The organism is Klebsiella sp. G-Nf4 (assembly GCF_002810615.1).
In the GTDB taxonomy this organism is placed as follows: Bacteria; Pseudomonadota; Gammaproteobacteria; order Enterobacterales; family Enterobacteriaceae; genus Klebsiella; species Klebsiella variicola.
The window spans coordinates 1-40385 of sequence record NZ_PION01000020.1 but is presented as its reverse complement, the minus strand read 5'-3'; the positions used below and the strand labels follow the sequence as shown (position 1 = coordinate 40385).

The window sequence follows — 40385 nt, the reverse complement described above, 5'->3', positions numbered from 1 at the left end:
TGAGACTTTAAGTCTCCTGAAGGAACGTTGAAGACGACGACGTTGATAGGCCGGGTGTGTAAGCGCAGCGATGCGTTGAGCTAACCGGTACTAATGAACCGTGAGGCTTAACCTTACAACGCCGAAGATGTTTTGGCGATTTGAGAGAATTTTCAGCTTAGATTCAGAGTTGAGTACGCAATAATTTGCGCAGCAGCAAGGCGGCAAGCGAAGGAAAGGAAGGAGCATACTGAAGTATGTGACTGACTTTACGAGCGCAGGCAACGCAGCTGATGCGATAAAGAATTGCGTACTGAGCACAAAGAATTTGCCTGGCGGCGACAGCGCGGTGGTCCCACCTGACCCCATGCCGAACTCAGAAGTGAAACGCCGTAGCGCCGATGGTAGTGTGGGGTCTCCCCATGTGAGAGTAGGGAACTGCCAGGCATCAAATAAAGCAGAAAGCTCAGTCGAAAGACTGAGCTTTTTGTTTTTGCGTTTTAACAAGAACCCCGTGCCGAAAGGTGCGGGTTTTTTGCTGTGCGGGCATATCTCCCCGGTGGCGCTGCACTGACCGGGGATACGGATCCTCAGGCATTTGCTGACCGCGCAGCCCGATAACGCCCTGCAACATCATTGCCCCTGCAATCGGGCAAGCCTTCCCCCGCCAGATACGGTAAACTAACGCCGATTTTGCATCAGGAAGCCACTATGAACCACTCCCTCAAACCCTGGAATACCTTTGGCATTGAGCGCTCCGCCAAGACGATTGTACGCGCCGAAACTGAGCAGCAGTTATTAAGCTCCTGGCAAACTGCTGTCGCAGAAGGTCAGCCCACGCTGATTCTTGGGGAAGGCAGTAACGTTCTGTTTCTGAACGACTATGCCGGTACGGTGATCATCAACCGGATTATGGGGATCGAGGTGAGCGAAACCCCGGAAGCCTGGTGCTTGCACGTCGGTGCTGGTGAAAACTGGCATCAACTGGTGCAGTTCACGCTACAGCATGCGATGCCAGGACTGGAAAACCTGGCATTGATCCCTGGATGCGCAGGGTCTTCGCCGATCCAGAATATTGGCGCCTACGGTGTCGAGCTGCAGCGGGTTTGCGAATATGTTGACTGCATCGAGCTGGAAACGGGTCGTAAGGAACGTCTTTCAGCAGAGGAATGCCGTTTTGGCTATCGCGACAGCATCTTCAAACATGAATATCAGGATCGCTACGCCATCGTCGCGATTGGATTATCGTTGGCGAAAGTATGGCAGCCGGTGCTGAGCTATGGTGATTTAACGCGTCTTGATCCACAGACCGTCACCCCACAGCAGGTATTCGATTCCGTTTGTCATATGCGAATGACTAAGTTGCCGGATCCAAAGATTAACGGCAATGCCGGAAGCTTCTTTAAGAACCCGATCGTCAGCGCTCAGGTTGCTGAAGCGCTGCTGGCGCAATTCCCCCAGGCGCCGCATTATCCGCAGGCAAACGGCACCGTCAAGCTGGCCGCGGGCTGGTTAATCGATCAATGTCAGCTCAAAGGGCAACGCATTGGCGGCGCGGCTGTCCATCGACAACAGGCCCTGGTACTCATTAATGAAGATCGAGCGACCAGCGAGGACGTGGTAAAACTAGCCCATTACGTTCGCCAGCAGGTGGGTGAGAAATTCGATGTATGGCTTCAGCCCGAGGTGCGCTTCATTGGAACGCATGGTGAAGTCAACGCAGAGGAGAGCATTGCGTGAAAGACCATACAATTCCCTTAACGTTGATTTCTATCCTGGCTGATGGCGAGTTCCACTCAGGTGAACAGCTTGGTGAGCAGTTAGGTATGAGCCGGGCGGCGATTAATAAGCATATCCAGACCTTACGCGACTGGGGCGTCGATGTGTTTACTGTGCCAGGTAAGGGTTATAGCCTGCCAGAGCCCATTCATCTGTTGGATGAGAAAAAGATTTCCCAACAGATCGAACATGGCCGAGTGACGGTTCTCCCCGTGATTGACTCCACTAACCAATATTTACTGGACAGGCTTGATGAGCTGACATCCGGGGATGCCTGTGTGGCTGAATATCAGCAGGCTGGGCGAGGACGGCGAGGTAGAAAATGGTTCTCGCCCTTTGGCGCCAATCTTTATCTCTCGATGTTCTGGCGCCTGGAGCAGGGGCCGGCAGCGGCTATTGGACTTAGCCTGGTAATTGGTATCGTGATTGCTGAAGTTCTGCAGCAGCTCGGGGCCGATCAGGTACGGGTGAAATGGCCAAACGATATTTACCTGCAAGATCGTAAACTGTCAGGGATCCTCGTGGAACTGACCGGGAAAACGGGCGATGCCGCATTAATCGTTAGCGGCGCGGGTATTAATCTTGTTATGCGTCGCGTGGAGTCTGACGTCGTCAATCAGGGCTGGATAAGCCTTCAGGAAGCGGGGGTTATCATCGATCGCAACCTCCTCGCCGCGCGCCTGATTAAAGAGCTACGTCTGGGCCTCGAACTGTTCGAGCAGGAAGGGTTAGCGCCCTATCTGCCGCGCTGGGAAAAACTGGATAACTTTATTCATCGTCCGGTAAAACTCATTATCGGTGATAAAGAGATCTATGGAATTTCCCGAGGCATTGACGCGCAGGGTGCACTATTGCTGGAACAGGATGGAGTGATAAAAGCCTGGGTTGGCGGTGAAATATCATTGCGCAGCGCAGAATAAAAAAGGGAGCTTCGGCTCCCTTTGCTTTATTTACGTAAGCGTACCTGATTCACAGAATGATTGGCGCTTTTGGTCATAATCAGGCTGGCGCGCTCACGGGTTGGTAGTATATTTTCCTTGAGATTCATTAAGTTAATCTCATTCCATAGCGAGGTGGCAATATCTACCGCTTCTTCCTTAGACAGCTTTGCGTAATTGTGGAAATAGGAGTCAGGATCGGTAAACGCCCCTTCACGGAATTTGAGAAAACGGTTGATATACCAGCTTTTCAATAATTCTTCCGGTGCATCGACATAAATAGAAAAATCGACAAAATCGGATACAAATACATGATGGGGATCGTGCGGATAATCCATTCCACTTTGCAGAACGTTGAGCCCCTCAAGAATTAAAATATCCGGTTGTGCGACGGTTTTGTCGCCGTCTGGAATAACATCATAAATCAGATGGGAATAAACCGGTGCGGTTGCCTGCGGTACACCTGATTTAAGGTCGGAGACAAACTTCACCAGTCGATGCATATCATAGGACTGCGGAAAGCCTTTCTTCTTCATTAACCCGCGTTCTTTCAATACCGAGTTAGGGTGCAAAAATCCGTCAGTGGTGATGAGTTCAACATGGCGGTGCTCTGGCCAACGGCTAAGCAAGGCCTGCAGTACACGGGCTGTGGTGCTTTTTCCTACCGCAACACTGCCAGCAATGCTGATGATATAGGGAATTCGTTGACCATTGGTGCCAAGAAATTGTTCGAGGACAGCCTGACGACGCAGGTTAGAACTGATATAGAAATTGAGCAAACGCGACAGTGGCAAATAGATCTCAGCAACCTCTTCCAGAGAGAGATCTTCGTTGATGCCTTTTAACCGCGTGATTTCATCCTCGGTTAACGTCATCGGGACAGAATCACGAAGTGCAGCCCATTGGTGGCGGTTAAATTGTAGGTACGGTGTCATTAACGTCTGCTCTTTTTGGCTCATAAGCATGTTCTTACCATCACCGAATACGTCGAAACGGCGATGCTTCACACGAGTTAATCAGGACAATGGGCAGGAGGGTAACACCAGATAGCCGGGAATAATAAGAAAAAAACTCATTGAATGCTGCATTCTCGTGTCAGCATCACAAGAGATGAATAAGTTTCTTATTCTGGGTAAAGGATGTGCGTTGCTGATGGGATAAGCGCTAATGGGCTGTATATCTTTCTGTCAGCTGTCGGAGAGTGTTCTCGGTGACAGACCATGCCCGAAAGAGGCTGACGAGCCGATTTCCTGGCGAATATTTGCACTCCGCTGTTTGAAATTACACCATTTTTCCGCGGAAGAGCACAAAATGTGAGCAAGAGAACGTTTTATGCAAATTTTTAGTTGCATGAACTCGCTCCTCTCCCTAGAATGCGCGCTACTTGATGCCGACTTAGCTCAGTAGGTAGAGCAACTGACTTGTAATCAGTAGGTCACCAGTTCGATTCCGGTAGTCGGCACCATAACAATTTGGGTGGGGTTCCCGAGCGGCCAAAGGGAGCAGACTGTAAATCTGCCGTCATCGACTTCGAAGGTTCGAATCCTTCCCCCACCACCACTTTCTGGCGACGCTTTGCGTAGCCGGAGTTGGTTGGGTAAACTAATCAGCTCAACATTAAAGAGAGCAATCTCTTTTTTGTGACAGAAAGAACTGGGTAGCCGAGTTTCAGGATGCGGGCATCGTATAATGGCTATTACCTCAGCCTTCCAAGCTGATGATGCGGGTTCGATTCCCGCTGCCCGCTCCAGACGTGCTGATATGGCTCAGTTGGTAGAGCGCACCCTTGGTAAGGGTGAGGTCCCCAGTTCGACTCTGGGTATCAGCACCACTTCTTTATCTCTCCTTCCCTGTTTCTCTCTGTTTATTGCATTCAACAAGTCGGGCATGTTGCCTGGTTGATGTGGTGATATCACCGATTTATCCGTGTCTTAGAGGGACAATCGATGTCTAAAGAAAAGTTTGAACGTACAAAACCGCACGTTAACGTCGGTACTATCGGCCACGTTGACCATGGTAAAACAACGCTGACCGCTGCAATCACTACCGTACTGGCTAAAACCTACGGCGGTGCTGCTCGCGCATTCGACCAGATCGATAACGCACCGGAAGAAAAAGCTCGTGGTATCACCATCAACACTTCCCACGTTGAATATGACACCCCGACTCGCCACTACGCGCACGTAGACTGCCCGGGCCACGCCGACTATGTTAAAAACATGATCACCGGTGCTGCGCAGATGGACGGCGCGATCCTGGTTGTTGCTGCGACTGACGGCCCGATGCCGCAGACTCGTGAGCACATCCTGCTGGGTCGTCAGGTAGGCGTTCCGTACATCATCGTGTTCCTGAACAAATGCGACATGGTTGATGACGAAGAGCTGCTGGAACTGGTTGAGATGGAAGTTCGTGAGCTGCTGTCTCAGTACGATTTCCCGGGCGACGACACTCCGATCATCCGTGGTTCTGCTCTGAAAGCGCTGGAAGGCGACGCAGAGTGGGAAGCGAAAATCATCGAACTGGCAGGCTTCCTGGATTCTTACATCCCGGAACCAGAGCGTGCGATTGACAAGCCGTTCCTGCTGCCGATCGAAGACGTATTCTCCATCTCCGGTCGTGGTACCGTTGTTACCGGTCGTGTAGAGCGCGGTATCGTTAAAGTCGGTGAAGAAGTTGAAATCGTTGGTATCAAAGAAACCGCGAAAACCACCTGTACTGGCGTTGAAATGTTCCGCAAACTGCTGGACGAAGGCCGTGCTGGTGAGAACGTAGGTGTTCTGCTGCGTGGTATCAAACGTGAAGAAATCGAACGTGGTCAGGTACTGGCTAAGCCGGGCAGCATCAAGCCGCACACCAAGTTCGAATCTGAAGTGTACATTCTGTCCAAAGACGAAGGCGGCCGTCATACTCCGTTCTTCAAAGGCTACCGTCCGCAGTTCTATTTCCGTACTACTGACGTGACTGGTACCATCGAACTGCCGGAAGGCGTAGAGATGGTAATGCCGGGCGACAACATCAAAATGGTTGTTACCCTGATCCACCCGATCGCGATGGACGATGGTCTGCGTTTCGCAATCCGTGAAGGCGGTCGTACCGTTGGCGCGGGCGTGGTTGCTAAAGTTCTCAGCTAATCGCTGATAACATTTGACGCAATGCGCAATAAAAGGGCATCATTTGATGCCCTTTTTGCACGCTTTCATACCAGAACCTGGCTCATCAGTGATTTTTTTTGTCATAATCATTGCTGAGACAGGCTCTGAAGAGGGCGTTTATACACCAAACCATTCGAGCGGTAGCGCGACGGCAAGTCAGCGTTCTTCTTTGCAATAGCAGGGCAGGGGCGACAGAACTGCCAGCGTTGAAGCAGTTTGAACGCGTTCTGTGTATAATCCGAAACTTAATTTCGGTTTGGATCGCCTCGCCCCCGCGGGGTGAAATTGTTTGTAGAATACTTCTGACAGGTTGGTTTATGAGTGCGAATACCGAAGCTCAAGGGAGCGGGCGCGGCCTGGAAGCGATGAAGTGGATTATCGTTGCCGTGCTGCTGATCGTGGCGATCGTGGGCAACTTCCTTTATCGCGACATTATGCTGGCGGTGCGTGCGCTGGCCGTGGTTATTCTTATTGCTGCTGCCGGTGGCGTCGCGCTGTTGACGACGAAAGGTAAGGCGACCGTTGCTTTTGCTCGCGAAGCGCGAACCGAAGTGCGTAAAGTGATTTGGCCGACTCGCCAGGAAACGCTGCATACTACGCTGATTGTTGCTGCCGTGACTGCAGTAATGTCACTGATCCTGTGGGGACTGGATGGTATTCTGGTTCGCCTGGTCTCCTTTATCACTGGCCTGAGGTTCTGAGATGTCTGAAGCTCCTAAAAAGCGCTGGTACGTCGTTCAGGCGTTTTCCGGTTTTGAAGGTCGCGTAGCTACTTCGCTGCGTGAACATATCAAATTACACAACATGGAAGAGTTGTTTGGCGAAGTCATGGTTCCAACCGAAGAAGTGGTTGAAATCCGTGGCGGCCAGCGTCGCAAAAGCGAACGTAAATTCTTCCCAGGCTACGTTCTGGTTCAGATGGTCATGAATGACGCGAGCTGGCACCTGGTGCGCAGCGTACCGCGTGTGATGGGCTTCATCGGCGGTACTTCCGACCGTCCGGCGCCGATCAGCGACAAAGAAGTTGACGCCATCATGAACCGTCTGCAGCAGGTTGGCGATAAGCCGCGTCCGAAAACGCTGTTTGAGCCGGGCGAAATGGTTCGTGTCAACGATGGTCCGTTCGCTGACTTTAACGGCGTCGTTGAAGAAGTGGACTACGAAAAGTCCCGCCTGAAAGTTTCCGTTTCTATCTTCGGTCGTGCGACTCCGGTAGAACTGGACTTCGGTCAGGTTGAGAAGGCGTAAGCCGGCGATCAAAAAAGCAGCGATTTAATCGTTGCATAGGGCGCGAAATTGGCATACAATTTCGCGCCTTTTGTTTTTATGGGCCTGGCCCGTAAAACGATGTTTATCACGGGGAGCTTCTCTGAAGCGCTATAACCCAATTTGAGGATTTAAGAATGGCTAAGAAAGTACAAGCCTACGTCAAGCTGCAGGTTGCAGCTGGTATGGCAAACCCGAGTCCGCCGGTTGGTCCAGCACTGGGTCAGCAGGGCGTTAACATCATGGAATTCTGCAAAGCGTTCAACGCAAAAACTGAATCCATGGAAAAAGGTCTGCCAATCCCGGTTGTTATCACCGTTTACGCTGACCGTTCTTTCACTTTCGTTACCAAAACCCCGCCGGCAGCAGTTCTGCTGAAAAAAGCGGCTGGTATCAAGTCCGGCTCTGGTAAGCCGAACAAAGATAAAGTTGGTAAAATTTCCCGCGCTCAGCTGCAGGAAATCGCGCAGACCAAAGCTGCCGACATGACTGGTGCCGACATTGAAGCGATGACTCGCTCCATCGAAGGTACTGCACGTTCCATGGGCCTGGTAGTGGAGGACTAAGAAATGGCTAAACTGACCAAGCGCATGTCCGTGATTCGTGACAAAGTTGATGCAACTAAACAGTACGACATCAACGAAGCCATTGCTCTGCTGAAAGAACTGGCTACTGCTAAGTTCGTTGAAAGCGTTGACGTTGCTGTAAACCTGGGCATCGATGCTCGTAAATCTGACCAGAACGTACGTGGTGCAACTGTACTGCCGCACGGTACTGGCCGTTCTGTTCGCGTTGCCGTATTTGCCCAGGGCGCAAACGCTGAAGCTGCAAAAGCTGCAGGCGCTGAGCTGGTAGGTATGGAAGATCTGGCTGACCAGATCAAGAAAGGCGAAATGAACTTTGACGTTGTTATTGCTTCTCCGGATGCAATGCGCGTTGTTGGCCAGCTGGGCCAGGTTCTGGGTCCGCGCGGCCTGATGCCAAACCCGAAAGTGGGTACCGTAACCCCTAACGTTGCTGAAGCGGTTAAGAACGCGAAAGCAGGTCAGGTTCGTTATCGTAACGACAAAAACGGCATCATCCACACCACCATCGGTAAAGTGGACTTTGACGCTGACAAACTGAAAGAAAACCTGGAATCTCTGCTGGTTGCGCTGAAAAAAGCAAAACCGACTCAGGCTAAAGGCGTGTACATCAAGAAAGTTAGCATCTCCACCACCATGGGTGCAGGTGTTGCAGTAGATCAGGCTGGCCTGAACGCTTCTGCAAACTAATGCCTTTACGTGGGCGGTGATTTTGTCTACAATCTTACCCCCACGATTCTGTCAATAAGACAGACGCTATGCGAGTCATTTGAATTGCAGCAAGGCAGCAATCGAGTGAATCACCGGGAGTGTAGTTAACTACATGACCGGTGTGAACGAGAGCAGCTAACGCCGCTGCGGTTCGAAGGACGAAGTCATAGGAAGAATTTGTTCGTTGGAGCCTGGCCTATCCAGGCCTCCGTCGAAGACCGCAGGAGTCTCGTAAGAGACTTAATCCCCTGCGTAGACGGTGACAGAACGCTAAGATTATTTTTGGATATTCTGGCTTGTTTCTGCTCACCGTATTAAGACGCTCTATTCGTTGAATAGAGTGAAGTGAGTTCCAGAGCATGAGCTCTGGCAAACATCCAGGAGCAAAGCTAATGGCTTTAAATCTTCAAGACAAACAAGCGATTGTTGCTGAAGTCAGCGAAGTAGCCAAAGGTGCGCTGTCTGCAGTAGTTGCGGATTCCCGTGGCGTAACTGTGGATAAAATGACTGAACTGCGTAAAGCAGGTCGTGAAGCTGGCGTATACATGCGTGTTGTTCGTAACACCCTGCTGCGCCGCGTCGTTGAAGGTACTCAGTTCGAGTGCCTGAAAGACACGTTTGTTGGTCCGACCCTGATTGCATACTCTATGGAACACCCGGGCGCTGCTGCTCGTCTGTTCAAAGAGTTCGCGAAAGCGAATGCAAAATTTGAGGTCAAAGCCGCTGCCTTTGAAGGTGAGCTGATCCCGGCGTCGCAGATCGACCGCCTGGCAACTCTGCCGACCTACGAAGAAGCAATTGCACGCCTGATGGCAACCATGAAAGAAGCTTCGGCTGGCAAACTGGTTCGTACTCTGGCTGCTGTACGCGATGCGAAAGAAGCTGCTTAATTGCAGTTGTCTTTATAAAGCATTCGCTTACGTATAAACTTATTCTGATATTCAGGAACAATTTAAATGTCTATCACTAAAGATCAAATCATTGAAGCAGTATCCGCTATGTCCGTAATGGACGTTGTTGAGCTGATCTCTGCAATGGAAGAAAAATTCGGTGTTTCCGCTGCTGCTGCTGTAGCTGTAGCTGCTGGCCCGGTTGAAGCTGCTGAAGAAAAAACTGAATTCGACGTAATTCTGAAAGCTGCTGGCGCTAACAAAGTTGCTGTTATCAAAGCAGTACGTGGCGCAACTGGCCTGGGTCTGAAAGAAGCTAAAGACCTGGTAGAATCTGCTCCGGCTGCACTGAAAGAAGGCATCAGCAAAGACGACGCTGAAGCTCTGAAAAAATCTCTGGAAGAAGCTGGCGCTGAAGTTGAAGTTAAATAAGCCAACCCTTCCGGTTGCAGCCTGAGAAATCAGGCTGAGGCTGGTGACTTTTTAGTCACCAGCCTTTTTGCGCTGTAAGGCGCCAGTAGCATTTCACACTGTTTGACTGCTGGTTTGCCTGACAATGCTTGTTTCTATCGACGACTTAATATACTGCGACAGGTTAGGGTTCCTGGGCTGTGTAAATCGCAACGAAATGGTTTAAGCGTGATAGCAACAGGTATTGCGGAAAGTGTTCCATTTTCCGGTCAACAAAATAGTGTTGCATAAAAAACTGCCTTACTTAGGCAGACGGGTCGACTTGTCAGCGAGCTGAGGAACCCTATGGTTTACTCCTATACCGAGAAAAAACGTATTCGTAAGGATTTTGGTAAACGTCCACAAGTTCTGGACATACCTTATCTCCTTTCTATCCAGCTTGATTCGTTCCAGAAGTTTATCGAGCAAGATCCTGAAGGGCAGTATGGTCTGGAAGCAGCCTTCCGTTCCGTATTCCCGATTCAGAGCTACAGCGGTAATTCAGAGCTGCAATACGTCAGCTACCGTCTGGGCGAACCTGTTTTTGATGTTAAAGAATGTCAGATCCGTGGCGTGACTTATTCTGCACCGCTGCGCGTAAAACTGCGTCTGGTGATCTACGAGCGCGAAGCGCCGGAAGGCACCGTTAAAGACATTAAAGAACAAGAAGTCTACATGGGCGAAATTCCGCTCATGACCGACAACGGTACCTTCGTTATCAACGGTACCGAGCGTGTTATCGTTTCTCAGCTGCACCGTAGCCCGGGCGTCTTCTTTGACAGTGACAAAGGTAAGACCCACTCATCCGGTAAGGTCCTGTATAACGCACGTATTATCCCTTACCGCGGTTCCTGGCTGGACTTCGAATTCGACCCGAAAGACAACCTGTTTGTTCGTATCGACCGTCGTCGTAAACTGCCGGCAACTATCATTCTGCGCGCGCTGAATTACACCACTGAGCAGATCCTTGACCTGTTCTTCGAGAAAGTGGTCTTTGAAATTCGCGACAACAAGCTGCAGATGGAGCTGATACCGGAGCGTCTGCGCGGTGAAACCGCCTCCTTCGATATCGAAGCCAACGGTAAAGTGTACGTTGAGAAAGGCCGCCGTATTACTGCGCGCCACATTCGCCAGCTGGAAAAAGACGATATCAAACATATCGAAGTTCCGGTTGAGTACATTGCGGGCAAAGTCGCTTCTAAAGACTATATCGATGAAGCGACTGGCGAGCTGATCTGCCCGGCGAACATGGAACTGAGCCTGGATCTGCTGGCTAAGCTGAGCCAGTCCGGCCACAAGCGTATCGAAACGCTGTTCACCAACGATCTGGACCACGGCCCGTACATTTCTGAAACGGTACGCGTCGACCCGACCAACGATCGTCTGAGCGCGCTGGTAGAAATCTACCGCATGATGCGCCCGGGTGAGCCGCCGACTCGTGAAGCGGCTGAAAGCCTGTTCGAGAACCTGTTCTTCTCCGAAGACCGCTACGATCTGTCCGCGGTTGGTCGTATGAAGTTCAACCGTTCTCTGCTGCGTGACGAAATCGAAGGTTCCGGTATCCTGAGCAAAGACGACATCATCGAAGTGATGAAGAAGCTCATCGATATCCGTAACGGTAAAGGCGAAGTCGATGATATCGACCACCTCGGCAACCGTCGTATCCGTTCCGTTGGCGAAATGGCGGAAAACCAGTTCCGCGTTGGCCTGGTGCGTGTAGAGCGTGCGGTTAAAGAGCGTCTGTCTCTGGGCGATCTCGATACCCTGATGCCTCAGGATATGATCAACGCCAAACCGATTTCCGCAGCAGTGAAAGAGTTCTTTGGTTCCAGCCAGCTGTCACAGTTTATGGACCAGAACAACCCGCTGTCTGAGATTACGCACAAACGTCGTATCTCCGCACTCGGCCCAGGCGGTCTGACCCGTGAACGCGCAGGCTTCGAAGTTCGAGACGTACACCCGACTCACTACGGTCGCGTATGTCCAATCGAAACGCCTGAAGGTCCGAACATCGGTCTGATCAACTCCCTGTCCGTGTACGCACAGACTAACGAATATGGCTTCCTTGAGACGCCGTATCGTAAAGTGACTGACGGTGTGGTTACCGACGAAATTCATTACCTGTCTGCCATCGAAGAAGGTAACTACGTCATCGCTCAGGCGAACTCCAACCTGGATGACGAAGGCCACTTTGTTGAAGATCTGGTTACCTGCCGTAGCAAAGGCGAATCCAGCTTGTTCAGCCGCGACCAGGTTGACTACATGGACGTATCCACCCAGCAGGTGGTATCCGTCGGTGCGTCCCTGATCCCGTTCCTGGAACACGATGACGCCAACCGTGCATTGATGGGTGCGAACATGCAACGTCAGGCGGTTCCGACTCTGCGCGCTGATAAGCCGCTGGTTGGTACCGGTATGGAACGTGCTGTTGCCGTTGACTCCGGTGTTACTGCGGTCGCTAAACGCGGCGGTACCGTTCAGTACGTGGATGCTTCCCGTATCGTTATCAAAGTTAACGAAGACGAGATGTACCCGGGCGAAGCAGGTATCGACATCTACAACCTGACCAAGTACACCCGTTCTAACCAGAACACCTGCATCAACCAGATGCCTTGCGTGTCCCTGGGCGAACCCATTGAGCGCGGCGACGTGCTGGCCGACGGCCCGTCCACCGACCTCGGTGAACTGGCGCTGGGTCAGAACATGCGCGTAGCGTTCATGCCGTGGAACGGCTACAACTTCGAAGACTCCATCCTCGTATCCGAGCGTGTTGTCCAGGAAGACCGTTTCACCACCATCCACATTCAGGAACTGGCGTGCGTGTCCCGTGACACCAAGCTGGGGCCGGAAGAGATTACCGCTGACATCCCGAACGTGGGTGAAGCTGCGCTCTCTAAACTGGATGAGTCCGGTATCGTTTATATCGGTGCGGAAGTGACCGGCGGCGACATTCTGGTTGGTAAGGTAACGCCGAAAGGTGAAACCCAGCTGACGCCGGAAGAGAAACTGCTGCGTGCAATCTTCGGTGAGAAAGCGTCTGACGTTAAAGACTCTTCTCTGCGCGTGCCGAACGGTGTCTCTGGTACCGTTATCGACGTTCAGGTCTTTACCCGTGACGGCGTAGAAAAAGACAAACGTGCGCTGGAAATCGAAGAGATGCAGCTGAAGCAGGCGAAGAAAGACCTGTCTGAAGAACTGCAGATCCTCGAAGCCGGTCTGTTCAGTCGTATCTACGCGGTGCTGGTATCCGGTGGCGTTGAAGCTGAGAAGCTCGACAAACTGCCGCGCGATCGCTGGCTGGAACTGGGCCTGACCGACGAAGAGAAACAAAATCAGCTGGAGCAACTGGCTGAGCAGTATGACGAACTGAAACACGAGTTCGAGAAAAAACTCGAAGCGAAACGCCGTAAAATCACTCAAGGCGACGATCTGGCACCGGGCGTGCTGAAGATTGTTAAGGTATACCTGGCCGTTAAACGCCGTATCCAGCCTGGTGATAAGATGGCAGGTCGTCACGGTAACAAGGGTGTTATCTCTAAGATCAACCCGATCGAAGATATGCCGCACGATGCTAACGGTACGCCGGTAGATATCGTACTGAACCCGCTGGGCGTACCGTCTCGTATGAACATCGGTCAGATCCTGGAAACTCACCTGGGTATGGCTGCGAAAGGCATCGGCGACAAGATCAACGCCATGTTGAAACAGCAGCAAGAAGTCGCGAAACTGCGCGAATTCATCCAGCGTGCTTACGATCTGGGCGCTGACGTTCGCCAGAAAGTTGACCTGAATACCTTCAGCGATGAAGAAGTTCTGCGTCTGGCTGAAAACCTGCGTAAAGGCATGCCGATCGCAACGCCGGTATTCGACGGTGCGAAAGAAGCTGAAATCAAAGAGCTGCTGCAGCTGGGCGACCTGCCGACTTCCGGTCAGATCACCCTGTTTGACGGCCGCACCGGTGAACAGTTCGAACGTCCGGTAACCGTGGGTTACATGTACATGCTGAAACTGAACCACCTGGTCGACGACAAAATGCACGCTCGTTCCACCGGTTCCTACAGCCTGGTTACTCAGCAGCCGCTGGGTGGTAAGGCGCAGTTCGGTGGTCAGCGCTTCGGTGAGATGGAAGTGTGGGCGCTGGAAGCTTATGGCGCGGCCTACACCCTGCAGGAAATGCTCACCGTTAAGTCTGATGACGTGAATGGTCGTACCAAGATGTATAAAAACATCGTGGACGGCAACCACCAGATGGAACCGGGCATGCCGGAATCCTTCAACGTACTGTTGAAAGAGATCCGCTCGCTGGGCATCAACATCGAACTGGAAGACGAGTAACTCTCGCTCAAACAGGTCACTGGTGCCGGGGTAAAACCCGGCGCCAGATTGTGCTAACTCCGACGGGAGCAAATCCGTGAAAGACTTATTAAAGTTTCTGAAAGCGCAAACTAAAACCGAAGAGTTTGATGCGATCAAAATTGCTCTGGCATCGCCAGACATGATCCGTTCATGGTCTTTCGGTGAAGTTAAAAAGCCGGAAACCATTAACTACCGTACGTTCAAGCCTGAGCGTGACGGTCTGTTCTGTGCTCGTATTTTCGGGCCAGTAAAAGACTATGAGTGCCTGTGCGGTAAGTACAAGCGCCTGAAACACCGCGGTGTGATCTGTGAGAAGTGCGGCGTTGAAGTGACCCAGACTAAAGTGCGTCGTGAGCGCATGGGCCACATCGAGCTGGCATGTCCGACGGCACACATCTGGTTCCTGAAATCGCTGCCGTCCCGTATCGGCCTGCTGCTGGATATGCCGCTGCGCGATATCGAACGTGTACTGTACTTTGAATCCTATGTGGTTATCGAAGGTGGCATGACCAACCTCGAACGCAACCAGATTCTGACTGAAGAGCAGTACCTGGATGCGCTGGAAGAGTTCGGTGACGAATTCGACGCGAAAATGGGTGCGGAAGCGATCCAGGCGCTGCTGCGCAATATGGATCTGGAGCAGGAATGCGAACAGCTGCGTGAAGAGCTGAACGAAACCAACTCCGAAACCAAGCGTAAAAAGCTGACCAAGCGCATTAAGCTGCTGGAAGCGTTCGTTCAGTCTGGCAACAAGCCGGAATGGATGATCCTGACCGTTCTGCCGGTTCTGCCGCCAGATCTGCGTCCGCTGGTTCCGCTCGATGGCGGCCGTTTTGCGACTTCTGACCTGAACGATCTGTATCGTCGCGTCATTAACCGTAACAACCGTCTGAAACGTCTGTTGGATCTGGCTGCGCCGGACATCATCGTACGCAACGAAAAACGTATGCTGCAGGAAGCGGTTGACGCCCTGCTGGATAACGGTCGTCGCGGTCGTGCGATCACCGGTTCTAACAAACGTCCTCTGAAATCTTTGGCCGATATGATCAAAGGTAAACAGGGTCGTTTCCGTCAGAACCTGCTCGGTAAGCGTGTTGACTACTCCGGTCGTTCTGTTATCACCGTAGGTCCATACCTGCGTCTGCATCAGTGCGGTCTGCCGAAGAAAATGGCGCTGGAGCTGTTCAAACCGTTCATCTACGGCAAGCTGGAACTGCGTGGCCTGGCCACCACCATCAAAGCCGCTAAGAAAATGGTTGAGCGCGAAGAAGCCGTCGTTTGGGATATCCTGGACGAAGTTATCCGCGAACACCCGGTACTGCTGAACCGTGCACCAACCCTGCACCGTTTAGGTATCCAGGCATTCGAACCGGTTCTGATCGAAGGTAAAGCCATTCAGCTGCACCCGCTGGTTTGTGCGGCATATAACGCCGACTTCGATGGTGACCAGATGGCTGTTCACGTACCGCTGACGCTGGAAGCCCAGCTGGAAGCGCGTGCGCTGATGATGTCTACCAACAACATCCTGTCCCCGGCGAACGGCGAACCAATCATCGTTCCGTCTCAGGACGTTGTACTGGGTCTGTACTACATGACCCGCGACTGTGTTAACGCCAAAGGCGAAGGCATGGTGCTGACTGGCCCGAAAGAAGCGGAGCGTATTTATCGCGCCGGTCTGGCCTCTCTGCATGCGCGCGTTAAAGTGCGTATCACCGAATACGAAAAAGACGACAATGGTGAATTCGTCGCGAAGACCAGCCTGAAAGACACGACCGTTGGCCGTGCCATTCTGTGGATGATCGTACCGAAAGGTCTGCCGTTCTCTATCGTGAACCAGGCGCTCGGTAAGAAAGCAATCTCCAAGATGCTGAACACCTGTTACCGTATTCTGGGCCTGAAACCGACCGTTATTTTTGCGGACCAGACGATGTACACCGGCTTTGCTTATGCAGCGCGTTCAGGTGCATCCGTTGGTATCGATGACATGGTCATCCCGGAGAAAAAATACGAAATCATCAGCGAAGCGGAAGCGGAAGTTGCTGAGATTCAGGAACAGTTCCAGTCTGGTCTGGTCACCGCGGGCGAACGCTACAACAAAGTTATCGATATCTGGGCTGCGGCGAACGATCGTGTATCCAAAGCGATGATGGATAACCTGCAAACTGAAACCGTGATTAACCGTGACGGTCAGGAAGAGCAGCAGGTTTCCTTCAACAGCATCTACATGATGGCCGACTCCGGTGCGCGTGGTTCTGCAGCACAGATTCGTCAGCTGGCTGGTATGCGTGGTCTGATGGCGAAGCCGGATGGCTCCATCATCGAAACGCCGATCACCGCGAACTTCCGTGAAGGTCTGAACGTACTCCAGTACTTCATCTCCACCCACGGTGCGCGTAAAGGTCTGGCGGATACCGCACTGAAGACAGCGAACTCCGGTTACCTGACTCGTCGTCTGGTTGACGTTGCCCAGGACCTGGTCGTCACTGAAGACGACTGCGGTACCCTGGAAGGCATCACCATGACGCCGGTTATCGAAGGTGGCGACGTTAAAGAGCCGCTGCGCGATCGCGTACTGGGTCGTGTGACTGCTGAAGACGTTCTGAAGCCGGGCACCGCGGACATTCTGGTTCCACGCAACACGCTGCTGCATGAGCACTGGTGTGACCTGCTGGAAGAGAACTCCGTTGACTCTGTCAAAGTTCGTTCCGTTGTATCCTGTGACACCGACTTTGGTGTATGTGCGCACTGCTACGGTCGTGACCTGGCGCGTGGCCACATCATCAACAAAGGTGAGGCTATCGGCGTTATCGCGGCACAGTCCATCGGTGAGCCGGGTACACAGCTGACGATGCGTACGTTCCACATCGGTGGTGCGGCATCTCGTGCGGCTGCTGAATCCAGCATCCAGGTGAAAAACAAAGGTAGCATCCGTCTGAGCAACGCGAAGTCGGTTGTGAACTCCAGCGGTAAACTGGTTATCACCTCTCGTAACACCGAGCTGAAACTGATCGACGAATTCGGCCGTACGAAAGAAAGCTATAAAGTGCCTTACGGCTCCGTTATGGCGAAAGGCGATGGCGAACAGGTTGCCGGCGGTGAAACCGTTGCAAACTGGGATCCGCATACCATGCCGGTTATCACCGAAGTGAGTGGTTTCGTCCGCTTCACTGACATGATCGACGGCCAGACCATTACTCGTCAGACCGACGAGCTGACCGGTCTGTCTTCGCTGGTGGTTCTGGATTCTGCAGAACGTACCGCAGGTGGTAAAGATCTGCGTCCGGCGCTGAAAATTGTTGATGCTCAGGGCAACGACGTTCTGATCCCAGGCACCGATATGCCTGCTCAGTACTTCCTGCCGGGTAAAGCGATTGTTCAGCTGGAAGATGGCGTACAGATCAGCTCTGGTGACACCCTGGCGCGTGTTCCGCAGGAATCCGGCGGTACCAAGGACATCACCGGTGGTCTGCCGCGCGTTGCGGATCTGTTCGAAGCACGTCGTCCGAAAGAGCCGGCAATCCTGGCTGAAATCAGCGGCATCATTTCCTTCGGTAAAGAAACCAAAGGGAAACGTCGTCTGGTTATCACCCCGGTAGACGGTAGCGAACCGTACGAAGAGATGATTCCGAAATGGCGTCAGCTGAACGTGTTCGAAGGTGAACGTGTAGAACGTGGTGACGTGGTTTCCGACGGTCCGGAAGCACCGCACGACATTCTGCGTCTTCGTGGCGTGCACGCGGTAACGCGTTACATCACCAACGAAGTTCAGGACGTTTACCGTCTGCAAGGCGTTAAGATTAACGATAAGCACATTGAGGTTATCGTTCGTCAGATGCTGCGTAAAGCGACCATCGAAAGTGCTGGTAGCTCCGACTTCCTCGAAGGCGAGCAGGTTGAATACTCCCGCGTTAAGATCGCTAACCGCGAGCTTGAAGCGAATGGCAAAGTTGCGGCAACCTATTCCCGCGACCTGCTGGGTATCACCAAAGCGTCTCTGGCAACCGAGTCCTTCATCTCCGCGGCATCGTTCCAGGAGACCACTCGCGTGCTGACCGAAGCAGCTGTTGCGGGCAAACGCGACGAACTGCGCGGTCTGAAAGAGAACGTCATCGTGGGTCGTCTGATCCCGGCGGGTACCGGTTATGCGTACCACCAGGATCGTATGCGCCGTCGCGCAGCGGGCGAACAGCCAGCTGCACCGCAGGTGAGCGTAGAAGAAGCGTCTGCCAACCTGGCAGAACTGCTGAACGCAGGCCTTGGCGGTTCTGACAACGATTAATCGTTGATGCACTGCTAAAAAGCCGGTCAGGTTTCCTGACCGGCTTTTTTATTGTTTGTCCGCCGCCTCGCCCTCGTCTTTAATTACATTTACGACATATTAACGCCGCATATTTTTAGCAATTAATTCATATAAAATATCCATTCCCCGTTCACTGGAAAAACCTTTATTTATATATGGGTAAAAGTTCTACTCATATCAAAAAATAATCAATCCAAAGGCGATATATTCAAAATACCTAATGAATCATGGGATTACTTCTGCTGCTTTATCTTCGGAGCTACTGCTCTGGAGAGGGATCGCCGCATCTCATGCTTCTCCCGATAAGACGCAGAAATAATACCGGCAGGCAGGTGTTGGTCATTTCTTTTGGTCTGAGTGGACAGGCTCTGGGGGCTGCATGGAATTTGCGATACAACTCATTATTATCTTAATTTGTCTGTTTTATGGTGCCAGAAAAGGCGGTATTGCGCTGGGCCTGTTGGGCGGCATCGGTTTGGTTATCCTCGTTTTTGTGTTCCATCTCCAGCCGGGTAAACCGCCGGTTGATGTGATGTTAGTCATCATTGCCGTTGTGGCCGCTTCGGCGACGCTACAGGCGTCGGGTGGGCTGGATGTCATGTTACAGATTGCCGAGAAGCTGCTGCGGCGCAACCCGAAATATGTCTCGATCGTCGCGCCTTTCGTCACCTGCACGCTGACCATACTCTGTGGTACCGGACACGTGGTGTACACGATCCTGCCGATTATCTACGATGTCGCCATTAAGAATAACATTCGTCCGGAGCGTCCGATGGCGGCCAGCTCCATAGGCGCCCAGATGGGGATCATCGCCAGCCCGGTCTCGGTAGCAGTGGTTTCGCTGGTGGCGATGCTGGGGAATTTTACCTTTAACGGTAAACACCTGGAATTTCTCGACCTGCTGGCGATAACCATTCCGTCCACGCTGTTGGGGATCCTGGCGATCGGTATCTTCAGTTGGTTCCGTGGCAAAGATCTGGATAAAGACGAAGCCTTCCAGGCGTTTATTGCGGTACCGGAAAATCGCCATTACGTCTATGGCGATACAGCGACGCTGCTGGATAAAAAGCTGCCGACCAGCAACTGGATTGCGATGTGGATCTTCCTTGCTTCCATCGCCGTGGTGGCCCTGCTCGGCGCGTTTTCCGAACTACGCCCGGCCTTCGACGGTAAGCCGCTGTCGATGGTGCTGGTGATCCAGATGTTCATGCTGCTCTCCGGGGCGCTTATTATCATCATTACCAAAACTAACCCGGCGTCGATTTCTAAAAATGAGGTTTTCCGTTCGGGAATGATCGCTATCGTCGCGGTATACGGCATCGCGTGGATGGCGGAAACTATGTTCGGCGCGCATATGACCGAGATTAAAGGTGTGCTCGGAGAGATGGTGAAGGAGTACCCGTGGGCCTACGCCATCGTGCTGTTACTGGTATCTAAGTTTGTTAACTCCCAGGCGGCAGCGCTGGCGGCGATTGTGCCGGTAGCCCTGGCCATCGGCGTCGACCCGGCCTATATCGTGGCTTCTGCGCCGGCCTGCTACGGCTACTATATTCTGCCGACCTACCCAAGCGATCTGGCGGCTATCCAGTTCGACCGTTCAGGCACGACGCATATCGGCCGCTTTGTCATTAACCACAGCTTTATCCTGCCCGGGCTCATCGGTGTCGGTGTCTCCTGCGTGTTTGGCTGGGTATTTGCCGCAATGTACGGTTTTCTTTGAGAGGGGACGGGCGCCGGCAGCGGCGCCCGTTAAATCCGCGAGGTTACTGCGCGAGCGGCAGACGACGATAGAGTTCAATCATATCGGTCGCCAGATCCTGAATGACCATGGCGTTCATCAGGTGGTCCTGAGAGTGAACGGTGATCAGGTTGACCGGCAGCTTACCGGTACCTTCATCCAGGCCGATGAGCTGGGTCTGGATTTTATGCGCATGTTTGACGAACTCATGGGACTCGGCCATGGCCTGCTCGGCTGCCGCAAAGTCACCTTTCCGTGCTAACTGGAGAGCAGTGAGCGCCGCGCTACGTGCGGAACCGGCATTGACCAACAGCTCCATGATGATCGTTTCTAAATCTTCCATCGATTACTCCAGCATCTTAAGGGCTTTATCCAGAACGGCATCACCTTTCATCATGCCGTAGTCCATCATATCGATCACCGCGACTTTCTTGCCGAAGGGATCGGCCAGCGCCTGCAGTTTAGCCTGCTCATATTTCACCTGCGGGCCGAGCAAAATAATGTCGGCGGCGGCCAGGTTATCTTTAAACTCGGCGACCGGGACGGCCTTGATAGAAACCTCAACACCTTTCTTCTGCGCGGCATCTTGCATACGCTGAACCAGCATGCTGGTGGACATACCGGCGGCACAGCACAAAACGATATTCTTCATAGTCAGTGGCCCTTGTGTTCCGTGATGTCTTATCTTTATCGCGGCCCTGGCGATGCGACAACCGCTTTACCATGATTGTGTGTAAGTCATCACACAAAAATTGAAACCGGTTTCATTTTTGCCGGTAAAAATAAAAAAGCCCACCGAAGTGGGCGGCCGTGTCCTGTTGTCTTACGCGCGCAGGATGCGGTTTTTACCTTGTTGCTTGGCTTTGTAAAGCGCCTCATCGACGCTCACCACCAGTTTATCCAGCGGCTCCATGTTCCATTCCCCCAGTCCGGCGCTAAAGGTGACCGTCAAGCCATCTTCGCGCCAGGTACGCCGCTCGACGTTGACTCGCCATGTTTCCAGTAGTGTTCGGGCGTTATCGATATGTTCGGCAGGAAAGACCACCGCGAACTCTTCACCGCCGTAGCGATAAAGGGAAATCTCCAGCGGCTGGAGGACCTGCAGCCCCTCGCGGGCGACGTTGCGCAGGACGATATCGCCGTTGAGGTGTCCCCAGGTGTCGTTGATCGATTTGAAGTTATCTATATCGACCAGAGCGAGGGCGAAAGGTTGGTGATCGTTCATCAGCGCGGCGATATCGCTGTCGAAGGCGCGGCGGTTTTTGCAGCCAGTGAGGGCGTCGATGGTGGCCTGGCGGACGTAGGTCAGTTCGCGTTGCTTGTTGGTTTCAATGGCTTTACTCAGCATTGCCTCAAGGCGCGGAGCACGTTTGACGTCACCCGTTTTAATCGCATTGATGATATTCATCAGTACGGTACGGGAGGCATGACGCAGATAAAGGCCGAACAAAATGATGATGATCGCCGCGAGTGCGAAACCGCCGATCACTAAGTTCGTCTCATGGCGCGTCAGATTGATAAGGGTGGCGTTATCGACACGGTAAATCACGAACCAGTCGGGATTGGTAAAGGAGTAGTAGTAATACCAGGTATCGCTCCTGGTATCGTAAAGCTGTCCCTCTCCGCTGGTCATTTTATCCATCAGTTCGCCGCTGACGAAGGGTTTAAACAGCGCGCCCGGGTCGGAGTGCAGGACAACGTTGCCATCCCGCTGCACCACAAAAAATTCCCCCTGTACGGGGGCGACCATCTGCCGTAGTGCGAACCCCATGGAGGTGAGATCAAGATGAAAAGCCAGGCTGCCTTTGAGTCTACCCTCCGGAGTAATGATGGGTTTGAAAATGGTAATCGTCGGATGGTGGGTGAAATAATCCATATACGGGCTGGTGTAGTGGCTGAAGGTGCTGGCTTCCGCCTGTTTGATAAACCAGGGGCGCGTTTTCGGATCGAAGGCTTTACTGTCTTCATTTTGCAGCATCTCCGGAGCACGCAGATAGTGGCCCGCGGTATCCGCCAGCGAGATGGATGAGACGCTTGGCATCATGTTCTGTAACTGCATTAGCGTGGTTAACCCTTTCTCCGGATCAACATTCACCGCGTGATTGAGTGCGTCATTACGGGCGAAGAAGGTGGCCGCCCGTCCGAGGATAAAATCATTTTCCCGTAGCAGCGTTTCCGTGTAGTTGATGGCCAGGTTGTGGGTAAAGTTGCGGTTAATATCGTGATAATCTTCGAGAAAATCTTTCCGCTGTGCCAGGGTGACGAAAGTAGCAATCAGCATAAAACTGAGCAAAATGCCGGCAAACCCCACGACGATTGGTGTCGTAAAAGAGAGCTTTCTGTTGTGTAGCGCCATGAATCGTTAATCGTCCCGGATGTATAAACCAAGGGTCCGAACGCAGCTTGTGTCAGCGAGCCTGCCGATCGAATCAGTTAACTATTGCTCAATTATAACTCTGAGGCCTTCATCTATCGTGATTTATATTCGTCGATAATGAACTGGCCCTCGCGCAGCGCGGAGAGGCAGGGCGAAAATGAGGAAGAAAACGTTCGCCCTGGTCAGCGTCCGCTGCTGACCCGGGCAGAATAGAAAAACGGCGGCAATCGGGCGACTCCCCGTTTTTCATCTCTCGTGCAGGCACGCAAAATAATCAGCGGCTTGCAGCATACTTCATGATGATTGCGAGGCGCGTCCCAGCCAGCTGTCCCAGTCTTTCCATACCGGCTGCAGGCCACGGGCGGCTAGCGCGCTGGCAACCTCTTCAGGGCGGCGATCGTCATGTGGGGCAAATTGCTCGAGCTCCGGATGATCGTCGGCGTAGCCGCCCGGCTGCGTTTTAGAGAAGGCGCTGACGTTGTTAATTGCCAGCGGGATCACCCGGTCGCGGAACCAGGGTGATTCACGGGTTGAAAGCGACAGTTCAACCTCCGGCGCCAGCAGGCGGAAGGCGCAAATGGTCTGCACCAGTTGGCGCTCATCCATCAGCGAAGCTGGTTCAATACCGCCGGCACAGGGACGCAGGCGCGGGAAGGAGACCGAGTAGCGGCTGCGCCAGTAGCGCTGCTGCAGCCACAGCAGATGCTCGGCGACCATAAAGCAGTCCACCCGCCAGCTGTCGGAAAGGCCAATCAACGCGCCGAGGCCGATCTTGTCGATCCCCGCCTCGCCTAAGCGATCCGGCGTATCCAGCCGCCAGAAGAAATCCTGCTTTTTCCCTTTCAGATGGTGCTGGGCATACATGCTTTCATGGTAGGTCTCCTGATAGACCATTACCCCGTCGAGCCCCAGCGTTTTCAGCTCGGCATACTCTTCAGTCGCCAGCGGCTGCACCTCCATATGCAGCGAGGAAAACTGGCTGCGGATAGCCGGTAGGTGCTGGCGGAAATAATCCATCCCCACCTTGCCCTGATGTTCGCCGGTGACCAGCAGCAGATGCTCAAAGCCCAGGTCGCGGATCGCGGCGCACTCGCGGGCAATCTCGGCGGCATCCAGCGTCTTGCGCTTAATGCGATTGCTCATTGAGAAGCCGCAGTAGGTGCAGTCGTTGGCGCACAGGTTGGAGAGATACAGTGGCACGTAGAAGCTGACGGTATTGCCGAAGCGCTGGCGAGTGAGCCGCTGCGCGCGCTGGGCGAGGGGTTCAAGATAGTTGGCCGCCGCCGGTGAAAGCAGGGCCATCATGTCGTCACGGGTGAGCGGTTTGGCCGCCAGCGCCCGTTCGACGTCGGCGGCGGTTTTGCTGTTGATGCGCAGGCGGATGTCGTCCCACTCCAGCTGCCGCCAGCGATCGCTGAAGGTTTTCATGCCAGCGCCTCCAGGAATCCGGTCAGCGGGCTGGTGGCTTGCGCCTGCGTACTGCGTGCCCCCGGTCCGGCCTGACGCGCCAGTAATCCGGCATCGACTGCCATACGGAAGGCGCGGGCCATGGCCACGGGGTCGTCGGCGACGGCAATGGCGGTATTGACCAGCACCGCATCCGCGCCCATCTCCAGTGCTTGCGCCGCATGGCTCGGCACGCCAATTCCGGCATCGACCACCACCGGTACGGTGGCCTGCTCGATAATAATCTCCAGCATGGCTTTAGTTTCCAGTCCCTGATTGGAGCCGATCGGCGCGCCCAGCGGCATCACCGCAGCACAGCCAGCCTCTTCCAGCCGTTTACACAGCACCGGATCGGCGCCGCAGTAGGGCAGGACGACGAACCCTTCGCGGACCAGCAGCTCCGCCGCCTTCAGGGTTTCAATCGGGTCGGGCAGCAGCCAGCGGGCATCCGGGTGGATCTCCAGCTTCAGCCAGTGGGTACCCAGGGCTTCCCGCGCCAGGCGGGCGGCAAACACCGCCTCTTCCGCCGTCTTGGCGCCTGAGGTATTCGGCAGCAGGCTGACCCCCGCCGCCAGCAGCGGGGCGAGGATAGCGTCATTGTGCTGGCGTAAATCGACGCGCTTCATCGCCAGGGTCACCAGCTGGCTGCCCGAGGCGCGAATCGCCTCAACCATCACCTCCGGGGCGGCGAATTTGCCGGTACCGGTAAAAAGATGGGATTCAAACGTTTTGTCTGCAATACGTAACATGTCAGCCTCCAGCGATAACCTGAAAAAGCAGGATCCGATCGCCTTCCTGCAAGAGATGATCTTCCCACCGCTCGCGCGGCAGGATGTGTTGATTGAGCGCCAGCGCAACGCCCGGCTGCAGCTGTTCGAGCTGGGTCAGCAGGGCGCTGACGCTGAGATTGTCGGCACATGCCAGCGGCTCGTCGTTAAACCAAATCTGCATGTCGCCCTCCGCACACTGGACAGCTCCGGGAGCGCTGTAGCGCCAGGTTGCGCCAGTTGCTGGTGCGGGCGTCGAACAGCCGCAGGGTATTACGTGGCGTCGTCATTCCGCTGAGCAGCTTAATCGCCTCCAGCGCCTGCAGCGTGCCCATCATGCCGACGACCGGGCCGACGATCCCCGCGGTGCGGCAGTTACGTTGCGGTTCGTCGCTATCCGGCCACAGGCAGCGATAGCAGCCCTGCGTCCAGGGGGGCGTCAATACCATCAACTGACCGCCGAAGCCGACGGCGCTGGCGGTCACTAACGGGGTGTCGAGGGCGACACAGGCGGCGTTGATTGCCTGGCGGGTCACCATGTTATCGGTGCAGTCCAGCACCACGTCCGCTTTCGCCACCTCAGCGCGCAGCGCCTCGCCGCTCAGACGTTGCTGGAGCGCAACCAGTTTGATCTGCGGGTTTAGCTGACTGAGCCGGGTCTTTGCCGCCGCGGCTTTTGGCCGGTCGATATCCTCGCTGGTGAACAGGATCTGCCGCTGTAGGTTGCTGAGATGCACCGCGTCGTCATCGGCCAGGGTCAGCGTCCCGACGCCCGCTCCGGCAAGATAGAGCGCCGCCGGGGAGCCCAGCCCGCCAAGGCCGATAATCAGCACCCGGCTGGCTAACAGTTTCTGCTGACCCTCGATGGCAATATCCTCCAGCAGCAGCTGGCGGCTATAGCGCATAAAGTCGTGATCATTCATCGCCTGCTCCCGCCAGCGCCAGCAGCTGGTCGGTCGCTGCCCGCCAGTTCGCCGCCTGGGTAATGGCGCTGACCACCGCGATGCTGCCGACGCCAGTCGCCAGCACGCCCGGTGCTTTATCAAGGCTAATCCCGCCGATCGCGACGGTGGGGTAATCCGCCAGCCGCTGAATATGCCCGGCAAGTTGCTTGAGGCCCTGCGGCGCGGAAGGCATCTGTTTGGTTTGTGTCGGGAAGACGTGACCCAGTGCGATGTAGGAAGGTCGAGCCGCCAGCGCGACGTCAATCTCCATATCGTCATGGGTGGAAACACCAAGGCGCAGCCCGGCTTTGCGGATGGCGCTCAGATCGGTGGTTTCCAGATCTTCTTGCCCCAGGTGTACACCGTAGGCCTGGTGCTTAATCGCCAGCTGCCAGTAATCATTAATGAACAACCGGGCGTGATACCGACGGCCAAGGGCGATGGCGGCGATGACGTCATCTTCAACGTCGCTGTCGCGTTGGTCTTTGATGCGCAGCTGAATAGTACGCACTCCCGCCTCCAGCAGGCGCTCAATCCACGCCACGCTGTCAACCACCGGGTAGAGTCCGAGACGAAATGGGACGGGTGGAAAATCAGGTTGATACATCAGGCTTCCTCCTGTTTGAGGTAGATTTCGCCGCCACGGGCGCGGAAGTTATTCGACATATCGGCCATTCCGGCGTCGATGGCCTGCCTGGCGGCGTAGTCGCGGACTTCCTGGGTGATCTTCATTGAGCAGAATTTCGGCCCGCACATGGAACAGAAGTGGGCGACTTTGCCGGACTCCTGCGGCAGGGTTTCATCGTGATAGGCCCGCGCGGTGAAGGGATCGAGCGCGAGGTTGAACTGGTCTTCCCAGCGGAATTCGAAACGTGCTTTTGACATCGCGTTATCGCGGATCTGCGCGCCCGGGTGGCCTTTCGCGAGGTCAGCGGCGTGGGCGGCAATTTTGTAGGTAATCAGCCCCTGCTTCACATCCTCTTTGTTGGGCAGGCCGAGATGTTCTTTTGGCGTGACGTAGCACAGCATGGCGCAGCCGAACCAGCCGATCATCGCCGCACCAATGCCGGAGGTGAAATGGTCGTAGCCTGGCGCGATGTCGGTGGTGAGCGGCCCTAAGGTATAGAACGGCGCTTCATGGCAGTGCTCCAGCTCTTCAGTCATATTGCGGCGGATCATCTGCATCGGCACGTGGCCGGGGCCTTCGATCATCACCTGCACGTCATACTCCCAGGCGATTTTCGTCAGTTCGCCGAGGGTGCGCAGCTCGGAAAACTGCGCCTCGTCGTTGGCATCCTGGATCGAGCCGGGGCGCAGGCCATCGCCGAGGGACAGCGAAACGTCATAGGAGGCGCAGATTTCGCAGATTTCGCGGAAGTGCTGGTAGAGGAAATTTTCCTGATGGTGCGACAAGCACCATTTGGCCATGATTGAACCACCGCGCGACACGATACCGGTCAGGCGCTTCGCGGTCATTGGCACGTAGCGCAGCAACACGCCAGCGTGAATCGTGAAGTAGTCGACGCCCTGTTCGGCCTGTTCCAGCAGGGTATCGCGGAAGGCTTCCCAGGTGAGGTTCTCGGCAATACCGTTGACCTTCTCCAGCGCCTGGTAAATCGGGACGGTACCAATCGGCACCGGGCTGTTGCGCAGGATCCACTCGCGGGTTTCGTGGATATAGCGGCCGGTGGAGAGGTCCATCACCGTGTCGGCGCCCCAGCGGGTTGACCAGACCAGTTTTTCCACCTCCTCTTCGATGGAAGAGGTCACCGCCGAGTTGCCGATATTGGCATTCACTTTCACCAGGAAATTGCGGCCGATAATCATGGGCTCAGATTCCGGGTGGTTGATGTTGGCCGGGATGATGGCGCGCCCGGCGGCAACTTCATCGCGGACGAACTCGGGGGTAATGTTTTCCGGCAGGCGGGCACCGAAGCCTTCCCCGGCATGCTGCTGGCGCAGAACCTCGCTGCGGATACGTTCGCGACCCATGTTTTCGCGAATGGCGATGAACTCCATCTCCGGGGTGACGATCCCCTGGCGGGCGTAGTGCAGTTGCGTCACGCATTTGCCAGAGACGGCGCGTTTGGGCGTCAGCAGGCCGCTGAAGCGCAGCTCATCGAGGCCGTCGTCGGCCAGCCGCGCTTTAGTGTAAGCCGAGCTACGTTCGCTGAGCGGAGCGCAGTCGTTACGCGCGTCGATCCATGGCTGGCGCAGCTTTGCCAGCCCCTGGCGGACATCAATGTCAATATCCGGGTCGCCATAAGGCCCGGAGGTGTCATACACCGGAATCGGCTCATTGGCTTCGTACTGGGGATGGTCGTTATCGCCGCCGACGAGGGTCGGGCTGAGCTTAATTTCACGCATCGGGACGCGGATATCCGCTTGTGAGCCGTGAATGTAGATGCGGTGTGAATTGGGAAAAGCGGTACCTGCCAGCGTATCAATGAATCGCTGTGCGTGCTCGCGTTGTTCCCGACGGGTGAGTTTGGTAGTAGACATAGCGCATTCCAGTTAAACAAGGAGATGGCTTGTCAGACGACGGATGGAGTAACAGATGCGACCAGTCCATAACGGAAAGGTGCGACCAGCAGTTTACTCTTGTTCCCTTCGCAGGTATTAGCCTGATCAGGTTCCGCGGATCCCGAATTAACGGTCTCAGCCTTTTCCACGTTAGCCTGCGCATGGAAAATAGGCACTCCGACAAGATGACATCCCCTCCGGAGAGGGGGAATGGAGGTAAACTACTCGTTAATTGCGCACAACTCAAGCAGTCGGCGCAATATTATCGTGCACGTCATTGCTCAGGTTATGCGCGACGGCAAGGGCGATCAGTTTATCTTCCAGCGCAAAACGTGCTTCCAGCGACTCGCCGATATCCGACAGCGCCTGCTGAAATTCAAGGTAGTTATCGTGATCGATAGCGTTTTCGAGGCAGGTATCGTAGTAGTCCATCATCTGCTGGGTATTGGCTTCCAGCTGTGGATAAAGCCGGGTGGCGGCTAAAAGTGGGGTATCGCCTTCCATTTCGCCAATAATGCGTTCATAAATACTAAAATGACCAGATGAGAGGTAATCCACCAGACTTTGGCAAAAGTCATCCAGCGCTCTTTCGTTAAGCCGCATAAATGATTCTTTGCCCGGTTTCAGGCCAACCAGATTGTAGTAAGCCACGAGCAGATGCTTACGCACTTGTAGCCAGCGATCGACCAGTTCATTACTACCGCCAACGCGCTCCGTCAGGTTTTCCAGCTGGTTTAGCATGATTGACTCCGCAAGTTTTGATTTTAAATCTGCTCACCAAAATGTAAATATAATGTTAACAACATGCCAGTGAAGCAAAGGTAGTGCAATAGATATGGATCGTATTATTGAAAAATTAGATCGCGGCTGGTGGGTTGTCAGTCACGAACAAAAATTATGGTTGCCTGGTGGAGAATTACCACATGGCGAAGCGGTTAATTTCGATCTTGTCGGCCAGCATGCGCTGCATATTGGCGAGTGGCAGGGCGAGTCCGTCTGGATGGTGCGTCAGGATCGCCGTCATGACATGGGATCGTTACGCCAGGTGCTGGATCAGGATCCGGGGCTCTTCCAGTTGGCGGGGCGAGGGATCCAGCTCGCCGAATTTTATCGATCGCATAAATTTTGCGGCTACTGTGGCCATCCGATGCATGCCAGCAAAAGCGAATGGGCAATGCTGTGCAGCCACTGCCGTGAACGCTACTACCCACAAATTGCTCCTTGCATTATCGTCGCTATCCGTCGCGACGATTCGATCCTGCTGGCGCAGCATACCCGGCATCGTAACGGCGTGCATACCGTGCTGGCCGGATTTGTCGAAGTGGGTGAAACCCTTGAGCAGGCCGTCGCCCGAGAGGTGATGGAGGAGAGCGGCATCAAGGTGAAAAACCTGCGTTATGTGACCTCTCAGCCGTGGCCGTTCCCGCAGTCGCTGATGACCGCCTTTATGGCGGATTACGCGGATGGCGATATCGTGGTCGACAAAAAAGAACTGCTGACCGCGGACTGGTACCGCTTTGACAATCTGCCGCTCCTGCCACCGCCGGGAACGGTAGCGCGACGCCTGATCGAAGATACGGTGGCGATGTGTCGGGCAGAGTTCGAGTGACATGTTACACTGGGCGCATCAACGCTAAAGGAATGTAAAAATGACCGAACTGAAAAACGATCGTTACCTGCGCGCGCTGCTGCGTCAGCCGGTTGATGTCACCCCGGTGTGGATGATGCGCCAGGCGGGCCGCTATTTACCGGAGTACAAAGCCACCCGTGCGCAAGCGGGCGACTTTATGTCGCTGTGTAAAAATGCCGAGCTGGCCTGCGAAGTGACGCTCCAGCCGCTGCGTCGTTACCCGCTGGATGCGGCGATCCTCTTTTCGGACATCCTGACGATCCCGGACGCGATGGGTCTGGGGCTGTACTTTGAAGCCGGCGAAGGCCCGCGCTTCACCTCGCCGGTAAAAAGCAAAGCCGACGTCGACAAGCTGCCGATCCCGGATCCGGAGCAGGAACTGGGCTACGTAATGAACGCCGTGCGTACCATTCGCCGCGAACTGAAAGGCGAAGTGCCGCTGATCGGCTTCTCGGGTAGCCCGTGGACGCTGGCGACCTACATGGTGGAAGGCGGCAGCAGCAAAGCGTTCACCGTGATCAAAAAGATGATGTACGCCGAACCGCAGGCGCTGCATGCGCTGCTGGAGAAGCTGGCGAAAAGCGTCACCCTGTATCTCAACGCGCAGATCAAAGCCGGCGCGCAGTCGGTGATGATTTTCGACACCTGGGGCGGGGTGCTGACCGGTCGCGATTACCAGCAGTTCTCGCTCTACTATATGCATAAAATTGTCGATGGCCTGCTGCGGGAAAATGAAGGCCGCCGCGTGCCGGTGACCCTGTTCACCAAAGGCGGTGGCCAGTGGCTGGAAGCGATGGCGGAGACCGGCTGTGACGCGCTGGGTCTCGACTGGACCACCGATATCGCCGACGCTCGCCGTCGCGTAGGTCACAAAGTGGCGCTACAGGGCAATATGGACCCGTCGATGCTTTATGCGCCCGCCCCGCGTATTGAAGAGGAAGTGGCGACTATTCTCGCCGGCTTCGGCCAGGGCGAAGGCCATGTCTTTAACCTTGGTCATGGCATCCATCAGGATGTCGACCCGCAGCATGCGGGCGTCTTTGTTGAAGCGGTGCATCGTCTTTCCGCACCCTATCACCAATAGGAGATAAGCCGTATGGACTTAGCCGCACTACGTACCCAACAGCAACAGTTAGCCGCATCGGTCGAGCGAGCGGATCGACTGGATCGCGACCCGCCGGCGTTGATCGGCGGCGCGGATGTCGGGTTTGAGCAGGAAGGGGAAGTGACCCGAGCTGCAATGGTGCTGCTGACCTGGCCTGAGCTCGAGCTGGTGGAGTATCAGGTGGCGCGCGTCGCCACCACCATGCCGTATATTCCCGGCTTTCTCTCGTTTCGCGAAACACCTGCGCTGCTGGCGGCGTGGGAGCAGCTTTCGCAGAAACCTGACCTGCTCTTCGTTGACGGCCACGGCATCTCCCATCCCCGGCGGCTCGGCGTCGCCAGCCATTTTGGTCTGATGATTGACGTGCCGACCATTGGCGTGGCGAAAAAACGGCTGTGCGGAAAAATTGGCGAAATGGGTGATGAGCCCGGCGCACTGGCCCCGCTGATGGATAAAAATGAGCAACTGGCCTGGGTCTGGCGCAGCAAAGTGCGCTGCAACCCGTTGTTTATTAGCACCGGCCATCGGGTGGGGATGGACAGCGCCTTAATGTGGGTCGAGCGCTGTATGCGAGGCTATCGTCTGCCCGAGCCGACGCGCTGGGCCGATGCAGTGGCTTCCCGTCGTCCGTCGTTCGTGCGTTGGCAAGCAAATCACGGCTGATTCAGGTACACTGCGCCTAATTTCTGACTTCGAGAATTCATCATGTTACAAAACCCGATTCACCTGCGCCTGGAGAAGCTGGAAAGCTGGCAGCATGTCACCTTTATGGCTTGCCTGTGCGAGCGTATGTACCCTAACTACGCTATGTTCTGCAAGCAAACCGAGTTCGGCGACGGCCAGCTGTACCGTCGTATCCTGGACCTGATCTGGGAAACGCTGACGGTTAAAGATGCGAAGGTGAATTTCGACAGCCAGCTGGAGAAGCTGGAAGAGGCGATCCCGGCGGCAGATGATTTCGACCTGTACGGTGTTTATCCGGCGATCGACGCCTGTGTGGCGTTGAGTGAACTGATCCATTCGCGTCTGAGTGGTGAAACACTTGAACACGCGATTGAGGTAAGCAAGTCATCCATCACCAGCGTGGCGATGCTGGAAATGACCCAGGCTGGTCGTGAAATGACCGATGAAGAACTCAAAGCGAACCCGGCGGTAGAGCAGGAATGGGATATCCAGTGGGAAATTTTCCGCCTGTTGGCCGACTGTGAAGAGCGTGACCTTGAGCTGATAAAAGGTCTGCGCGCGGACCTGCGTGAGGCCGGTGAGAGCAATATTGGTATAAATTTTCAGCAGTGAGACCAGAAAACGTGATTTACCGCCTGAATTGTAGCGTCTGAAGGCTTCCATTCCGCCCCCCGTCTGGTCTACATTTGGAGGGCGAAAAAAAGTGGCTATCGGTGCGTGTATGCAGGAGGGTGCTTTTTTGGCATTTCCGTCGCACTCGATGCTTAGCAAGCGATAAACACATTGTAAGGATAACTTATGAACAAGACTCAACTGATTGATGTAATTGCGGACAAAGCTGACCTGTCCAAAGCACAGGCTAAAGCTGCCCTGGAATCTACCCTGGCTGCAATTACTGAGTCTCTGAAAGAAGGTGATGCTGTTCAACTGGTTGGTTTCGGTACCTTCAAAGTGAACCACCGCGCTGAGCGTACTGGCCGCAACCCGCAGACCGGTAAAGAGATCAAAATCGCTGCAGCTAACGTGCCGGCATTTGTTTCTGGCAAAGCACTGAAAGACGCAGTTAAGTAAGACCGCGTGGCAGTGAACAGTTTTATCGAAGGGGCTATTAAGCCCCTTTTGTCTGTCTGGCGCCGACCTCTGGCGCTGGCGGGCATCCTGTTGCTGACTGCCTGCAGCCATAACGCCTCGCTTCCTCCGTTTACCGCCAGCGGTTATGCGGATAATCAGGGGGCGATGCGCATCTGGCGTAAAGATTCTGGCGATGAAGTTCATCTTCTCGCCGCCTTCAGCCCGTGGCGTCACGGGGACACCTCGACCAGCGAATATCGCTGGCAGGGCGATCAATTGACGTTTATCGAACTCAATGTCTACGGCAAGCCGCCGGAACATATTCGCGCCCGCTTCGACGCGCAGGGCGATCTCAGCTTTATGCAGCGGGAAGTCGACGGGCAGAAGCAACAGCTCTCCAGCGACCAGGTCGCGCTGTATCGTTATCGCGCCGAGCAGATCCGCCAGACCAGCGATGCTCTCCGGCAGGGACGCGTCGTCCTGCGTCAGGGGCGCTGGAACGCTGCCGCGCATACCGTGTTGACCTGCGAAGGTCAGACGGTTAAGCCTGACCTCGATAGCCGGGCCCTGGCGCATATTGAACGTCGCCAGAGTCATTCCTCCGCCGCGGTGAGCATTGCCTGGCTGGAGGCGTCTGAAGGCTCTCAACTACTGCTGGTCGCCAATGAAAACTTCTGCACCTGGCAGCCGACGGAAAAAAGCTTCTAACGATTACCAGTGGTTCATGCCCATATGACCACCGCCGTTACCGCGGCAGCCGTTGTATCCCATTCCTGCGCCGCGGGGAACGCCTGCCTCAGCCAGGGCGACATCAAACTTCACCCGCTGCTGATCCAGCTTCTGGCGTAAGCCTTCCATCTCCTGAGCGACGGCTTCAATCTTTCCGCTATCCGGTTTTTGCGCCGTGAGCAGTGCGTTGTATTCATAGCGTTTGGACTGCAGCTGCTGGCGCAGGGCGCTGGTTTGCGCATAGTAATCGTTATGTAGTTTCTGCGCGGTGGCCTGTTGCTCCTGGGTCAGCTGACTGTAACCCTGATTGCCCATCCCGTTGTTATTGCCCCAGTGATGGTTGGCCCAGGCCGCGTTGCTGCCAAAGGTCAGTGCGGCAAGGGTGATGAGGGAGAGAGGTAAGGTACGGTTCCGTTTCATGGCATTATCTCCTGTGTGGTTTCTCTTGTTGTTGCATCTTCCATGCCAGCCTGAAAAAGCCCGCCCGTACGGGCCTGCCGGAGGAGCCGATGGGGAAGGTGAGTAAAAATGACCCGTTCCTGGCGGGTCAGGCGAGTCATTTTTACTCACTAAACCGCGGGCGATATGTTTGAGAACAGGATTGGCGGCGTGGGAAAATGGCATGATTTCTGCTGAAGGATCCTGGTGAAAGCGAAAAGGAGATGACAAGGACTCGCCGATGAAGATCAAACCTTTCTCCCGGGACGTTGCCGCTGATGCCCTGAGCTGGCTGCTGACCGGCACAATTGTGCTGTTGGTTATTCTGTTTTCCACGATGATCGTCCGTGACTATGGCCGCGAAACCGCTGCGGCCCGGCAAACCATCGAAGAAAAGGGGAGCGTGCTGATCCGGGCGCTGGAGTCCGGCACGCGGGTCGGGATGGGGATGCGTATGCATCACGCGCAGTTGCAGGCGCTGCTGGAAGAGATGGCCTGGCAGCCCGGTGTGCTGTGGTTCGCGGTGACCGATGAAGACGGTAAAATCATCGCCCACAGCGATCCGCAGCAGGTGGATAACGCGCTGTACAGTCCGGCGCAGATGCGCGAACTCAACGTTAGCGAACAGGCCCGCTGGCGCCGGCTTAGCGAGCCGCAGCCAGCGCTGGAGATCTATCGCCAGTTTCGCCCGCTCAATCCTGCTCGCGGCCATCATATGGGGATGATGAATCGCGGCAACAGCGTGCTGGCTCAAACCACCGTCCCGCAGGTGATTTTTCTCGCCTTTGATAGCCGCGAGCTGGATGCGGCGCAGGCCCGCGGCCAGCGTAACATGATGATCATGCTGGGCGCTGCGGCGCTGGTCATCGCGGCGACGATCCTCGCTCAGTTCTGGTTCCACCGCTATCGTCGCTCACGCAAGCAGTTGCTGGAGGCGATGGCCCGCAAAGAAAAGCTGGTGGCGCTTGGGCATCTGGCGGCGGGGGTCGCGCATGAGATCCGCAATCCGCTCTCTTCGATTAAAGGGCTGGCGAAGTATTTTGCCGAGCGAACTCCCCCAGGCGGCGAAGCGCAGCAACTAGCGCAGGTGATGGCCAAAGAGGCCGACCGCCTGAACCGGGTGGTCAGCGAGCTGCTGGAGCTGGTCCGACCCGCGCATTTAAATTACCAGCCGGTGGATATCAACGCGCTTATCCGGCACTCATTGCAGCTGGTAAGCCAGGATGCGCAGAGTCGCGGGATCGCGCTGCAATTTACTCCGCGCCCTGAGCTAACCACGATCAACGCCGATGCTGACCGCCTGAACCAGGTGCTGTTGAACCTGTACCTGAACGCGATGCAGGCGATTGGCCGCGATGGCGTCATTCGCGTATCGGCAAGCGAAGCCGATCGTCAGAGGGTGAAGATTGTTGTCACAGATAGCGGTAAGGGGATGAGCGATGAAGAGCTGCAGGCCATCTTCACGCCGTATTTCACTACCAAGGCGGACGGCACCGGGCTGGGACTGGCCGTAGTACAGAATATTATCGAACAACATGGCGGGACGATCCGCGCCGAAAGTCAGCCGGGGGCTGGAGCGATATTTACGCTTTGGCTACCGGTGGTGGCTCAACGGAGGGAAGATGAGCAGCGATAAGGTACAGATTCTGGTCGTTGATGATGACATCAGCCACTGCACGATCCTGCAGGCGCTGCTACGCGGCTGGGGCTATCAGGTGGCATTAGCTCACAACGGCCTGCAGGCGCTGGAGCAGATCCATCAGCAGGTCTTCGACCTGGTGCTGTGCGATATCCGTATGGCGGAGATGGACGGTATCGCGACGTTAAAAGAGATTAAGGCCTATAACCCGGCGATACCGGTGCTGATCATGACGGCGTTTTCCAGCGTTGGCACGGCGGTAGAGGCCATTAAGTCCGGGGCGCTGGATTATCTGGTCAAACCGCTGGATTTTGACACTCTGCAGCAGACGCTGGTTCAGGCGCTGGCGCACACGCAACAGAGCGAGAGCGATCCCAGCGTTGCGACGGATTCACGGTGGGGCATGATTGGTGATAGCCCGGCGATGCAGGCGCTTATCAACAATATTACGTTGGTGGCGCCCTCAGATGCGACGGTGCTGATCTGCGGCGAATCGGGAACGGGTAAAGAACTGGTGGCGCGCGCCATCCACGCCTGCAGCGAGCGCCGCGAGAAGCCGCTGGTGACGCTAAACTGCGCGGCGCTGAACGAATCGCTGCTGGAGTCCGAGCTGTTCGGCCATGAAAAAGGGGCTTTTACCGGGGCGGATCGGCGGCGGGAAGGGCGTTTTGTCGAGGCGGATGGCGGCACGCTGTTCCTCGATGAAATTGGCGATATCTCACCATTGATGCAGGTGCGTCTGCTACGGGCGATTCAGGAACGCGAGGTGCAGCGCGTTGGCAGTAACCAGACGCTTGCCGTTGATGTGCGGCTGATTGCCGCCACCCATCGCAATCTGGCGGAAGAGGTGAGCGCCGGGCGTTTTCGCCAGGATCTCTATTACCGCCTGAATGTCGTGACCATTGATATGCCGCCGCTGCGTCAGCGACGGGAAGACATTCCTCTGCTGGCGCAACACTTTCTCAAGCGTTATGCCGAACGTAACCGCAAAACGGTGCAGGGGTTTACGCCGCAGGCGATGGATCTGCTGATCCACTACGCCTGGCCGGGTAATATCCGTGAGCTGGAAAATGCGGTGGAGCGGGCGGTGGTGCTGCTGACCGGAAACTATATCTCCGAGCGAGAACTGCCGTTGGCGATAGCGGGCACGCCGCTGCCGTTTGGTGATAGCGAGAACGCGCTGATTCAGCCGTTAGTGGAAGTTGAAAAAGAGGTGATTCTGGCGGCACTGGAGAAAACGGGCGGCAACAAAACCGAAGCCGCCCGTCAGTTAGGCATTACGCGGAAAACGCTGCTGGCTAAACTTAGCCGTTAGCCTTTTCACGTTCGATGGCGCGCCAGCCGATATCGTTACGGCTAAAGCTGCCGTCCCAGCGAATATCGGTCAGCAGTTGATAGGCGCGCTGTTGCGCCTGCGCCACGGTTTCACCCAGCGCGGTCACGCACAGCACGCGCCCGCCGTTGGTGACGACGCGCTGGTCGTCTGCCAGTTTGGTGCCGGCGTGGAAGACTTTACCATCTGCGGCTTCCTGCTGCGGCAGGCCGAAGATCTCATCACCCGTGTTGTAATTGCCCGGATAGCCGCCGGCGGCAACCACCACGCCCAGCGACGCGCGGTCATCCCACTCAGAGGTTTTCTCGTCCAGCTTGCCGGCGCAGGCGGCGAGGCACAGCGCTACCAGGTCGGATTTCATGCGCAGCATGATCGGCTGGGTTTCCGGATCGCCAAAGCGGCAGTTGAACTCAATCACCTTCGGGTTACCCTGCTTGTCGATCATCAGACCGGCATACAGGAAACCGGTATAGGTATTGCCTTCGGCGGCCATGCCTTTCACCGTTGGCCAGATAATCCGCTCCATGGTGCGCTGATGGACTTCATCAGTGACCACCGGCGCCGGGGAGTAAGCGCCCATACCGCCGGTGTTGGGGCCGGTATCGCCGTTGCCGACGCGCTTGTGATCCTGGCTGGTGGCCATCGGCAGGACGTGCTCGCCATCGACCATGACAATAAAGCTGGCCTCTTCGCCATCGAGGAACTCTTCAATCACGATGCGGTGGCCTGCATCGCCAAAGGCGTTGCCGGCCAGCATATCTTTGACCGCCGCCTCAGCTTCCTCAAGGGTCATCGCCACGATAACGCCTTTACCCGCTGCCAGACCGTCAGCTTTGATGACGATCGGCGCGCCTTTCTCGCGCAGATAAGCCAGCGCAGGCTCGACCTCGGTGAAGTTCTGGTATTCCGCCGTCGGGATATGATGACGAGCGAGGAAATCTTTGGTGAAGGCTTTTGAGCCTTCCAGCTGCGCGGCGCCTTCGGTTGGCCCGAAGATGGTTAGCCCTGCGGCACGGAATGCGTCAACCACGCCAATGACCAGCGGCGCTTCCGGGCCAACGATGGTCAGATCGATGTTTTCATCCTGCGCAAAGCGAAGCAGCGCCGGAATATCGGTAACGCCGATGGCGACGTTTTGCAGCGACGGCTCCAGCGCGGTACCTGCGTTGCCCGGCGCGACGTAGACGGTATCAACCAGTGGCGACTGGGCCGCTTTCCAGGCCAGCGCGTGTTCGCGCCCGCCGTTGCCGATTACTAATACTTTCATCTGTAGCTCCGTGAATTAATGGCGGAAGTGGCGCATGTCGGTGAAGATCATGGCGATACCATGTTCGTCAGCGGCGGCAATCACTTCGTCGTCGCGGATAGAGCCGCCCGGCTGGATCACACAGGTGATGCCCACTGCGGCTGCGGCATCAATGCCGTCGCGGAACGGGAAGAATGCGTCAGAGGCCATGGCGGAACCTTTCACTTCCAGACCTTCGTCACCAGCTTTAATCCCGGCAATTTTCGCTGAGTAGACGCGGCTCATCTGACCGGCGCCTATCCCGATGGTCATATTGTCTTTGGCATAGACGATGGCGTTGGATTTGACGAATTTCGCTACTTTCCAGCAGAACAGTGCATCGCGCAGTTCCTGCTCGCTTGGCTGACGTTTGCTGACCACGCGCAGTTCGCCCGCGTTGACCATGCCGAGATCGCGGTCCTGAACCAGCAGGCCGCCATTGACACGTTTGAAATCGAGGCCGGCAACGCGAGCATTCCACTGACCGCAGGTCAGTACGCGGACGTTCTGCTTCGCGGCGGTGATCTTCAGCGCTTCTTCGCTGGCGGACGGTGCGATGATCACTTCGACGAACTGGCGAGAGATGATCGCCTGCGCGGTTTCCGCATCCAGCTCGCGGTTAAAGGCGATGATGCCGCCGAAGGCGGAGGTTGGGTCAGTTTTATAGGCGCGATCGTAGGCATCGAGGATCGAGTCGCTGACGGCAACGCCGCATGGGTTAGCGTGCTTAACGATCACGCAGGCTGGCTCATTGAACTCTTTCACGCACTCCAGCGCCGCATCGGTATCGGCAATGTTGTTATAGGAGAGCGCTTTGCCCTGCAGCTGAGTGGCGGTCGCTACGGAGGCTTCTTTTACATTCTCTTCTATATAGAAGGCAGCTTGCTGGTGGCTGTTTTCGCCGTAGCGCATATCCTGCTTCTTAATGAAGTTCAGATTCAGGGTGCGCGGGAAGCGGCCAGCGGCTTCTTTGCTTTCACCGTGATAGGCCGGGACCATGCTGCCGAAGTAGTTAGCGATCATGCTGTCGTAAGCGGCAGTATGTTCGAAGGCTTTAATCGCGAGGTCGAAGCGGGTGTTCAGCGTCAGGGAGCCTTCGTTGGCGTCCATCTCATTAATGATGGCGTCGTAGTCGCTGCTCTTCACTACGATAGCGACGTCTTTATGGTTCTTCGCGGCGGAGCGCACCATGGTCGGGCCGCCGATATCAATGTTTTCCACCGCGTCTTCCAGCGAGCATCCTTCACGAGCGACGGTCTGGGCAAATGGGTAGAGGTTAACGACAACCATATCGATAGGCGCGATACCGTGCTGCTGCATGATGCCGTCATCCTGACCGCGACGACCGAGGATGCCGCCGTGTACTTTCGGATGCAGGGTCTTCACGCGTCCATCCATCATTTCCGGGAAACCGGTGTAGTCAGAGACTTCGGTAACCGGCAGGCCTTTATCTGCCAGCAGGCGGGCGGTGCCGCCGGTAGACAGCAGCTCGACACCACGAGCGGAAAGCGCCTGCGCGAATTCGACGATACCGGCCTTGTCAGAAACACTGAGCAGAGCGCGGCGGACTGGACGACGTTGTTGCATGGTATTAAATCCCCAGGATTTGAACATTACAGAGAGCGTTAGGTGAGTTTTTGCCTAAAAACTCACCTAACGCACCCAACCGGGCATCCGTGTCATTGCGCGGCATTGTAACGAAAACGTTTGCGCAACGCTCGCGAATTTTTATCTTTCTCTTTCAGCCACTGTTTCTTCCTTATATAGAAGCTTACCCACCGGGCTTTTGCCGGCGTTTCGTCGCGATTCTGTGGATAATTCTGTGTGTAAAAGGGTATAAAGCGGGGTTTTGCTGGGGAATGCAGCAGTCAGTCATTTTTCTGCCATTTTTCTATTGCAGGCGCTCGAGAACTCCCTATAATGCGCCTCCATCGACACGGCGGATGTGAATCACTTCACACAAACAGCCGGTTCGGTTGAAGAGAAAAATCCTGAAATTCAGGGTTGACTCTGAAAGAGGAAAGCGTAATATACGCCACCTCGCGACAGAGCGCTAAAGCGCGTCGCAACTGCTCTTTAACAATTTATCAGACAATCTGTGTGGGCACTCAAAGTGACATGGATTCTTAATGTCTTCGGACAATAAATGAATACCAAGTCTCTGAGTGAACATACGTAATTCATTACGAAGTTTAATTCACGAGCATCAAACTTAAATTGAAGAGTTTGATCATGGCTCAGATTGAACGCTGGCGGCAGGCCTAACACATG

General features: G+C 55.2%; 34 protein-coding genes, 4 tRNA genes, 2 rRNA genes and 1 riboswitch. Of the genes, 26 read left to right on the top strand and 14 right to left on the bottom strand.

The genetic code is table 11. From position 1 onward, the window contains the following. The 4 genes from CWM57_RS26480 to birA all read left to right on the top strand — a co-directional run. A 23S ribosomal RNA gene (locus tag CWM57_RS26480) occupies window positions 1-115 on the top strand; the annotation flags it as partial. A gap of 195 nt (window positions 116-310) precedes the next feature. Further along, window positions 311-426 (top strand): 5S ribosomal RNA (gene rrf, locus CWM57_RS26475). Window positions 427-690: 264 nt separating this feature from the next. Next, window positions 691-1719, top strand: coding sequence for a UDP-N-acetylmuramate dehydrogenase (murB, locus tag CWM57_RS26470; protein ID WP_100632265.1), 1029 nt, complete (start codon window positions 691-693; stop codon window positions 1717-1719). Next, window positions 1716-2678 (top strand): bifunctional biotin--[acetyl-CoA-carboxylase] ligase/biotin operon repressor BirA, encoded by a 963-nt coding sequence (gene birA / locus CWM57_RS26465; RefSeq protein WP_074387394.1) that lies wholly within the window; start codon window positions 1716-1718, stop codon window positions 2676-2678. The genes murB and birA overlap by 4 nt, the downstream gene beginning before the upstream one ends. Before the next feature lie 26 nt (window positions 2679-2704). Here birA and coaA read toward each other — a convergent pair whose 3' ends face one another. Beyond that, window positions 2705-3655 (bottom strand): type I pantothenate kinase, encoded by a 951-nt coding sequence (gene coaA, locus CWM57_RS26460; RefSeq protein WP_012543215.1) that lies wholly within the window; start codon window positions 3653-3655, stop codon window positions 2705-2707. Window positions 3656-4085: 430 nt separating this feature from the next. Here coaA and CWM57_RS26455 point away from each other — a divergent pair. The 14 genes from CWM57_RS26455 (at window position 4086) to dcuB (ending at window position 20125) form a co-directional block, all read left to right on the top strand. Next, window positions 4086-4161, top strand: a tRNA-Thr gene (locus CWM57_RS26455). 10 nt (window positions 4162-4171) lie between these two features. Then, window positions 4172-4256: transfer RNA gene (locus CWM57_RS26450), tRNA-Tyr, on the top strand. Window positions 4257-4371: 115 nt separating this feature from the next. Further along, window positions 4372-4446: transfer RNA gene (locus CWM57_RS26445), tRNA-Gly, on the top strand. 5 nt (window positions 4447-4451) lie between these two features. Further along, a tRNA-Thr gene (locus tag CWM57_RS26440) sits at window positions 4452-4527 on the top strand. 115 nt (window positions 4528-4642) lie between these two features. Then, on the top strand, window positions 4643-5827 hold the full coding sequence (tuf, locus tag CWM57_RS26435; RefSeq protein WP_061153133.1) for an elongation factor Tu: 1185 nt from the start codon (window positions 4643-4645) through the stop codon (window positions 5825-5827). Between the two features lie 338 nt (window positions 5828-6165). Next, on the top strand, window positions 6166-6549 hold the full coding sequence (secE, locus tag CWM57_RS26425; protein WP_002883772.1) for a preprotein translocase subunit SecE: 384 nt from the start codon (window positions 6166-6168) through the stop codon (window positions 6547-6549). A 1-nt stretch (window position 6550) separates the two neighbouring features. Further along, on the top strand, window positions 6551-7096 hold the full coding sequence (gene nusG, locus CWM57_RS26420; RefSeq protein WP_007665882.1) for a transcription termination/antitermination protein NusG: 546 nt from the start codon (window positions 6551-6553) through the stop codon (window positions 7094-7096). A gap of 155 nt (window positions 7097-7251) precedes the next feature. Beyond that, the gene (gene rplK / locus CWM57_RS26415) at window positions 7252-7680 is read left to right on the top strand and encodes a 50S ribosomal protein L11 (RefSeq protein ID WP_008808007.1); all 429 of its coding nucleotides are present in this window, start codon (window positions 7252-7254) and stop codon (window positions 7678-7680) included. Window positions 7681-7683: 3 nt separating this feature from the next. After that, window positions 7684-8388, top strand: a complete 705-nt coding sequence (rplA, locus tag CWM57_RS26410) for a 50S ribosomal protein L1 (protein ID WP_061156161.1) — start codon at window positions 7684-7686, stop codon at window positions 8386-8388. Window positions 8389-8801: 413 nt separating this feature from the next. After that, window positions 8802-9299 (top strand): 50S ribosomal protein L10, encoded by a 498-nt coding sequence (gene rplJ / locus CWM57_RS26400; RefSeq protein WP_001207203.1) that lies wholly within the window; start codon window positions 8802-8804, stop codon window positions 9297-9299. A gap of 66 nt (window positions 9300-9365) precedes the next feature. Then, window positions 9366-9731: a 50S ribosomal protein L7/L12 gene (gene rplL, locus CWM57_RS26395; protein WP_002884142.1), complete on the top strand. Its 366-nt coding sequence runs from the start codon at window positions 9366-9368 to the stop codon at window positions 9729-9731. Between the two features lie 324 nt (window positions 9732-10055). Further along, window positions 10056-14084, top strand: a complete 4029-nt coding sequence (gene rpoB, locus CWM57_RS26390; protein WP_061156160.1) for a DNA-directed RNA polymerase subunit beta — start codon at window positions 10056-10058, stop codon at window positions 14082-14084. A 76-nt stretch (window positions 14085-14160) separates the two neighbouring features. Continuing rightward, window positions 14161-18384 carry a DNA-directed RNA polymerase subunit beta' gene (rpoC, locus tag CWM57_RS26385; RefSeq protein ID WP_061156159.1) on the top strand — a complete coding sequence of 1408 codons (4224 nt, stop codon included), beginning with the start codon at window positions 14161-14163 and terminating at the stop codon, window positions 18382-18384. A gap of 400 nt (window positions 18385-18784) precedes the next feature. Beyond that, complete coding sequence (gene dcuB / locus CWM57_RS26380; protein WP_008808003.1) at window positions 18785-20125, top strand: anaerobic C4-dicarboxylate transporter DcuB; 1341 nt, start codon at window positions 18785-18787, stop codon at window positions 20123-20125. A gap of 43 nt (window positions 20126-20168) precedes the next feature. Here dcuB and CWM57_RS26375 read toward each other — a convergent pair whose 3' ends face one another. The 10 genes from CWM57_RS26375 to CWM57_RS26330 all read right to left on the bottom strand — a co-directional run bounded on the left by CWM57_RS26375 (window position 20169) and on the right by CWM57_RS26330 (window position 28941). Further along, window positions 20169-20486, bottom strand: a complete 318-nt coding sequence (locus CWM57_RS26375; protein ID WP_008808002.1) for a PTS lactose/cellobiose transporter subunit IIA — start codon at window positions 20484-20486, stop codon at window positions 20169-20171. Between the two features lie 3 nt (window positions 20487-20489). Continuing rightward, on the bottom strand, window positions 20490-20795 hold the full coding sequence (locus CWM57_RS26370; RefSeq protein ID WP_002884150.1) for a PTS sugar transporter subunit IIB: 306 nt from the start codon (window positions 20793-20795) through the stop codon (window positions 20490-20492). A gap of 171 nt (window positions 20796-20966) precedes the next feature. Further along, the gene (locus tag CWM57_RS26365) at window positions 20967-22499 is read right to left on the bottom strand and encodes a sensor domain-containing diguanylate cyclase (protein ID WP_165784264.1); all 1533 of its coding nucleotides are present in this window, start codon (window positions 22497-22499) and stop codon (window positions 20967-20969) included. A 315-nt stretch (window positions 22500-22814) separates the two neighbouring features. Further along, window positions 22815-23948 (bottom strand): 2-iminoacetate synthase ThiH, encoded by a 1134-nt coding sequence (thiH, locus tag CWM57_RS26360; RefSeq protein ID WP_074387393.1) that lies wholly within the window; start codon window positions 23946-23948, stop codon window positions 22815-22817. Continuing rightward, on the bottom strand, window positions 23945-24715 hold the full coding sequence (thiG, locus tag CWM57_RS26355; RefSeq protein WP_074387392.1) for a thiazole synthase: 771 nt from the start codon (window positions 24713-24715) through the stop codon (window positions 23945-23947). The genes thiH and thiG overlap by 4 nt, the downstream gene beginning before the upstream one ends. Before the next feature lies 1 nt (window position 24716). Continuing rightward, entirely contained in the window at window positions 24717-24917 is a 201-nt protein-coding gene (thiS, locus tag CWM57_RS26350) for a sulfur carrier protein ThiS (RefSeq protein WP_060876744.1), read from the bottom strand. Further along, window positions 24901-25656 (bottom strand): thiazole biosynthesis adenylyltransferase ThiF, encoded by a 756-nt coding sequence (gene thiF, locus CWM57_RS26345; protein WP_074387391.1) that lies wholly within the window; start codon window positions 25654-25656, stop codon window positions 24901-24903. The genes thiS and thiF overlap by 17 nt, the downstream gene beginning before the upstream one ends. Further along, window positions 25649-26284 carry a thiamine phosphate synthase gene (gene thiE, locus CWM57_RS26340; RefSeq protein ID WP_074387390.1) on the bottom strand — a complete coding sequence of 212 codons (636 nt, stop codon included), beginning with the start codon at window positions 26282-26284 and terminating at the stop codon, window positions 25649-25651. Before thiE ends, thiF begins: the two co-directional genes overlap by 8 nt. Next, window positions 26284-28179, bottom strand: coding sequence for a phosphomethylpyrimidine synthase ThiC (gene thiC, locus CWM57_RS26335; RefSeq protein WP_100676584.1), 1896 nt, complete (start codon window positions 28177-28179; stop codon window positions 26284-26286). Before thiC ends, thiE begins: the two co-directional genes overlap by 1 nt. A gap of 86 nt (window positions 28180-28265) precedes the next feature. Beyond that, window positions 28266-28390, bottom strand: a riboswitch (TPP riboswitch). A 53-nt stretch (window positions 28391-28443) separates the two neighbouring features. After that, window positions 28444-28941, bottom strand: a complete 498-nt coding sequence (locus CWM57_RS26330; RefSeq protein WP_061156151.1) for an Rsd/AlgQ family anti-sigma factor — start codon at window positions 28939-28941, stop codon at window positions 28444-28446. 94 nt (window positions 28942-29035) lie between these two features. Here CWM57_RS26330 and nudC point away from each other — a divergent pair, with 94 nt between their 5' ends. The 6 genes from nudC to CWM57_RS26300 all read left to right on the top strand — a co-directional run bounded on the left by nudC (window position 29036) and on the right by CWM57_RS26300 (window position 33398). Beyond that, entirely contained in the window at window positions 29036-29809 is a 774-nt protein-coding gene (gene nudC, locus CWM57_RS26325) for an NAD(+) diphosphatase (RefSeq protein ID WP_074387388.1), read from the top strand. 40 nt (window positions 29810-29849) lie between these two features. Next, entirely contained in the window at window positions 29850-30914 is a 1065-nt protein-coding gene (gene hemE / locus CWM57_RS26320) for a uroporphyrinogen decarboxylase (protein ID WP_074387387.1), read from the top strand. Window positions 30915-30926: 12 nt separating this feature from the next. After that, window positions 30927-31598, top strand: a complete 672-nt coding sequence (gene nfi, locus CWM57_RS26315; protein ID WP_074387386.1) for a deoxyribonuclease V — start codon at window positions 30927-30929, stop codon at window positions 31596-31598. A 42-nt stretch (window positions 31599-31640) separates the two neighbouring features. Next, window positions 31641-32231, top strand: coding sequence for a YjaG family protein (locus tag CWM57_RS26310; RefSeq protein WP_060876751.1), 591 nt, complete (start codon window positions 31641-31643; stop codon window positions 32229-32231). A 186-nt stretch (window positions 32232-32417) separates the two neighbouring features. Beyond that, complete coding sequence (gene hupA / locus CWM57_RS26305; RefSeq protein ID WP_002884342.1) at window positions 32418-32690, top strand: nucleoid-associated protein HU-alpha; 273 nt, start codon at window positions 32418-32420, stop codon at window positions 32688-32690. A 12-nt stretch (window positions 32691-32702) separates the two neighbouring features. After that, a complete protein-coding gene (locus CWM57_RS26300; protein ID WP_060876757.1) occupies window positions 32703-33398 on the top strand; it encodes a DUF1481 domain-containing protein in 696 nt (231 codons plus the stop codon). Window positions 33399-33401: 3 nt separating this feature from the next. On the opposite strand, the gene zraP is transcribed toward CWM57_RS26300, so the two are convergent. Continuing rightward, the gene (gene zraP, locus CWM57_RS26295; protein ID WP_074387385.1) at window positions 33402-33839 is read right to left on the bottom strand and encodes a zinc resistance sensor/chaperone ZraP; all 438 of its coding nucleotides are present in this window, start codon (window positions 33837-33839) and stop codon (window positions 33402-33404) included. A 259-nt stretch (window positions 33840-34098) separates the two neighbouring features. Here zraP and zraS point away from each other — a divergent pair, with 259 nt between their 5' ends. Both zraS and zraR read left to right on the top strand, forming a co-directional pair. Next, window positions 34099-35493: a two-component system sensor histidine kinase ZraS gene (gene zraS / locus CWM57_RS26290; protein ID WP_074387384.1), complete on the top strand. Its 1395-nt coding sequence runs from the start codon at window positions 34099-34101 to the stop codon at window positions 35491-35493. Continuing rightward, the gene (gene zraR, locus CWM57_RS26285; RefSeq protein WP_074387383.1) at window positions 35480-36811 is read left to right on the top strand and encodes a sigma-54-dependent response regulator transcription factor ZraR; all 1332 of its coding nucleotides are present in this window, start codon (window positions 35480-35482) and stop codon (window positions 36809-36811) included. The genes zraS and zraR overlap by 14 nt, the downstream gene beginning before the upstream one ends. On the opposite strand, the gene purD is transcribed toward zraR, so the two are convergent. After that, window positions 36801-38096 (bottom strand): phosphoribosylamine--glycine ligase, encoded by a 1296-nt coding sequence (purD, locus tag CWM57_RS26280; RefSeq protein WP_060876755.1) that lies wholly within the window; start codon window positions 38094-38096, stop codon window positions 36801-36803. The genes zraR and purD overlap by 11 nt on opposite strands. Before the next feature lie 15 nt (window positions 38097-38111). Further along, the gene (gene purH, locus CWM57_RS26275) at window positions 38112-39701 is read right to left on the bottom strand and encodes a bifunctional phosphoribosylaminoimidazolecarboxamide formyltransferase/IMP cyclohydrolase (RefSeq protein ID WP_074387382.1); all 1590 of its coding nucleotides are present in this window, start codon (window positions 39699-39701) and stop codon (window positions 38112-38114) included. Window positions 39702-40385: the final 684 nt, after the last annotated feature.

Excerpts from the sequence above, each read along its gene's own strand:
- murB (WP_100632265.1), top strand. The coding sequence starts at position 691 with ATGAACCACTCCCTCAAACCCTGGAATACCTTTGGCATTGAGCGCTCC.
- coaA (WP_012543215.1), bottom strand. The coding sequence starts at position 3,655 with ATGAGCCAAAAAGAGCAGACGTTAATGACACCGTACCTACAATTTAAC.
- tuf (WP_061153133.1), top strand. The coding sequence starts at position 4,643 with ATGTCTAAAGAAAAGTTTGAACGTACAAAACCGCACGTTAACGTCGGT.
- secE (WP_002883772.1), top strand. The coding sequence starts at position 6,166 with ATGAGTGCGAATACCGAAGCTCAAGGGAGCGGGCGCGGCCTGGAAGCG.
- nusG (WP_007665882.1), top strand. The coding sequence starts at position 6,551 with ATGTCTGAAGCTCCTAAAAAGCGCTGGTACGTCGTTCAGGCGTTTTCC.
- rplK (WP_008808007.1), top strand. The coding sequence starts at position 7,252 with ATGGCTAAGAAAGTACAAGCCTACGTCAAGCTGCAGGTTGCAGCTGGT.
- rplA (WP_061156161.1), top strand. The coding sequence starts at position 7,684 with ATGGCTAAACTGACCAAGCGCATGTCCGTGATTCGTGACAAAGTTGAT.
- rplJ (WP_001207203.1), top strand. The coding sequence starts at position 8,802 with ATGGCTTTAAATCTTCAAGACAAACAAGCGATTGTTGCTGAAGTCAGC.
- rplL (WP_002884142.1), top strand. The coding sequence starts at position 9,366 with ATGTCTATCACTAAAGATCAAATCATTGAAGCAGTATCCGCTATGTCC.
- rpoB (WP_061156160.1), top strand. The coding sequence starts at position 10,056 with ATGGTTTACTCCTATACCGAGAAAAAACGTATTCGTAAGGATTTTGGT.
- dcuB (WP_008808003.1), top strand. The coding sequence starts at position 18,785 with ATGGAATTTGCGATACAACTCATTATTATCTTAATTTGTCTGTTTTAT.
- CWM57_RS26375 (WP_008808002.1), bottom strand. The coding sequence starts at position 20,486 with ATGGAAGATTTAGAAACGATCATCATGGAGCTGTTGGTCAATGCCGGT.
- CWM57_RS26370 (WP_002884150.1), bottom strand. The coding sequence starts at position 20,795 with ATGAAGAATATCGTTTTGTGCTGTGCCGCCGGTATGTCCACCAGCATG.
- CWM57_RS26365 (WP_165784264.1), bottom strand. The coding sequence starts at position 22,499 with ATGGCGCTACACAACAGAAAGCTCTCTTTTACGACACCAATCGTCGTG.
- thiH (WP_074387393.1), bottom strand. The coding sequence starts at position 23,948 with ATGAAAACCTTCAGCGATCGCTGGCGGCAGCTGGAGTGGGACGACATC.
- thiG (WP_074387392.1), bottom strand. The coding sequence starts at position 24,715 with ATGTTACGTATTGCAGACAAAACGTTTGAATCCCATCTTTTTACCGGT.
- thiS (WP_060876744.1), bottom strand. The coding sequence starts at position 24,917 with ATGCAGATTTGGTTTAACGACGAGCCGCTGGCATGTGCCGACAATCTC.
- thiF (WP_074387391.1), bottom strand. The coding sequence starts at position 25,656 with ATGAATGATCACGACTTTATGCGCTATAGCCGCCAGCTGCTGCTGGAG.
- thiE (WP_074387390.1), bottom strand. The coding sequence starts at position 26,284 with ATGTATCAACCTGATTTTCCACCCGTCCCATTTCGTCTCGGACTCTAC.
- thiC (WP_100676584.1), bottom strand. The coding sequence starts at position 28,179 with ATGTCTACTACCAAACTCACCCGTCGGGAACAACGCGAGCACGCACAG.
- CWM57_RS26330 (WP_061156151.1), bottom strand. The coding sequence starts at position 28,941 with ATGCTAAACCAGCTGGAAAACCTGACGGAGCGCGTTGGCGGTAGTAAT.
- nudC (WP_074387388.1), top strand. The coding sequence starts at position 29,036 with ATGGATCGTATTATTGAAAAATTAGATCGCGGCTGGTGGGTTGTCAGT.
- hemE (WP_074387387.1), top strand. The coding sequence starts at position 29,850 with ATGACCGAACTGAAAAACGATCGTTACCTGCGCGCGCTGCTGCGTCAG.
- nfi (WP_074387386.1), top strand. The coding sequence starts at position 30,927 with ATGGACTTAGCCGCACTACGTACCCAACAGCAACAGTTAGCCGCATCG.
- CWM57_RS26310 (WP_060876751.1), top strand. The coding sequence starts at position 31,641 with ATGTTACAAAACCCGATTCACCTGCGCCTGGAGAAGCTGGAAAGCTGG.
- hupA (WP_002884342.1), top strand. The coding sequence starts at position 32,418 with ATGAACAAGACTCAACTGATTGATGTAATTGCGGACAAAGCTGACCTG.
- zraP (WP_074387385.1), bottom strand. The coding sequence starts at position 33,839 with ATGAAACGGAACCGTACCTTACCTCTCTCCCTCATCACCCTTGCCGCA.
- zraS (WP_074387384.1), top strand. The coding sequence starts at position 34,099 with ATGAAGATCAAACCTTTCTCCCGGGACGTTGCCGCTGATGCCCTGAGC.
- zraR (WP_074387383.1), top strand. The coding sequence starts at position 35,480 with ATGAGCAGCGATAAGGTACAGATTCTGGTCGTTGATGATGACATCAGC.
- purD (WP_060876755.1), bottom strand. The coding sequence starts at position 38,096 with ATGAAAGTATTAGTAATCGGCAACGGCGGGCGCGAACACGCGCTGGCC.
- purH (WP_074387382.1), bottom strand. The coding sequence starts at position 39,701 with ATGCAACAACGTCGTCCAGTCCGCCGCGCTCTGCTCAGTGTTTCTGAC.